The sequence below is a fragment of the Peribacillus deserti genome (assembly GCF_002863585.1).
GTDB lineage: Bacteria > Bacillota > Bacilli > Bacillales > DSM-1321 > Paraperibacillus > Paraperibacillus deserti_A.
On record NZ_PGUY01000001.1, the window covers coordinates 1 to 57671 of the forward strand.

55 protein-coding genes, 1 rRNA gene, 1 pseudogene and 1 riboswitch are annotated in these 57671 nt (G+C 42.0%); of the genes and pseudogenes, 16 read left to right on the forward strand and 41 right to left on the reverse strand.

Features of this window, described 5'->3' with window-relative positions:
* A 16S ribosomal RNA gene (locus CUU66_RS00005) occupies positions 1–61 on the reverse strand; the annotation flags it as partial.
* A 350-nt stretch (positions 62–411) separates the two neighbouring features.
* Positions 412–1289: pseudogene (locus tag CUU66_RS00010) on the reverse strand (nucleotidyltransferase-like protein).
* A 149-nt stretch (positions 1290–1438) separates the two neighbouring features.
* Between CUU66_RS00010 and CUU66_RS00015 the strand changes: the two are divergent.
* The gene (locus CUU66_RS00015) at positions 1439–1804 is read left to right on the forward strand and encodes a YgzB family protein (protein ID WP_101639633.1); all 366 of its coding nucleotides are present in this window, start codon (positions 1439–1441) and stop codon (positions 1802–1804) included.
* A 74-nt stretch (positions 1805–1878) separates the two neighbouring features.
* Here the strand turns inward: CUU66_RS00015 and perR are convergent, their stop codons facing one another.
* From perR to CUU66_RS00045, 6 genes are all read right to left on the reverse strand, one after another.
* Positions 1879–2322: a peroxide-responsive transcriptional repressor PerR gene (gene perR, locus CUU66_RS00020; RefSeq protein ID WP_101639634.1), complete on the reverse strand. Its 444-nt coding sequence runs from the start codon at positions 2320–2322 to the stop codon at positions 1879–1881.
* Between the two features lie 154 nt (positions 2323–2476).
* Complete coding sequence (locus CUU66_RS00025; RefSeq protein WP_101639635.1) at positions 2477–3028, reverse strand: cob(I)yrinic acid a,c-diamide adenosyltransferase; 552 nt, start codon at positions 3026–3028, stop codon at positions 2477–2479.
* A gap of 4 nt (positions 3029–3032) precedes the next feature.
* Positions 3033–3986, reverse strand: a complete 954-nt coding sequence (locus CUU66_RS00030) for a D-2-hydroxyacid dehydrogenase (protein ID WP_308302417.1) — start codon at positions 3984–3986, stop codon at positions 3033–3035.
* Positions 3987–4864: 878 nt separating this feature from the next.
* On the reverse strand, positions 4865–5974 hold the full coding sequence (locus tag CUU66_RS00035; protein WP_101639637.1) for an aminopeptidase: 1110 nt from the start codon (positions 5972–5974) through the stop codon (positions 4865–4867).
* A 19-nt stretch (positions 5975–5993) separates the two neighbouring features.
* Positions 5994–6461, reverse strand: a complete 468-nt coding sequence (gene bcp, locus CUU66_RS00040) for a thioredoxin-dependent thiol peroxidase (RefSeq protein ID WP_374702954.1) — start codon at positions 6459–6461, stop codon at positions 5994–5996.
* Between the two features lie 109 nt (positions 6462–6570).
* Positions 6571–6984, reverse strand: a complete 414-nt coding sequence (locus CUU66_RS00045; RefSeq protein WP_101639639.1) for an ion channel — start codon at positions 6982–6984, stop codon at positions 6571–6573.
* A 151-nt stretch (positions 6985–7135) separates the two neighbouring features.
* Here CUU66_RS00045 and CUU66_RS00050 point away from each other — a divergent pair, with 151 nt between their 5' ends.
* The 3 genes from CUU66_RS00050 (at position 7136) to CUU66_RS00060 (ending at position 14495) form a co-directional block, all read left to right on the forward strand.
* On the forward strand, positions 7136–8431 hold the full coding sequence (locus CUU66_RS00050; RefSeq protein WP_101639640.1) for a glutamate-1-semialdehyde 2,1-aminomutase: 1296 nt from the start codon (positions 7136–7138) through the stop codon (positions 8429–8431).
* Positions 8432–8714: 283 nt separating this feature from the next.
* Positions 8715–13184, forward strand: coding sequence for a glutamate synthase-related protein (locus CUU66_RS00055; RefSeq protein ID WP_101639641.1), 4470 nt, complete (start codon positions 8715–8717; stop codon positions 13182–13184).
* Positions 13185–13421: 237 nt separating this feature from the next.
* Positions 13422–14495 carry an aromatic acid exporter family protein gene (locus tag CUU66_RS00060; protein WP_101639701.1) on the forward strand — a complete coding sequence of 358 codons (1074 nt, stop codon included), beginning with the start codon at positions 13422–13424 and terminating at the stop codon, positions 14493–14495.
* Positions 14496–15652: 1157 nt separating this feature from the next.
* Here the strand turns inward: CUU66_RS00060 and CUU66_RS00070 are convergent.
* The 5 genes from CUU66_RS00070 to fabL all read right to left on the reverse strand — a co-directional run bounded on the left by CUU66_RS00070 (position 15653) and on the right by fabL (position 20338).
* Positions 15653–17401 (reverse strand): ABC transporter ATP-binding protein, encoded by a 1749-nt coding sequence (locus CUU66_RS00070; protein ID WP_101639643.1) that lies wholly within the window; start codon positions 17399–17401, stop codon positions 15653–15655.
* Positions 17402–17507: 106 nt separating this feature from the next.
* On the reverse strand, positions 17508–18038 hold the full coding sequence (gene ntdP / locus CUU66_RS00075; RefSeq protein ID WP_101639644.1) for a nucleoside tri-diphosphate phosphatase: 531 nt from the start codon (positions 18036–18038) through the stop codon (positions 17508–17510).
* A 503-nt stretch (positions 18039–18541) separates the two neighbouring features.
* Positions 18542–18793, reverse strand: coding sequence for a YgaB family protein (locus tag CUU66_RS00080; RefSeq protein ID WP_101639645.1), 252 nt, complete (start codon positions 18791–18793; stop codon positions 18542–18544).
* Between the two features lie 368 nt (positions 18794–19161).
* Complete coding sequence (locus CUU66_RS00085; RefSeq protein WP_101639646.1) at positions 19162–19509, reverse strand: gamma-type small acid-soluble spore protein; 348 nt, start codon at positions 19507–19509, stop codon at positions 19162–19164.
* 79 nt (positions 19510–19588) lie between these two features.
* Positions 19589–20338 (reverse strand): enoyl-[acyl-carrier-protein] reductase FabL, encoded by a 750-nt coding sequence (gene fabL / locus CUU66_RS00090; RefSeq protein WP_101639647.1) that lies wholly within the window; start codon positions 20336–20338, stop codon positions 19589–19591.
* A gap of 86 nt (positions 20339–20424) precedes the next feature.
* Here fabL and CUU66_RS00095 point away from each other — a divergent pair, with 86 nt between their 5' ends.
* Positions 20425–20649 carry a hypothetical protein gene (locus CUU66_RS00095; protein WP_101639648.1) on the forward strand — a complete coding sequence of 75 codons (225 nt, stop codon included), beginning with the start codon at positions 20425–20427 and terminating at the stop codon, positions 20647–20649.
* Here CUU66_RS00095 and mutY read toward each other — a convergent pair.
* The gene (mutY, locus tag CUU66_RS00100) at positions 20636–21730 is read right to left on the reverse strand and encodes an A/G-specific adenine glycosylase (RefSeq protein WP_101639702.1); all 1095 of its coding nucleotides are present in this window, start codon (positions 21728–21730) and stop codon (positions 20636–20638) included. The genes CUU66_RS00095 and mutY overlap by 14 nt on opposite strands.
* Before the next feature lie 248 nt (positions 21731–21978).
* Here mutY and CUU66_RS00105 point away from each other — a divergent pair, with 248 nt between their 5' ends.
* Positions 21979–22959, forward strand: a complete 981-nt coding sequence (locus CUU66_RS00105) for a metal-dependent hydrolase (protein ID WP_101639649.1) — start codon at positions 21979–21981, stop codon at positions 22957–22959.
* Positions 22960–23002: 43 nt separating this feature from the next.
* On the opposite strand, the gene CUU66_RS00110 is transcribed toward CUU66_RS00105, so the two are convergent.
* Complete coding sequence (locus CUU66_RS00110) at positions 23003–23269, reverse strand: YfhJ family protein (protein WP_101639650.1); 267 nt, start codon at positions 23267–23269, stop codon at positions 23003–23005.
* A 106-nt stretch (positions 23270–23375) separates the two neighbouring features.
* Here CUU66_RS00110 and sspK point away from each other — a divergent pair, with 106 nt between their 5' ends.
* Positions 23376–23528 carry a small, acid-soluble spore protein K gene (gene sspK, locus CUU66_RS00115; RefSeq protein ID WP_101639651.1) on the forward strand — a complete coding sequence of 51 codons (153 nt, stop codon included), beginning with the start codon at positions 23376–23378 and terminating at the stop codon, positions 23526–23528.
* A 212-nt stretch (positions 23529–23740) separates the two neighbouring features.
* Here the strand turns inward: sspK and CUU66_RS00120 are convergent, their stop codons facing one another.
* Both CUU66_RS00120 and recX read right to left on the reverse strand, forming a co-directional pair.
* Positions 23741–24061: a YfhH family protein gene (locus CUU66_RS00120; RefSeq protein WP_101639652.1), complete on the reverse strand. Its 321-nt coding sequence runs from the start codon at positions 24059–24061 to the stop codon at positions 23741–23743.
* A gap of 29 nt (positions 24062–24090) precedes the next feature.
* Positions 24091–24912: a recombination regulator RecX gene (recX, locus tag CUU66_RS00125; protein WP_101639653.1), complete on the reverse strand. Its 822-nt coding sequence runs from the start codon at positions 24910–24912 to the stop codon at positions 24091–24093.
* A gap of 86 nt (positions 24913–24998) precedes the next feature.
* Between recX and CUU66_RS00130 the strand changes: the two genes are divergently transcribed.
* The 3 genes from CUU66_RS00130 to CUU66_RS00140 all read left to right on the forward strand — a co-directional run bounded on the left by CUU66_RS00130 (position 24999) and on the right by CUU66_RS00140 (position 26362).
* A complete protein-coding gene (locus CUU66_RS00130) occupies positions 24999–25907 on the forward strand; it encodes a TIGR01777 family oxidoreductase (RefSeq protein ID WP_101639654.1) in 909 nt (302 codons plus the stop codon).
* A gap of 66 nt (positions 25908–25973) precedes the next feature.
* Positions 25974–26084 carry a YfhE family protein gene (locus CUU66_RS00135; protein WP_180955090.1) on the forward strand — a complete coding sequence of 37 codons (111 nt, stop codon included), beginning with the start codon at positions 25974–25976 and terminating at the stop codon, positions 26082–26084.
* A 101-nt stretch (positions 26085–26185) separates the two neighbouring features.
* Positions 26186–26362 carry a YfhD family protein gene (locus CUU66_RS00140; RefSeq protein WP_101639656.1) on the forward strand — a complete coding sequence of 59 codons (177 nt, stop codon included), beginning with the start codon at positions 26186–26188 and terminating at the stop codon, positions 26360–26362.
* 336 nt (positions 26363–26698) lie between these two features.
* Here the strand turns inward: CUU66_RS00140 and CUU66_RS00145 are convergent, their stop codons facing one another.
* The gene (locus CUU66_RS00145; RefSeq protein ID WP_101639657.1) at positions 26699–28063 is read right to left on the reverse strand and encodes an aspartate kinase; all 1365 of its coding nucleotides are present in this window, start codon (positions 28061–28063) and stop codon (positions 26699–26701) included.
* A gap of 208 nt (positions 28064–28271) precedes the next feature.
* Here CUU66_RS00145 and CUU66_RS00150 point away from each other — a divergent pair, with 208 nt between their 5' ends.
* Both CUU66_RS00150 and CUU66_RS00155 read left to right on the forward strand, forming a co-directional pair.
* Positions 28272–28634, forward strand: coding sequence for a DUF948 domain-containing protein (locus CUU66_RS00150; protein WP_180955091.1), 363 nt, complete (start codon positions 28272–28274; stop codon positions 28632–28634).
* Between the two features lie 186 nt (positions 28635–28820).
* Positions 28821–29399, forward strand: a complete 579-nt coding sequence (locus CUU66_RS00155; protein WP_101639659.1) for a 3D domain-containing protein — start codon at positions 28821–28823, stop codon at positions 29397–29399.
* A gap of 490 nt (positions 29400–29889) precedes the next feature.
* On the opposite strand, the gene CUU66_RS00160 is transcribed toward CUU66_RS00155, so the two are convergent.
* The 8 genes from CUU66_RS00160 to CUU66_RS00195 all read right to left on the reverse strand — a co-directional run bounded on the left by CUU66_RS00160 (position 29890) and on the right by CUU66_RS00195 (position 37683).
* Positions 29890–31083, reverse strand: coding sequence for a nucleoside transporter C-terminal domain-containing protein (locus tag CUU66_RS00160; RefSeq protein ID WP_101639660.1), 1194 nt, complete (start codon positions 31081–31083; stop codon positions 29890–29892).
* A 192-nt stretch (positions 31084–31275) separates the two neighbouring features.
* Entirely contained in the window at positions 31276–32139 is an 864-nt protein-coding gene (locus tag CUU66_RS00165) for an aldose epimerase family protein (RefSeq protein ID WP_101639661.1), read from the reverse strand.
* A 75-nt stretch (positions 32140–32214) separates the two neighbouring features.
* Entirely contained in the window at positions 32215–32814 is a 600-nt protein-coding gene (locus CUU66_RS00170) for a response regulator transcription factor (protein ID WP_101639662.1), read from the reverse strand.
* On the reverse strand, positions 32811–33947 hold the full coding sequence (locus tag CUU66_RS00175) for a sensor histidine kinase (protein ID WP_101639663.1): 1137 nt from the start codon (positions 33945–33947) through the stop codon (positions 32811–32813). Before CUU66_RS00175 ends, CUU66_RS00170 begins: the two co-directional genes overlap by 4 nt.
* Before the next feature lie 147 nt (positions 33948–34094).
* Positions 34095–34994: an amidase gene (locus CUU66_RS00180; protein ID WP_101639664.1), complete on the reverse strand. Its 900-nt coding sequence runs from the start codon at positions 34992–34994 to the stop codon at positions 34095–34097.
* Between the two features lie 46 nt (positions 34995–35040).
* Positions 35041–35127: riboswitch (cyclic di-GMP riboswitch) on the reverse strand.
* 79 nt (positions 35128–35206) lie between these two features.
* On the reverse strand, positions 35207–36256 hold the full coding sequence (locus CUU66_RS00185) for a toxic anion resistance protein (protein ID WP_101639665.1): 1050 nt from the start codon (positions 36254–36256) through the stop codon (positions 35207–35209).
* On the reverse strand, positions 36256–36885 hold the full coding sequence (locus CUU66_RS00190) for a 5-bromo-4-chloroindolyl phosphate hydrolysis family protein (protein WP_101639666.1): 630 nt from the start codon (positions 36883–36885) through the stop codon (positions 36256–36258). The genes CUU66_RS00185 and CUU66_RS00190 overlap by 1 nt, the downstream gene beginning before the upstream one ends.
* Before the next feature lie 327 nt (positions 36886–37212).
* Positions 37213–37683 carry a hypothetical protein gene (locus tag CUU66_RS00195; protein ID WP_101639667.1) on the reverse strand — a complete coding sequence of 157 codons (471 nt, stop codon included), beginning with the start codon at positions 37681–37683 and terminating at the stop codon, positions 37213–37215.
* Positions 37684–37995: 312 nt separating this feature from the next.
* Here CUU66_RS00195 and CUU66_RS00200 point away from each other — a divergent pair, with 312 nt between their 5' ends.
* Together CUU66_RS00200 and CUU66_RS00205 are read left to right on the forward strand one after the other, a co-directional pair.
* Positions 37996–38211 carry a methionine aminopeptidase gene (locus CUU66_RS00200; protein WP_101639668.1) on the forward strand — a complete coding sequence of 72 codons (216 nt, stop codon included), beginning with the start codon at positions 37996–37998 and terminating at the stop codon, positions 38209–38211.
* Between the two features lie 133 nt (positions 38212–38344).
* Positions 38345–39208 (forward strand): NAD(P)-dependent oxidoreductase, encoded by an 864-nt coding sequence (locus CUU66_RS00205; protein ID WP_101639669.1) that lies wholly within the window; start codon positions 38345–38347, stop codon positions 39206–39208.
* A 38-nt stretch (positions 39209–39246) separates the two neighbouring features.
* Here CUU66_RS00205 and CUU66_RS00210 read toward each other — a convergent pair whose 3' ends face one another.
* From CUU66_RS00210 to CUU66_RS00280, 13 genes are all read right to left on the reverse strand, one after another.
* Positions 39247–41280: a catalase gene (locus tag CUU66_RS00210; RefSeq protein WP_101639670.1), complete on the reverse strand. Its 2034-nt coding sequence runs from the start codon at positions 41278–41280 to the stop codon at positions 39247–39249.
* A gap of 846 nt (positions 41281–42126) precedes the next feature.
* Complete coding sequence (locus tag CUU66_RS00220) at positions 42127–42744, reverse strand: precorrin-2 dehydrogenase/sirohydrochlorin ferrochelatase family protein (RefSeq protein WP_101639672.1); 618 nt, start codon at positions 42742–42744, stop codon at positions 42127–42129.
* Positions 42732–43481, reverse strand: coding sequence for a sirohydrochlorin chelatase (locus tag CUU66_RS00225; RefSeq protein ID WP_101639673.1), 750 nt, complete (start codon positions 43479–43481; stop codon positions 42732–42734). Before CUU66_RS00225 ends, CUU66_RS00220 begins: the two co-directional genes overlap by 13 nt.
* A 19-nt stretch (positions 43482–43500) precedes the next feature.
* On the reverse strand, positions 43501–44277 hold the full coding sequence (gene cobA, locus CUU66_RS00230) for a uroporphyrinogen-III C-methyltransferase (RefSeq protein ID WP_101639674.1): 777 nt from the start codon (positions 44275–44277) through the stop codon (positions 43501–43503).
* A gap of 197 nt (positions 44278–44474) precedes the next feature.
* Positions 44475–45104 (reverse strand): adenylyl-sulfate kinase, encoded by a 630-nt coding sequence (gene cysC, locus CUU66_RS00235; protein ID WP_101639675.1) that lies wholly within the window; start codon positions 45102–45104, stop codon positions 44475–44477.
* Positions 45105–45114: 10 nt separating this feature from the next.
* A complete protein-coding gene (gene sat, locus CUU66_RS00240) occupies positions 45115–46260 on the reverse strand; it encodes a sulfate adenylyltransferase (protein ID WP_101639676.1) in 1146 nt (381 codons plus the stop codon).
* 32 nt (positions 46261–46292) lie between these two features.
* A complete protein-coding gene (locus CUU66_RS00245) occupies positions 46293–47360 on the reverse strand; it encodes an inorganic phosphate transporter (protein WP_101639677.1) in 1068 nt (355 codons plus the stop codon).
* A gap of 13 nt (positions 47361–47373) precedes the next feature.
* Positions 47374–48087 (reverse strand): phosphoadenylyl-sulfate reductase, encoded by a 714-nt coding sequence (locus tag CUU66_RS00250; RefSeq protein WP_101639678.1) that lies wholly within the window; start codon positions 48085–48087, stop codon positions 47374–47376.
* Positions 48088–48202: 115 nt separating this feature from the next.
* Entirely contained in the window at positions 48203–48358 is a 156-nt protein-coding gene (locus CUU66_RS00255) for a YezD family protein (RefSeq protein ID WP_142383683.1), read from the reverse strand.
* Positions 48359–49725: 1367 nt separating this feature from the next.
* Positions 49726–51108, reverse strand: coding sequence for a 23S rRNA (uracil(1939)-C(5))-methyltransferase RlmD (gene rlmD, locus CUU66_RS00260; protein WP_101639679.1), 1383 nt, complete (start codon positions 51106–51108; stop codon positions 49726–49728).
* Positions 51109–51990, reverse strand: coding sequence for a DNA-3-methyladenine glycosylase family protein (locus CUU66_RS00265; protein WP_101639680.1), 882 nt, complete (start codon positions 51988–51990; stop codon positions 51109–51111).
* 147 nt (positions 51991–52137) lie between these two features.
* Positions 52138–52941, reverse strand: a complete 804-nt coding sequence (gene pdaA, locus CUU66_RS00270; RefSeq protein ID WP_101639681.1) for a delta-lactam-biosynthetic de-N-acetylase — start codon at positions 52939–52941, stop codon at positions 52138–52140.
* A 421-nt stretch (positions 52942–53362) separates the two neighbouring features.
* The gene (locus CUU66_RS00280) at positions 53363–54913 is read right to left on the reverse strand and encodes a fumarate hydratase (RefSeq protein WP_101639683.1); all 1551 of its coding nucleotides are present in this window, start codon (positions 54911–54913) and stop codon (positions 53363–53365) included.
* A gap of 245 nt (positions 54914–55158) precedes the next feature.
* Here CUU66_RS00280 and CUU66_RS00285 point away from each other — a divergent pair, with 245 nt between their 5' ends.
* Positions 55159–55737, forward strand: a complete 579-nt coding sequence (locus CUU66_RS00285; RefSeq protein ID WP_101639684.1) for a GNAT family N-acetyltransferase — start codon at positions 55159–55161, stop codon at positions 55735–55737.
* A gap of 12 nt (positions 55738–55749) precedes the next feature.
* Here the strand turns inward: CUU66_RS00285 and CUU66_RS00290 are convergent, their stop codons facing one another.
* On the reverse strand, positions 55750–55929 hold the full coding sequence (locus CUU66_RS00290) for an SE1561 family protein (RefSeq protein WP_101639685.1): 180 nt from the start codon (positions 55927–55929) through the stop codon (positions 55750–55752).
* A gap of 153 nt (positions 55930–56082) precedes the next feature.
* Positions 56083–56235 (reverse strand): hypothetical protein, encoded by a 153-nt coding sequence (locus CUU66_RS23850; RefSeq protein ID WP_180955092.1) that lies wholly within the window; start codon positions 56233–56235, stop codon positions 56083–56085.
* Between the two features lie 174 nt (positions 56236–56409).
* On the opposite strand from CUU66_RS23850, the gene yfkAB reads away from it, so the two are divergent.
* Positions 56410–57534, forward strand: a complete 1125-nt coding sequence (yfkAB, locus tag CUU66_RS00295; protein ID WP_101639686.1) for a radical SAM/CxCxxxxC motif protein YfkAB — start codon at positions 56410–56412, stop codon at positions 57532–57534.
* Positions 57535–57671: the final 137 nt, after the last annotated feature.

The window sequence follows — 57671 nt, forward strand, 5'->3', positions numbered from 1 at the left end:
CTTGCATGTATTAGGCACGCCGCCAGCGTTCGTCCTGAGCCAGGATCAAACTCTCCGAAGAATGTTTGTGATGCACAGGATGTGCAAACATCGGCGTTGTCACAGGACGTGACAATCTTAGCCGATGATCCTTTAAGCTCGTAAGTTTAAAACTTGTTTTATTTTCTCATAGAGAAAATATCTGGCGTCTTGTTTCGTTCAGTTTTCAAAGAGCACTTACTTGCAAACACGCTCGTTTTAAGCGACTTTATAATCTTACCACATCTGCTTTTGAGATGTCAATAAGTTTTCTAAAAAAGTTTTTCGCCGCTTGCGAAAACTTAAGTGTCTCGCAGCGACGTATATAAATATAACACCATATAACTAATGGGTCAATACTAAAAAAGCTTTTTTAAGATAATTTTTTTATGTTCATAATTGTTCCTGCATAACACAGTAATATCGGTGGAAAATTCCCTGCCCTTTTGTTTCTACTTTCTCTACTTGTATGACATTTTTCTCAACAAGATATTCTAAAAGAACCTCCAGGTCAACGGAATAATACTTAAGGTCTGGATGCTGGCTTAATTCAGATATAGACCAATATCCATCCTTGCCATTTAATATATCTACAATATGCTGTGAACCTAATTGCGTTCTTGAATGGATTAAAAATTCACTGGCTAAGAATAAAAGTTCAAGTCTCTTCTCAAGCGATTCATGACTGGTTACTAATTCTTCATATAGTTTAAATATCTCTGGCCTTATCATCCTTACCTGATTCCACACAGTTACTTCTGGATAGAAGCCTTGGTCGATAATTTCAAGTCTGGCCAAATGATGTAATGAGTGAACAATATGATTATATGCATCGAGGAAATGTCCGTTTTCAAAAAAGGATTTCCCATCTAGATACCTTCTAATCAATTTGGCGAATTCCACACCCATTTTTACTTTTCTCCCATAGAAGGGGAATTCGTGCAGTTCTTTTTTAGACGTTCAAAGTATTCATTTCTGTCAAAGACTATTTTCCCACTAAAGATCCATTCAAAGATTTTCCGGTTTGAACCAAGAAGTATCCATTCCTCAAGCTGTGATTGGTGGACAATATGCAGGGCTGCTTTTTGGTCCCTATAAATGTAGTGCTTAATAGAGACTGCTTCTTCTGCTTCATTTACAACAGTAAGTAATATATAGTCAAAACTGTCCGTGGATGAAACGTCATTGGGTTTTTTCTCAATAAGCAAAACTCCCATGGTTGATGGCCAGCTTGCTCTTTCCTGATAAATAGGCCGAAGTATATCTTCCATTCTTAACTCCTCCAAAAAAGCTTTATTGCGCTTTTTATGATTGATGATGATCCCTCATAATTTCATTCGATAAAAACATCCGGATTCCTGTATTAAATTTATTTCAGTCAGCTTATTTATGATATAGTTAATTATCGGGAGGGACAACTATGGCTAAATATTCAAATAAAATAAATAAAATTCGTACTTTTGCTTTGAGTTTAATCTTTATTGGTTTCATTGTCATGTATGGAGGAATCTTTTTTAGAAAATCCCCGCTTTTAATGACTATTTTCATGGTGCTGGGTCTTCTATTCATTATAGCTAGTACAGTTGTTTATTTCTGGATTGGTATGCTCTCCACAAAAACCGTTCAAGTACGCTGCCCGAATTGCGGAAAAGTGACAAAGATTCTTGGAAGAGTGGATATGTGTATGTATTGTAACGAGCCTCTAACTTTGGACAAGAGTCTTGAAGGACAGGACTTTGATGAAAAGTATAATAAGAAACAAAAAACGCATAAGGTACAATCGTAAGCCGGCCCACAACCGGCATTTTTTTTACAAAAAAAAAAAGACCCGCCCGTTACGACAGATCTAGTGGATTTACATTAATGAGCCTCTTTAGCAGAGCATTCAGCACATGTACCGTATACTTCTAACCGGTGGCTGTGAACCTTGAAGCCTGCTACATGCGAAGCTAGATGTTCTACCTCATCCAGTCCCGGGTAATGAAAGTCCACAATTTTGTTGCAGTTCTGGCAGATTACGTGGTAGTGGTCTGTAGTTACAAAATCAAATCTGCTTGAGGAATCTCCGTACGTCAGCTCTTTAACTAAACCAACTTCACGAAATACACGCAAATTATTATAAACGGTGGCAACACTCATATTTGGAAACTTGCCTTCTAATGCTTTATAGATATCGTCGGCAGTTGGATGTGTCATCGCATTAATAAGATACTCAAGTATCGCATGACGTTGCGGAGTAATTCTGACCCCAGTTTCCTTTAAGGCATCTAATGCTTCCTTCAATTGACTATGGGACACCGCCATGCACCTCTCTTCTAAATAGGATTTATTTTCAAATTATAATGTTTATAAATAGTGTACATGGAATTTCGCACTTTTGTCAACATTCTTCACTGCTGTCAAGGGTTCAGCCTTCTCTGTCATTCTATTCAGATGCTTTCAAAAAATACGGCTTTTCTTATTCTTCATGTAAATTCAGCTCTGGTTGATTTAATTTATAATTCACATATCTAGCCGCTACAAACAGGAAATCAGATAGACGGTTTAAATAGGATAAAACCATAGGATTTACTCCTTCACCTATTTCTACTGCATTACGCTCGGCTCTTCTTGAAATCGTGCGTGCCAGATGCAGCGCTGCGCCTGCAGGATGCCCCCCGGGAAGAATAAAATTGGAAAGCGGAGTTAATTCATTCTCCATTTGATCGATCGCTCCTTCAAGCTGATCAACATGACCTTTTTCCAGTTTCCAATTCACTTTTTTACCCGCAGGCGTTGCCAATTCAGCGCCAACGTGGAAAAGGGCTGTTTGTATAAAGTGGAAGGTTTTTAGTATATCCTCTTTCCCGCTGAATTCTTCATCTTTTAAATGGCTTATTCCGAGTCCGATGGCAGAATTAGCTTCATCACACGTCCCATAAGCCTCAACCCTAATATCCGTCTTGCTCACTCTTTGGCCGTAAATGAGCGAAGTAGTCCCCTTATCGCCTGTTTTCGTATAAATCTTCATGGTTTTAGTAGCCCCTTTCCAGATCAATTAAGTTTTGAAATCCATCAGTACGCCTTAAATATGTATCTAAATTACTTTCAAAAATCTCCATCGCCTTGGGCAGATAATTTTTAGATATACTGGAGATATGAGGAGAAATCGTCACGTTGTCCATGTCCCAATAAGGATGATCTACAGGTAAGGGCTCCTCGTGAAATACATCCAGTATTGCATGTGAAATCTGACTGTGATTAAGTGCTTTTAAAAGAACACTTTCTTTTACCAGGTCTCCCCTGCCGATGTTAATAAAAATACTGGAGCTTTTCATTCTTCTAAAATGATCTTCTGTCAGCAGGTTTCTAGTTTCTACTGTGCTTGGAAGGATCGAAACAATATAATCTCCCTCCCCAAGAACAGATAATAAATGATCCATTTTGTAGACTTTATCAATATAATCAACAACTTTGCCGCTCTTATTTACTCCTATTGTGTGCATCCCAAACGCATTAGCTAATCTTGCAATTTCAGTTCCAATTGCGCCAGCCCCGATGATCAGCATAGTTTTGCCATAAAGCTCTCCGAATTCATAGTTTCTGTTCCATCTGTGTTCTTTTTCCTGCTCCCTCAGTTCTCTCATTTTCTTTTCAACTTCAAGAATTCTCCCGATGGTATATTCCGCCATAGGGATTTTATGTATACCCCTTGCATTGGTGACCAGAATATCCCTTTCTTTTATGGCAGCAAGAGGCATTTTTTCTAACCCGGCAGAAACGACCATAATCCATCTCAGATTGTCCGCATGTACGATATGCGAGTCATTCAAATCCTCACCATAAGTAACCAATATTTCACATTGAGGCATGATGAGTTCGTCAGCTTCAAGAGCTTTTTGAAAGTGGAAAGTTACTTCAGGATATTTTTTCTGCAATTGCTCCTGCAGATGATCAGGAGGTGTAAAAGTAAATTGAATGAGCATCATCTATCCCCGCTTACTTATTTTTTGGCTGTTTTCGCAAACTTTGCTGCTATTAAACAAGAGGTTGATTGGAGCGCAAGGCATGCTCGCGGACCTTAGGGGCGGGCGGTGAGCCTCCTCGTCTTCGCCTGCGGGGTCTCACCTGACAGAAAAGCGGAAGCGCCTTGTTCAGACCCGGTAAAGAAGACTTGCTGAGTGGCAAGCGTTAGCGAAGACAGAAGCATAGTCGCACTTATGCGTTAGCCAAGCATAAGACAAGCGGGCCGTGGAAAGCGGTTTTCCTTTCCATGGACCGATTGGCTTATGACTCGAGGGTCTAGGCGCTGGAGCCGGACAAAGCCCGCTGCTCCCGCACCGAAAAGCGGAAAGCGGTGCCTGCCCAACATATAAATATTAAACGCTCAGTGAAAATCCCAATAGATATAAAATTCTAAACAAATTGGGAGGCAGAGACCCGATAAAGAAGACTTGCTGACTGGCGAACGACAGTGAAGACAGAAGCTTAGTCGCACTTATGCGTCAGCCAAGCATAAGACGAGCCGGCTGTGGGGAGCGCTTTTCTCCGCATGGACGGATCGGCTTATGACTCGAGGGTCTCAGCTTGTAGCTGGATCAAGGAGTCTCGAACCTTACGCTCCAACCAACCTGTTTTAACAATAGGTTGATATAACAAAACTTACTAAAAACAACAATCTTTTTTAGAAAAAGATCCTATTTTTTAATTATAGTGTATCACGTGCAAATGGAAAAAACGGTAAAAAAAAGCGGGCCGTATTGGCCCGAAAAGTATTTCCTGAGGAGGTATTCCTGTTAAAAGGATATGCAGATATTGTCTTTTTGAGTGGACAAATACCCTCTTTCCTTAAAATAGGCTTCAATATTTACAATAACCGCTCAGGATTCAGCCCCTCAAGCTCACGAAGGACGAACAAACCATCTTTACGAATCAGTACGTCATCAAAATAAATTTCTCCGCCTCCGTATTCAGGCCGCTGAATGAGGACCATATCCCAGTGGATGGAAGAGCGGTTTCCATTATCCGCATCTTCATAAGCCTCACCTGGAGTAAAATGCAGACTGCCGCAGATTTTTTCGTCAAACAGGATGTCTCCCATCGGTTCTTTAATCATCGGATTTACTCCTATTGCAAATTCACCTATAAAACGGGAGCCTTCATCTGTGTCAAATATTTGATTGATTTTTTCAGTTTGGTCTGAAACAGCTTCGACAATTTTTCCATTTTTGAACGTTAACGTCACATTTCTGAATGTTGTCCCATGATACGGACAAGGGGTGTTAAAGGAGATTTTCCCATTCACGCTCTCCTTGACAGGAGCTGTAAATACCTCCCCATCTGGAATATTATTTTCTCCAGCACAGGTAACCGAAGGAATATCTTTTATGGAAAAAGAAAGATCCGTTCCCGGCGACACCAGTCGTACTTTATCCGTCCGATCCATTAATGCTTTCAATGGCTGCATTGCTTCGTGCATCTTTTTATAATCAACTGTACAAACATCAAGAAGATAATCTTCAAACCTTCTTGTACTCATACCCGCTTTTTGAGCAAGGCCCTTGGTTGGGTAGTTCAGTAGAACCCATCTTCTGTTATTCACATAGAAGAATGTAGCGGGCTTCATAATTTCACCGCGGATCCGATGTTTTTCCGCAGGAATGTCACTCAGTTCCGCGTCATTTTCTTCTCCAATCACCACGATTACCGCGTCAACATCTTCATACTTTTTCATCATCCAGGCCGCCTGTGTTTCCAGCTGTTCCCTCGAGCAGCCCATAGATAAATGCTTGCTTACCTCTTCATCAATCAATTCGACATACGGAAAGGCGCCCAGCCTGTATGCCCCATCGATCAGCTCGGTGATCAAAGGCTGAGCGGTCACACTCCCCCTAATTAACACGCGTTCCTTCTCTTTAATGGTTACCGAATGTGTCAGCAGCAGCTCTGCCAGTTTGGTTAAGCGTGAATCTCTCATAGTTTCTCCCTGCTCCCGTCTATAAATTTTCTTTTATGTATTGCAGGGCGTTGTCTACATGCCCTTGAACTTTAACCTTTCTCCACTCTTTTACAATCTTTCCTTCTTTATTAATAATGAAAGTGGAGCGCTCTATGCCCATATATTCTTTGCCAAAGTTCTTTTTAAGTTTCCATACATCATAAGCTTTGGCTGCTTCATTTTTCTCATCTGCCAAAAGTAGAAAAGGAAGGCCATACTTTTCTATGAATTTCTCATGCCGGCCGACCGGGTCGGGACTAATTCCAAGGATGACCGTATCAAGCTTTCCGAATTCATCATGCCTGTCCCGGAAATCACAAGCCTCGGTCGTACAGCCTGGAGTCATGTCCTTTGGATAGAAATATAAGACGACATTTTTTCCGGTGAAGTCTGAAAGACTCACCTTTCTTCCGTCATTCGCTTCTAATGTAAAGTCAGGTGCTTGAATGTCAGTTTTTATTTCCAAAATGATTACCCCCATTAAAAATTCGCATTAAACCTCTAAATAGAGCCTATGTAAGCGTACCCAAATCCTGAAGTTTTCACAACTGATTTTAAAAAACTGAATATAAAAGTTATCGTTTATCAGGCGGCTCCATATAAAAGACGCTTCTCACCACAAACGCCGCAGGCAATGTATATCCTATAAAAGCCTGGACAGCGGCAATCATGCGGCCTATCCCTACAGGCGATAGATCTCCGTACCCTACTGAAAAGAAGGTTATGGAACTAAAATAAATAGCTGTCTGCAGTTTATAAAAATAGGTCCCCTGAAGATGTTGTCCCATTTCAAGCAACACTGTATAGTTTTCCAGCTCTAAAAGCAAGTAAATCATTCCAAATCCAATAGTAACAGTGCTATACAATAAAGCCAGCCATAGAAAATTTCTTAGAGTTAAATGTCTGTCTATCATATGAAGAGGGGAAAACAGACTTTTAAGGCTCAAAATCATACAAAAAATAACGGGAATTAAAAAATAATAGATCATTCTATTCTCATCCTTGCGGGCATTTTATTAATATGTACGACCATCTATGGCGAGATATTCATATTTGGCAAATTAAGCCTGATACATTATCCTGTCTCCTCTATTGCCAAAGTGCTAAAATAAATGAGAAACAGTAAATCTGGAGGATATTATGAATTTCACTAAATCAGAACAATTACATATTGAAGCACAAGAACATATAGTAGGAGGCGTCAACAGCCCGTCCCGGTCCTATAAAGCCGTTGGGGGCGGCTCGCCGGTTGCCATGGAAAAGGCAAAGGGCGCCTACTTCTGGGATGTAGACGGAAATAAATATATTGATTATCTGGCTGCATACGGACCGATTATTACCGGCCATGCGCACCCTCATATAACGAAAGCAATTACGACGGCAGCAGAAACTGGAGTATTGTATGGTACTCCCACACCGCATGAAGTAACCTTTGCAAAAATGCTCAAAGAAGCAATGCCAGGACTCGAAAAGGTCCGTTTTGTAAACTCTGGGACTGAAGCAGTTATGACAACAATCCGCGTTGCACGTGCTTACACTGGAAGAGACAAGATTATTAAATTTGCCGGCTGCTACCACGGACATTCTGATCTTGTACTGGTTGCTGCAGGGTCCGGTCCATCAACATTAGGCACTCCGGATTCTGCTGGTGTACCTAAAAGCATTGCAAAAGAAGTAATAACGGTTCCATTTAATGAGATTGAACCGTTAAAGGAAGCCCTTGATAAATGGGGAGACGAAATTGCTGCAATTCTTGTCGAACCTATTGTCGGTAACTTTGGGATTGTAGAGCCAAAGCCAGGATTCCTCGAAAAAGTGAATGAACTTGTCCATGCCGCAGGCGGTCTCGTAATATATGATGAAGTTATTACTGCATTCAGATTTATGTATGGAGGCGCACAAGACCTGCTTGGCGTCCAGCCGGATATAACTGCACTAGGCAAAATTATCGGCGGAGGACTTCCTATAGGTGCCTATGGAGGCAGGAAAGAAATTATGGAAAAAGTAGCCCCGCTTGGCCCTGCATACCAGGCTGGGACAATGGCCGGCAACCCTGCTTCCATGCTGTCCGGAATCGCATGCCTGGAAGTGTTAAAAGAAGAGGGGGTTTACGAGGAATTAGATCGTCTCGGCGCTCTTTTAGAGGATGGAATTCAACAAGCGGCAGAAAAATACAATATTTCCGTTACTATTAACCGCTTGAAAGGCGCTCTTACCCTTTACTTTACAGATGAGAAGGTTGAAAACTATGAGCAGGCGGAAAATACAGATGGCGAAATGTTCGCGAAGTTTTTCAAACTGATGCTGGAGCAGGGAATTAATTTGGCCCCTTCCAAATACGAGGCATGGTTTCTCACAACCGCACATACCGATACAGATGTTTCTGAAACAATAAAAGCGGTTGAACATGCATTCTCTACCCTGTCACAACAATAAATAAATGTATATTCATACATGTAACATACATTTATTACGCTTCTCTGCGGGGAAGCTTTTTTTATTCTAATACAACTTGAAAGCGTTTACAAAGCACTTTTTCACATTATTAAGCTTCCTTATTCCATTTCATCTCTTTATTCAGAATGATGCATAATAATTGATTTTCAGAAAATTAAATGATATTATAGACATACAATTCTGAAAATTTTCTATAAGTATATCCTATTAGGAGGTGAATGGCACGTTATAAGGCTCGGATGAGTCTTATAAAGCCTGACCAATGACTGAAACGTGGAATCCCGCCTTTTTTAAAGAATATTACAAGCACGAACATGATGCTTGCGGCATAGTAGCTTGTATTGAAAAAGAACAAATTCCGACAAGAGAAAATATTTTTTCTTGTATTAATGCATTAGTGACCATGAACCACCGAGCAGGATTTATTAATAATGAAGGTGATGGAGTAGGTGTACATATAGACATCCCCAGAGCCTTGTGGAAGAAAAAATTGGCGGAAGCCGGTCACAATCCAGATCTGCCGGACAATGAAGCCTTTTATGTCGGTCATTTCTTCTTTAATAAAACCGAGGATAAGCAGCGATTGAAGGATTTTATAAAAGAAAAATTCGCCCTTAATGGGGTAAAGGTTTATTTTGAAACAGACAGTGTTCATAATCCTGAAGCACTCGGCCCTATCGCGCTTCAGGAAAATCCTGTATTCTGGCAGGTCGCTGGCTTAGTGAGTGGTGATACAAACGCCGTACGCTCAAGGACTTTGTTCGAATTAATTCCGGAAATTGAGAAAAATGAGCATATCCATGTTGCATCCCTGAGTCAATATCATGCAGTCTATAAGGTTATGGGAGCCGGTGACATTCTTCCAAAATACTATGATGACCTTGCTGATCCGCTTGCGGCATCAACGATGACACTAGGGCATAACCGTTATTCCACAAACACCCTATCCAGTTTTTTCAGGGTTCAGCCTTTCAGTGTTTTAGGACATAACGGAGAAATTAATACGATTGCCAAACTAAGAGATGAAGCTAAAATGATCGGAGTTCCGCTTGTTAAGAACGGCAGTGACTCCCAAGATCTAAGCCGGACCATTGAAACATTGATTTCCAGACACGGCTACACTCTTTTTGAAGCGATGGATGTATTGTTCCCTCCGATTGTTAATGAAATAAAAGAGTACCCAAACCACCTTCAGGATCTGTATACCTACCTAAGAGAAGCCTGGGGTCATTATGCCCAGGGGCCTGCGGGAATTATATCGCGCCATGGAGAAGAAGCCGTCTTTTCAGTGGATGCCCTGGGGTTAAGGCCCCTCTGGAAGTTAAGCACTGAAACCTCTTACCTATTCTCTTCTGAGCCAGGCATTATATCATCCTCTGAATACACGGATGAACCCAAACCATTGGCACCTGGAGAAAAGATTGGGCTTAAATGGGAAAATGGACGAATTAGAGTCTATGAATACAACGAATACCAGGAAGAAGTTTATAAGCTCTTTTCAAATAAACTTTCCCTTTCAAACGACCGGATCAGGCTGTTCCCTCCTGTTGTTGAAAAGATTGTGACACAAAATACTTCTGAGAAATTGCATAACGGGCAATATAAATCTTTCGGCTGGGAGAGAGACCATGTTCAGCTTGTCGAACAAATGGCTGAAAAAGGCGCCGAGCCCATCAGGTCGCTTGGCCATGATGCCCCGCTCGCTGCAATCAATCCTGAAAGGAAGAACATTGCCGATTTCATAAAGGAAAGCGTAGCGGTTGTAACCAATCCAGCTATAGACCGCGACCGAGAAACAGAACATTTTTCTACTCGCAGCATCATTGGTAAAAGACCTTCCTTATTTACAGCTGAAAAAGCCGATTCGGTTATAGAATTACTGTCTCCTATTGTCGTTGAAGGAACACAGGGAAGTAATTGTGTATCTATCACGAAACAGCCCAGCTATGAACAGCTTGTCCATCTTTTCCAAAAAGACAGCCTCGCTGCCGTCATATCAGCAGCTATCTTAGAAGATGAGTCTGTTAAAGACGGCCTTAATAGAATGGCTGCGGAAGCTATAGCGGCCGTAGAAACAGGAAGTGCTTTGATTGTATTGGATGACAGAGAAACACATCATGATGGAAAACTCTGGGTTGACCCCCTGCTTGCAGTTTCTGCAGTAGATCGTTCATTAACTGCAAAGGGTCTGCGAAGGGATTGCTCGATCCTATTACGTTCTGCATCTATACGCTCTCTGCATGATATGATTCTTGCTTACGGACTGGGTGCAAATGTAATCAATCCATACTATATGTTCTTAACAGTAAGTGATGTAGAAACAAAGCCTCTTGTGAACTTATACAATGCCCTTGTAAAGGGGCTGGAAAAAGTGATTTCTACAATTGGCATCCATGAATTAAGAGGCTATGGCAGGCTGTTTTCAGCTATTGGCCTAAACGAGGAACTAGCTGAAACTCTTGACATCGTCAATTTCTTTGGTTCGGATAAACTGTCACATAACTTCGATTTCCTAAAAGAAGATGCTATTAAACGTGCAGTGGACTATCACAACGAAAAAGAACGGGCAGGGAAAACATTTCATCTATTCCCCCGCATTTGGAAAGCGATTGGAGAAGTGGCTGCTTCAGGTGATTATGCAGCATATAAAGAAAAGATTTCTGAACAGGAAACTGAAAACCCGACGACCATCAGGCATCTTACAGGCCTCAGGACTGCCTCACAATCATTGGATCCTAAGGGAGTAGATATTAGTGTAGGAGAACACAGCCTGCCATTTATCATTTCATCCATGAGCTTCGGTTCACAGAATGAAATAGCATTCAGAGCATATGCAGAGGCTGCAGACCGTTTAAATATGGTAAGCCTGAATGGAGAAGGCGGAGAAATTAAGGATATGCTTGGCAAATATCCAAGAACGCGGGGCCAGCAGATTGCTTCTGGACGTTTCGGAGTAAATGCAGAGCTGCTGAATTCGTCGAATCTTCTTGAAATCAAGATCGGCCAGGGGGCAAAACCAGGTGAAGGCGGCCACCTTCCAGGTTCGAAGGTTACAGCAAAAATTGCCGAAGCCAGAAACGCTACGATTGGATCGGATTTGATTTCGCCTTCAAATAACCATGATATTTACTCAATTGAAGATCTTGCTCAGATGATCCATGAGCTTAAAACAGCTAATGATCAGGCAAAGGTTGCTGTTAAGGTACCAGTTGTACCAAATATCGGTACAATCGCAGTGGGTGTGGCTAAGGCTGGTGCAGATATCATTACCCTCTCAGGCTTTGACGGCGGCACCGGTGCAGCAAGAATACATGCACTTCAGCACGTAGGCCTGCCAGTAGAAATTGGTGTTAAAGCAGCCCATAATGCGCTATTGGAAGCTGGCATCAGAGAAACTGTTGAGCTTTGGGCAGACGGAGGAATTAAGAGTGCCTTTGATGTACTGAAGGTAATGCTCCTTGGTGCCAACCGTGTCGGTTTTGGCACACTGTCAATGATTGCGGTCGGCTGTACAACTTGCAGGGGCTGCCATTTAGACACATGCCATGTAGGGATCGCAACACAGATTGAAACAGAAGCCCAGGCAAAGGAACATGGCTTGCGCCGGTTCGTTCCACGTAAATTTGATCTGGCCGTTCAAGGTCTTTCAAACCTGTTCACAGCATTTGGCACGGAGCTGAAAGCTCTCGCTGCTACAGCTGGAATTAAGAATCTTCAAGATGCAGTAGGAAGATCGGACCTCCTCGTTCAAGTTAAGGGGAACGATAAGCTTGACCTGACTTACCTGCTAAAGCCTCTTGAAATCAGCCAGATATCCTTTAAGGAAGCAGCTGCGTCTATAGAATCAGAAGCCCTGCAGATTGCTGCCGGAGCTGAATATCTTGATGGAAGAACAGAAGAACTCCATCTTTCCAGAGATTTCGAATCGGTAACATCAGAACAGCGTGTTCTAGCCAGCAGGGTTTCCTGTCATCGTGTAAGAAACAGACTGGATGGATCCTATAAGAAACTTCCTGATATCAAGCTTGCCTACAAAGACTCCATCCCCGGAAACGGTCTTGGAGCCTATAACAGCTTCGGCATTGATATTGCCGTATCCGGCGGCGCACAGGATGGGATCGGAAAAACCTCTTTTGGCGGTAAAGTGATGATCTTTAAGTCTAAAGGAAAAGACGGCCAGTTCTATAATGGGTCTGTCGGCAAAGGGTTTGGATATGGTGCCCAGCAAGGCCTGCTGATTGCGCAGGGAAATGCCGATGCCCGGGCTGGAATCAGGCTCTCGGGAGCTGATATAATCATCGGCGGCCAAGTGAAAAAACCAATTCCTGCGAACGAGTATGGCAATATTGGAGTCAATTCTAATATAAAAGGGTTTGCGTTTGAATATATGACGAATGGCAGAGGCCTTGTGCTTGGTGATCCGGGACCATGGATTTGCGCAGGGATGACTGGGGGCAGTGTTTATCTAAGAATTCAACCGGACATGGGGCTGACTAAGGAAGCCATTGAACGCCGTATAGCGCTTGGTGCTAAGGTATCCGCCGGGCCGCTGACTGAAAACGGGGTCAACGATGTTCAAGATCTGCTTGGACAGTACATTTCGCTCCTGGAAGAGCAGGAACAGCACACAGAAGCAGATGAATTAAAAGCTCTGCTTGCTGAGCCTTCTTCCCACTTTATACAAATCAAGCCGGTAAAAGAACAGGCTGACCCTTCTGTCTCTACAGAATAATATATAAAAAGTCCACCAGGTTGTTTTACGTATAAGCAGCTCTGGTGGATTTTTTTATGTTTACTGTACATTTCGTTAATAATAAATATTAGTCTTTTTTCCTCAAAAAAGACTTTTTCTATTGAACAAATCCACCAAACCTTGTATATTACATTATTGTCTAATAAAAAATTCATTAACATTACAAATATTAACATTAGGGGTTTAATGAATGATAAAAAGAAAGGACATCTATACATGAAGCTTGGCGCCCGCATTTTAAAAACGGGAATCGCAATTATCTTGGCTATATATGTTACCCAGTTTTTTAACATGCCTTCTCCAGTGTTCGCTGCAATTGCTGCTATATTCGCGATTCAGCCTACAATTTACCGGTCATATATTACTATTTTGGAGCAGGTTCAGGCAAATTTGGTTGGAGCTTTTGCAGCTGTAGCCTTCGTACTTTTATTCGGAAATGATCCCTTTATAATTGGTCTCGCTGCAGTCATTGTTATTTCAATCAACTTAAAATTAAATATGAAGAATTCGATTTCAATCGCGCTCGTTACCCTTATCGCCATTATGGAAAGCCAGGGCGGCAGCTTTCTAGAATTTGCTCTATTAAGATTTTTAACCATATTGATTGGAATTTTATCAGCGTTTATAGTCAACTTAATTTTTCTGCCGCCAAAATATGAAACGAAAGTATTTACTCGAATTTCTTCTCTTACGGAGGATATGTTTCAATGGATTCGGATTAATACACGTCATGCCAGTGATCATGGTCAATTAAAAAATGAAATTATCCATTTCAAAGAAGATATAATAAAATTAGAACAGCTCTATATCATGTACAAAGAGGAGAGAAATTATCTGAAGCGAGAGAGACTCGCAAAATCAAGAAAACTTGTAGTGTACCGTCAGATGATTTCAACAGTAAAACGTGCACTTGATACCCTGAAAAGACTGCATAGATATGAAAACGAACTCCAGCAAATGTCCGAGGACTTCCAGCAGAAAATCCAGGAGCAGATGGACCTGCTTACATATCAGCATCAGCAGGTTCTACTAAAATACACAGGCAAAATCAAATCACACAATATAACCATTGAAGAAAGCGAAAATAAACAAGAACTAGTTAACCTTCTACTCAAGGTACCTAACGAACCAAAGGGAGAAGAACCAGGCATTCTCTACCACATGATTCCCCTGGTAGCGTCCATCATAGAATATGAAGAAGACATCAAGCACCTTGACATGCTCATAACAAGCTTCTACTCCTATCACAGCGAAACCAACGAAGTCGTCATCGCTGACAAAGATGAATAAAACCTTGCCGGGGCGGCAAGGTTTTTTCTGTCTTTTCTGTCTTCCAGGGGACAGTCCCCTATTTCCCGAAGCTGGACTCGCCTGCGGTTACTGAGTTTTGATGGGGACTGTCCCTATTTCCCTTGGCTGCGGCCCCCTTAATTCTTGCATCGTCTTCGGAAAGACTAAATGTTTTTTTGCAAGTACTAGGTTATTTTTCAAACGAGAACAGTAAATACAACTGGATTTAAACTAGTCCCGAGGTGAGAATTTACGAAAAAACATTAGTTCTGCCTGCTTAAACACATCAACATTTCGTCGAAACAGTACTTAAATCAGTTAAATTGTTATTTAAGTGCTGTAAACAGGCGTACTAACAGGAGTTTTTTACCAAACTAAATGGAAAATATCAAAACGTGAATGTTCTATGCTTAGCTTTCTAAGGTTTATGCTTATCTTTTGCAGATTTATGCTTAGGTTTTTGTGTTTTATGCTTAACTATACAAGGCATATGCTTATCTCTCCACATCCAATGCTTAAGTTGGCTGCTTTATGATTACCTTAAAGTGTTTATGCTTATATATAGAGGTATATGCTTATCTACAATCAGACAAGTACTTACAGCAGAAACCCCGTATAGATGCTTATAACACAAAATTATGTACCTGACTTTCTTCATAAGCAAAAACCAGCCCAAGGAGAGCTATCCACTTCCCTTGGGCTGGTATAATCTGCTGTTTTTATTTCTTCATAATACACATTGCTTAGAAAAGCACCGATCCTGCGCTTTTCTTGCTGTCCAGCTCCGAACTGACACCTTCGGTCATAAGCCAATCGCCATCAAAAGGCAAAAGCGGCCTTTCGCTGCCGCTTTTCTTATGCCTTCAGGTGTCTGCTTTTCAAATAATATTCAGGGGGAAACTTGAAAGTTTATCATTGTTTTTTTACACAAACTTCGTGAAAAGCACCGTTCTCCGCTTTTCTAGTTGTCCAGCTCCAAGCTGACATCCTCGAGATATAAGCCAATCAGCCTATGAGAAGCACCCCACTTCTCACAGGCTGATTGGCTTATACTTGTCGGATGTCTGCCTTTCTAATAACAATATAAATATAACTCAATCTGCTAAACATTCACCTTTATGTTTAATTTGTCATGAAAGGCACCGCTTTGCGCTTTTCTAGCTATCCAGCTGCTGTACCTGAAACAGCCTGTGGTACCCGCCCTGTTTTTTCATGAGCTCTTCATGGGTGCCGATTTCGGCGATTTCTCCATGCTCGATCAGAACTATTCTATCGGCATGCGTGATGGTTGAGAGTCTGTGTGCGACTATAAAGGTTGTTCGGTCTTTCGCTAGTTCTTCTAAGGCTTCTTGGATGAGATGTTCACTTTCTAGATCGAGCGCCGATGTTGCTTCATCCAGGACCAATATCGGCGGGTTTTTTAGGAATACTCTTGCTATGGCTACCCTCTGCTTCTGGCCGCCAGAAAGCTTGACCCCTCTCTCACCTACTTTGGTTTCATAGCCTTCATTTAAATTAATGACAAATTCATGGGCATTGGCAGCATGTGCAGCTTTATAGACTTCCTCTTCAGATGCTTCAGGCTTACCCATTAGGATATTGGCTCTTACTGACTCACTGAATAAGATATTATCCTGCAGCACCATCCCAATTTTGTCGCGCAGGCTTCTGACCTGGTAGTCTCTAATATCGACCCCGTCCAATAGGATTCTCCCATCGGTTACATCATAAAATCTCGGCAGCAAGCTGACCAGTGATGATTTCCCTCCGCCGCTCATCCCAACAAGTGCAATGGTTTCCCCTTGTTTAACATCCAAAGAGACATTCTTAAGGATGGGGGCCTCACCCTCATTATAGGCAAAGGAGACATTTTCAAATTGAATATGACCTTTTATATTCACTGCTTCTATTGCTTTTGGGGAATCTTCTATATCATATTTTACATCCATGAATTCAAAGACCCTGTCCATTGAAGCAAAGGCCTGTGTGAGTGTTGTAGATGAGTTCACAATCCTGCGTAGAGGGTTGTAGAGCCTGTCAATATAGGCAATAAAAGCTACCATAGTTCCGACTGTAAGGTCTCCCTGAATGACGAGGTAGCCTGAATATCCAATGACTAGGAGCGGAGATATATCTGTTATCGTATTGACCACACCGAAGGATTTAGCATTCCATTTTGTATGGTTCAATGCTTTAGTCAAATAGTTATGGTTCTGCTTGCTGAATCGTTCCTGCTCATAATTTTCTATTGCAAAACTTTTGATAACAGGCATTCCCTGTACCCTCTCGTGAAGATAACTTTGAACCTCAGCCAAAGCTTGGGAACGTTCCCTGGTAAGGCTTCTGAGTCTGCCAAAAAAATATTTAACCGAGAAAGCGTAGAACGGGAACATAAGCAGGGATACCAGGGTTAGTTTTACATTAAGAGTGAACATAATGGCCGCAACGAAAATAATGGTTGCCAGATCCAGCCAAAGATTCATCATCCCGGTCATTACAAACTCTTTAGTCTGCTCTACATCATTAATAATCCTTGAAATGATCTCGCCGACCCGGTTATTGGAATAATACTTGAAGCTTAATTTTTGAACATGTGTAAATAGACGGTTCCTGATGTCAAACAGAATCTTACTTCCCGTCCATTGGGCAAAATATTGTCTGTAATATTCAATTGGAGGCCGCACAACGATAAAAATGAAGGCCACAATTCCCATGGCCCATAATAACCGGTCTGTCTTTGCCCCTGTTGTTAAATGTTCATTGCCAATTACATCATCAACTACATACTTGATTAAATAAGGTAGCAAGAGCGGTATTCCGAATTTCACCAGCCCTATTCCGATAGTTCCGAGAATCTGCCATTTATATGGCTTAACAAACTGCATATAACGCCTTACGCTGCCCAAGATGATCACCCGCTTTTTATTTTCATTAGAAAAGCCTGTTGTACAACCAACAGGCGTAAGGAACTTCTAAGTCTTATTCAAATTTAAAAAATTGAAATAGGCTGTCCTATTTGCGGTATGTTAAAAAACGTTCATACCAATTATCAATAAAATCCGGAGAAAATGGACCTTTTCTCTGTCTGATCCAATAAATCAGCTGATCCATATTACGCCTTAATATCTTATCAATAACATCCGGATATCGCATTTCTCTGCCGTGAAGCTCGTATTCGTCTTCATCCAGGATATTAAAGGTCATATCCGGATATACCTTAATATCAAGGTCATAATCAATATACTTCAAGGCTTCTCCATCATACACAAATGGAGAACTGAGATTACAGTAGTAATAGACGCCGTCTTCCCTCAGCATTCCAAGGATATTAAACCAAAGGCTTGAATGGAAGTAACAAATGGCGGGTTCACGGGTAATCCATGTCCTTCCATCAGATTCCGTCACCATGGTTCTGTCATTTGCAGCAATAACCAGACTTTGTGTGCCCTTTAAGACCGTGGTTTCTTCCCAGATTCGATGGATCCGCCCATTATGTTTATAGCTTTGTATTTGGATTTTTTCTCCTTCTCCGGGAATCCCCATATTTCTTCTCCTCTACTTTCTAAAAATACAGTAAAACTCAGGACCTGTGCTTTTTATATGTTTACTGCCTATCCATATTCTTTAACCCCATTGCTATAAATAACGACTTTATACAATTGTTTATATTCTACTATTATAACGATAAAAAAAATTTTTTAAAACAAAAGAGTCATTGAAATTCAATGACTCCCCTAAAAACTCGGTAATTTCTTTATTTTTCGGCTGTTTTCGCAAACTTTGTTGTTAATGAACAAAGGGGTTGATTTCCACTACAGGATGCTCGCTTTCCGCGGGGCGGGCGGTGAGCCTCCTCGGCTTCGCCTGTGGGGTCTCACCTGTCCCGCTGCTCCCGCAGGAGTCTCGCACCTTACGTTCCAATCAACCTGTTTAAAAATAGGTTAGGTTCACCGAACTATTAAAAAATAACAATTTTTAATTGAAAAGAGCCTATTTTTTCAGCTTCAGCCATTATTTAAAAGTGAATGGGTACCGCGAGCCTCGTTTTACGCGTTAATATGAGTACGCTGGTAGGTTCGTATAACCTCCTCGGTCTGTTCTTCAAAGATCTTTTGTATGCCACTCAGGTTACTCTTCATTATAAGGATTTCATGCTGCAGGGACTCTAGTTCTGCTTCTTCTTCAAGTGAACGGAGCTGCTTTTCAATTTCCTGGCAGCGCTCAATTTCTGATTGTAAAAATAACAGCCTTTCCATGGTTTTTAATTGTTCATTCACCAGCCGGTCAAAATCACTCAAATTAATGTCCTCCCGCCATAAAATCTTCATACACTAAGTATTCTTTCCCTGCGTTTTAAACCCTTTGACTATTTCTGTTAGGTTTATGGAAGTTTTGTCGATTTGAAATTGGGATGCCTGAAAGGGCTGGCTTGTGACCTAAGGATTAAAAAAAGGGATTACAGCCTAATAAAAGGATGTGATGTAATCTTTACGGAGCTCTTCCCATTCAATAACAGAGGGGAGAAACAATTTAAATAAACCTTTAGGGGCGCAGATAGAATTTTAGGGGGAGTTTCATGTTTTCAGGGGGTTTTTATAAATTTAAGGGACCAGCATCCAGCTTACAAGCACAAGAAAGGAGGCAGCAAAGCCGCCTCCTTATATTATTAAGACTGTTGTTGGTTGTTTACTCTAGAAGCAGCTCTAGATTGTGCTTGAGCATTTTGTTGTCTTACTTCTTGAGCGCTAGTTTGACGCTCAGTTGCAAATTCAGTGCCGAATTGGCCTTGACCAGCTTGAGCACCCATACCTTGAGAAGCTTGAGATGTACCTTGAGAAGCTTGTTGGTTTTGTCTCTTTACTTCAGCAACGTTTGTTTGACGCTCAGTTGCAAATTCAGTGCCAAATTGGCCTTGACCAGCTTGAGCACCCATACCTTGAGAAGCTTGAGCGTTTTGTTGTCTAACTTGTTGAGCGTTAGTTCCAGCTTGAGATTGTCCGAAGTTGTTTGCCATGTTTATCACCTCCACGCTCATTAATGTAACCAAGATGCGCGAGGGATATCCTGTTTTTCAGAGTAAATTTTATCCAATTTTACACGAGCAGCGAACGTCCTCCATCCACGATAATGGTCTGGCCGCGGATCATGCTTGATTCTTCGGATATTAAGAACATTATTGTGTGAACTATATCTTCAATTTCCACCATTTTCCCTGCAGGCGTCTGGCTTGCTGCGTCACGAAGAAGTTCTTCGCGGTTTGGAAAATGCTTGAGGGCTTCTGTATCGATGGCACCGCCTGATACTGCATTTACACAGATGTTTTTTGCTGCCAATTCTACAGCCAGGTATCTGGTCAAAGCTTCCAAGGCAGCCTTGGAAACACCGACTGATGTATAGTTTTCCAGTACACGGATGGATCCAAGAGAACTGATGCTCACCATTTTTCCTCCGCCGTTTTTTTCCATAAGTTTTGCCGCTTCCTGGGCACAGAACAAGAACGCCTTGCTGTTGATGTCCATCGTCCAGTTCCAATGGGATTCCTCCAGCTCCATGGCGGGCCTTAATACACCGGACGCTGCATTGCTGACAAATACATCTAATCGCCCGAACACATTTTCAATTTCCTCAAACATCCCTCTTATTTTGGCTACGTCCCCGACATTCGCTTTTACAAGGAGGGTTTTTCTGCCTAAAGCCTCTATTTCTGATGCTACTTCTGCTGCAGCCGACCGGCTTCTCGCAAAATTGATTACAATGTCATACCCTTCTTTTGCCAGCCTTAATGCTGTCGCTCTGCCAATTCCTCTGCTGCTTCCTGTAACCAAAGCTACTTTTTGTGTCATCATTTATCATCCTTTCAAAAGATCCATGAATAATGGGCGGTTATTTTTTAAAAAATAATCCTTATTAACGAATAGGAGGTAATAGTATGTATGTCGGCCGAGATATGACCGAGCTTACCATGGTCCCAAAGTCAGAGTGGAAAAAAAGTGAACTAGCTTATTTTCATCAGTCCCTGCAACAAATGGTACCTTATTTAAATTCCGAAGGACAAGCGATTCATAGGGAAATCGTTAAAGAAATTGAAAATCGAGAAGGCCTAAACAGAAATCAGGCAGATTATACACACGGTACCCGCATTACCTTTGATTAGTAGACTGGCTTTTTAGCAGCTGGTAGGCTTTCCAGATTTTCTGGTGGGAAACAGGAAAAGCATAGCCTTCCACTTCAGATTCAGCAACCCATTTCATTTGGTGGGAGTTCATGATATTCTCGGAGACTTCTTCTGCTTTTCCGAGAAAGACTTCCATTTTCCATACCAGGTGGGAAAATGTGTGATCTATGCTGATTAGATGTTCGCCTAATTGCGGGATCACCTGTAGCTGTTCCTGGAATTGCTGACGGAATGACTCCCTCTTTGTTGCAACCGACGCATGAACCTCGTAGTTAGGGAACTCCCAAAGATTAGCAAGCAGACCTTTCGATGGTCTTTTTCTAATTAAGATTTCATTTCGGCTGTTTGAAATGACCGCGGCTGCAATCGGTACATCTCTGGTCTTTTTTTGTTGATTTTTAACCGGCAGCCGGGATTGCACTCCCTCGGCAAAAGCTTCACAGTGTTCCCGAACCGGACATAAAAGACATGCCGGGGTGCCAGGCGTGCAGATCATGGCTCCAAGTTCCATTAAGGCCTGATTGAATGAAGAAGTATGGGTTTCGTCAATTAATCTTCTTACGGCTTCTTCAAAGGTTTTTCTAGTTCTGGGCTTTGCAATATCCTCTTCAATCAGTAATATCCTGGACAATACCCGCATTACATTACCGTCTACTGCCGGCTCCGGCTTTCCATAAGCGATACTCAGGATAGCTCCTGCCGTATATGGGCCGACCCCTTTTAGCTTTGAAATTGCTTCAAGCGTATCGGGTACAACCCCATTATACTCGGCTGCCACTTCCCGAACTGCACTTTGAAGGTTTCGGACTCTTGAATAGTACCCGAGCCCTTCCCATGCCTTCAATACTTTTTCTTCATCTGCCTCCGCTAATTCCTCAAGGGTCGGGAACCATTCCATAAACCGATTGAAGAAAGGGATTACGGTGTCTACCCTCGTTTGTTGCAGCATGATTTCAGAAACCCACACTTTATAAGGATTCTTGTCTTTCCTCCAGGGCAGATCTCGTTGTTCCTTTTCAAACCAGGAAATAAGATCCTGGCGAAACAAAGGGATATTCATTTTCTCTAAAATATGCAAATTATTCAATTCATTTTTCCTCCGGATGTTAACTTTTAGCTAGAAAGGGAATATATCAATAAGATTTTCGTTTATAATTGATAACAATTAAAATTCAATGCGAATATGTTACTATACCTTGTTTATTGCGCTCGGGTGGATAGTGGATAAATCAATTTCGAATCATCCAAGATATAATAAAGAACGTTCAGATGTAATACTTTACACATTTGCGGTTAGGAGGTGGCCTATTGGATACTGGAACACATTTTGTTATGGGCATCGCAATTGGTGGTCTGGCTACGCTGGACCCAGCCATCGGGGAGCATTCTGTAACAGCTCAGGCTGTTCTGTTTGGCGCAATCTTAGGCCAGCAAGCTCCGGATATCGATACCGTATTAAAGCTAAGAAATAACGCTGTTTATATTAGGAACCATAGAGGCATTACCCATTCTATACCAGCGGTTTTGTTTTGGCCGCTGTTAATATCTGGTTTCCTCGCAATCATTTTTCCTGAAGTCAATTTCCTGCATTTATGGATGTGGACGTTCTTTGCCGTTGCGCTTCATGTTTTTGTCGATCTGTTTAATGCGTATGGGACGCAGGCAATAAGGCCTTTCTCATCAAAGTGGGTCGCTTTTGGAATAATAAACACCTTTGATCCTATCATATTCGGCATTCATATCGCCGGAATTATTCTCTGGGGTTTTGGTCTTCCTCCAGGTCCAACTTTTGTAGCGATGTATATCATTATTGTGATTTACTATGTGCTGAGGTTTATTGAACGGAATAAAGTAAAGCATTCTGTATTAAAGATCCTGCCAGATGCTAAGAAGATTATTATATCACCTACGTTAAGATTCCATAGATGGCGGATCGCAATTCTTACAGAAAAAGAATTCATAGTGGCGAGGTCACATGACCGGGCATTAACGATTCTGGATACGTTCGAGCGTGTTCCTTTGCCTGAGAGCAAAGTGCTGGATGCCGCAAAGCACGATAAAAACCTATCAGCCTTTTTGTCTTTTTCACCCGTCTACCGATTTGAGATAAAAGAAGGGAAGGATATATCGGAGGTCCGATTTATCGATTTAAGATACAGAAGTAACGGATATTATCCATTTGTCGCCGTTGTCCATCTAGATAAGAACTTGAATATCATTAATTCTTACACCGGTTGGATTTTTAGTGAGGAAAAACTCAGAAAGAAATTGGATATACTCCCAGGCTGATCGGCCTGTAAAAAAGCTGGCTCAATAATGAGAGCCAGCTTTTTTAATGTACTTCATCTTCCCCATCCAATAAGTGCTTATATTTAGGATTATTGGCCATGAATTCGTGCAGCCTTCCTCCATAACTTTCAATAAATTGCCTGACATATTTCTCGGTCATCTCACTGCCCCGATATTCATGACCGGCTTTAGCATATGTAGCCTCAAAGTCCTCCCAAAGCAGCTCGACCCAGGTCTTCGCTTTGGTTGATGACAATTTTGAATTCTTCTCAAGGAGGAGATTTGTAAGCACCTCGATATAATTATTCATACATCCTTACACCACCTGTTCCTTATTTTATAAAACATACTTCATTTTGATTAACTCATACTAAGATTAGGCGAACAGCATTGCATTCAAAAAGGAGGACAAACATATGAGCAACAAAGATCGAATCTTCCCAGGTGACGTCCATGGCAATGACGCAGGACCAAGAGCTAAGGCTGAATACGCCTCTAAACGTCCTGACGGAACCATCAATACACATCCGCAGGAACGTATGAAAGCTTCCTCTTTAAGAGCTCGTTAGAATTTTAAAATTGGTGTGACGGAGAGTGACTTTTTATGAAAAGCCATCATCATCGGCCGGCTCCATTTAAACATCGCCATGGTCCTAGACATGCCAAGGCTAAAACATTTGGTTTGGATAGGCTTCCGCAAAATGTAACTGATTTTGGAACGAATGTTGAGGGTTCACTGAAAAGCTGACCCTTGTTTATAAAAACCGGCTTCCAGGGCCGGTTATTTTACTTCCTTCAAGAGTGATATGGGAAGGGCTTCTTCGTGATTGCTTCCGGTTAAACGATAGCCCCAAGCAAACACTCCGTTCAAATATTGGATTTTAAAGTATTCTCCCGGAGCACCTTCAATCTCATACAATTCTCCTGGTTTAAAATCATCCGGATTCAGCAGGTAAGCTTTTGCCATTGCTGCCTTTCTTTCTAAAACGGCATATTCATTTACCATACCCATTTGTTCGGCTTTTCTTGCCTTTTCATTAAGGGTATTTATCTCCTGCTGCAATTCATAAGCTGTCAACGTACTATATCTCTTCTCACTCATTGGTTCCCCTTCTTTCAGCTGCCAATAGATTAATGATTTTGAAAGTCTTCAATTCCTTCATCAAGGAACCGGTCGATAAGCTCCGAGGCAAAGCCCTTTCGGTATAACGCCTGTTTCATTTTTTGCCGATATTCAAATCCTGTGAACTTCTGATATCTCCTATGTGCTTTCATTCCTTGAACAAGTATTGCGTCCCACTCGTCATCTACATCTTTTTCAAAAGAAATCCCTCTGATTGCTTCCTGAATGATATCAGAGGAAAAACCTTTTCTCATTAGTGCCAGCTCCGTTTTCTGCCTGCTTTCACGTGCTGAGGAGCTTTTCGCCTGTTTAACTGTTTTTTCAGCCAGTTTCAGGGCGTTTTCCAGTTCCATTTCATAAGAATATTCCTTTAAGCCGGTTTGGATATTCTGCTCGGATATCCCCTTCTCCTTCAGCTCTTTATAAATGATCCCTTTGCCCTTTACACTGCTGTTCATTTGGGTACGGACATAAGCTATTGCAAATTGAGAATCATCCAAATAATTATATCCATACAGTTTATGGATCACTTCCTGGATAACATGGTCTCCATATTCCTTTTTCTTCAAAAGGGTCCTTATTTCCGTTTCAGTCCTCATCCGATGGGATAAATAATGAAGAGCCTGATTTAGTCCTTTTTGAATATCTTCTTGAAAACCAATCTCTATGAAATCGAACTCATTTATCTCTTTGCCTTTTTTTAAATCAAATTTAATGAGGACATCTTCATCAACGCTAAAAGCATATTCCTCGCCTTTTCCTTTATCGATAAAAATATTAAATCGGTCCGCCCGTTTTTTTTGAGCGGTTATCTTTGAAATACGGGCCACATACAACACCCCCATGTTCATAATGTACCATATTCTTAAAGGGTTTTCTTCTAGTAAGCACGAATAATCATTTCAGGAGGGATCATATGAACATTGTACTCGCTGGAGGAACTGGTTTCGTAGGCAGTCAGCTTATGCGTTTGCTGGTTAACGAAGGACATCAGCTTTATATTCTTACAAGAAATCCTCATCGATATAAGGAAGAAAAGTCCGTTGTATATATTCAATGGCTGAGCGGCCCCAACCGTCCTGAATTTAGCCTCCCACAGATCCATGCAATCATTAACTTGTCCGGTGAATCGTTAAATGCAGGTAGATGGACTCCGCAGCAAAAAAATAAAATTTTGGCCAGCAGGATTTCAACTACAAGGGAGATCAACCGTCTCATCAGTTTCATGAAAAAAAAGCCTGATGTTCTGATTAACGCAAGTGCGATCGGCTTCTATGGCACATCCTTGGACAACACCTTTGACGAAAGTACTACAGAAGCTGGATCCGACTTCCTTGCTCAAACAGTCTATCAATGGGAATCCGAGGCGCTAAAGGCTGAACAGTTTAAGGTCCGGACGGTCCTGGCCAGGTTTGGAATTGTATTAGGAAAAGATGCGGGTGCTTTGCCAAAAATGCTTCTTCCCTACAAACTATTATTTGGTGGAAAAATCGGCAGCGGTAAACAATGGATGTCATGGATCCATGCTGAAGATGCTGCCCGTGCTCTTTTATTTTTGTTATTACATAACGACATAAGCGGACCCGTCAATTTGACCGCACCAAACCCAGTCCGAATGGATGAATTCGGTCGAACAATAGGAAAGGCATTAAAAAGACCTCATTGGCTGCCAGTTCCCTCCGTTGCACTCAAACTGGGGTTAGGCGAAATGAGCATGCTTGTTCTTGAGGGTCAAAAAGCGGTACCTGAAAAATTATTATCTAAACACTTCACCTACCGCTTCCCAGAGCTTATGCAGGCACTTTGTGAAATTTTGAAGAAGTAATGAACATGTATGATTTTTTTAGCAGAGGGAAAAATGGGTATTATCACTTAAAAGGAGATGGTAATGATGGAAAAGAAACGCAATGATAAACAAAAAAGCTATTTAACCAGCATGCAGGAAGTTACCTACAAAAGAGAATTCAAAAAAGCTGACCGCGCTGCAGGTTTTACAAAATAACCTGTCTTATTTACCATACATAGAGAGTGGCCTTGAGGAAAATTCTATTAGAAGGAAGGTAAAAGCCTTCCAAGTCATCATCATTTGGAGGAGGCATTCTAATGGCACGTTCCCGAGGCCGTAACCATAGCAGAAACAAACAGAACTTACCGCTGACACCAAAAGAGCTCAAACACGACGGTATTGATGTGGAATTTTCTGAAAGCTTAGCCGACACAGATGATATGGAAGCTCAGGCCCGTTCTAAAGCAGCGGACCAGCGGGCAAAGCAAAAATGAGGCAAAACAAGTAACGAAGAGCAGGGTAGATCCCTGCTCTTTCTATCTTTAATCCGGATGAAAATTCTAAATCATCTGTTAATTTATCCACAAGGTAATTTGATATTTGTGGATAGACCCCTATTCATCTCGAGACTAAAGTTCCAGATAACAACTGTTATCCACAATACCCTCCCCTACCTTTTTGTGGATAATGTGAATAACCTGTTGATTACTTGATATTCAGGCACTGAGTCTGTGGATATCCCAGTGAATAACTTCCAACACCAGGGAGTCCCATTTTCCGTGATGAATCTTCCTTATAGACCATATATTTTTAAGATTCTCTAACCATTGCTAAACCGAAACAGAAACAAAGAACTCCTCGTATAGTGAGTGTACCGCTCTGTCTTCATCGACTTCTTTTACACCGAACATCATGCTGACCTCTGATGACCCTTGATTGATCATTTCAATATTTACTCCACAATGGGCTAGTGCCCTTGATGCTCTGGCAGTCGTACCCACATTATGGCGCATTCCCTCGCCAACGATCATGATAAGAGCTAAATTTCTTTCTATTTTCACTTCATCCGCTTCCAGCTCAGTGAAAACTCGATTCCTAATAGCCTCTTCCATTTCATTTCCAATTTCATTCTGGCGTAAAATAATCGAAATATCATCAATCCCTGAAGGAGAATGTTCATACGATAAATTAAAATCTTCAAGAATTTGAAGAAGTTTTCTCCCAAACCCCAGCTCACGATTCATTAAATACTTGCTCACGTATATGCTGCAAAATCCTTTAGCGCTGGCAATACCGATCACTGGTCCATTCGTAATAGTACGCTGGTTTACAATTTTTGTACCCGGAGCTGAAGGATTATTCGTATTTTTGATGTGAACAGGAATTCCCGCACGATAGGCAGGTATTAATGCTTCATCATGGAGAACACTAAATCCTGCATATGATAATTCTCTCATTTCCCTATATGTCAGCTCACGGATTTCTTTCGGGTTTCTTACAGTGATAGGATTTACTGAATAAACTGCGTCGACGTCCGTGAAATTTTCATATAGTTCAGCATGGATCGCATTTGCAAGAATTGAACCCGTTATATCTGAACCGCTTCTTGAAAAAGTCAGGATCTCCCCGCTTTTACTGTACCCAAAGAAGCCTGGGAAAACGAGAATTCCAGATTTTTCTTTCAAGGATGCAAGGTTTTCGTACGATTCAGCAAGCACCTGCGCATTACCCGGCTGGTCTGTTACAAACAGCCCTGCCTCCAAAGGATTTATGTAATGAGCCTCCTTACCCTTTGAATTAAAATAAGCAGCTAATAACCTTGCTGTATTGTCTTCTCCACCAGCCTTAACTCTATCCATATATTTCTTATTATTACTGATACTCATTGTAAGCCTGGCTATAATATCAGCACGTATGTCCGAGATGATATCTGTGTAAATTCCCAATTCAACGGCGATAGAATAAAACCTTCCCACTACCTGTTCGAGAAGTCCTTCGTTGATTTCACGGTATGTTAAATAATAATCCGCATTTTCAATAAGCAGGTCTGTAACTTTTTTATCCGATTTATGCCTTTTACCGGGAGCCGATACAACTATAATCTTTCGTGCCGCGTCAGATAAAACAATATGATATACCTTTTCAAATTGTTCCCCCGATGCCAATGAAGACCCGCCGAACTTAACAACTTTCATTTCTACAACTCCCTCCTGAATTATTCTGAAAATTATATTTAATTATAATCTTTTCAGGGGAAGAATCAAGGTAAAATTCCACTTCATGAATACAAATGTATCTTTCCTAACGACACAAGAGGAAATATCCCAATATTTAGGTGTTATTTCTTTATTAAACCGGGTAAAGATAAGCAGAGATAGAATTATACGTACAGGAGGAGAAAAAATGGTAATTGTTTATATAAGTCTGGCTGCCATTGTGCTATCGCTTGTGTTCCTTGGGGTTTATGCATTCAAAACGTTCAAAAGAGTTAAGCCGGCCATCAACTCTCTCTCAGAAACAGCTGCACGTCTTCAGCAGAAAACAGACACAATAAAAGTAGAGTCCACACAATTAACAGAAAATCAGCAGCAGCTTATGACCGATATCCAGGTAAAGAAGGAAGCTGTAACGTCTACGATCGAAAATGCAAAGCAGACACCTAAGCCGATCATTCAGCTATGGAAAAGATTCAAACCTGAATCTAAAGCAGATAAAAAGCCTAGCAGCAAAACGAAAAAGCTGCTAGCCAGCTACGGGCGGGGATAATCCCCCGCTTTTTTTGTTTGTAATATCATAAAAAATTTGTCAAATCTTATCGCTTCCCGTTAGTATTACGTTAAACTGCACAACTTGTCTCTTTTTTGTAACAAAAATAGCAATCCTCTGAAACATTCCTGTCACACAACATTGTTATTCTATTCCTACGAAACAAAGAAAAGGAGATTAGAAGTCTTGAAAAAAATATCTATCTTTGTAAGTATGATAATGATGTTGACATTTGGAGTCTCTGGAGTTGCTTCGGCTAGTTCTAATACATATTCAGTTAAATCAGGAGATACCCTTTGGGGAATCTCGAAAAAATACCATATATCTGTAGCGAAGCTAAAAAGCTTGAACAAACTATCTTCTGATCGAATCAAACCAAAACAAATCTTAAAACTATCTGCTGCCAAACCTGCTGTAAAAACAGCAAAAGCAGTATCAAAGGCAAAGCCAGCGCCAAAAGCAAAGGCACCTGCTTATAAAGAAATAACGGTTACCGCAACAGCTTACACAGCAAGCTGCGGAGGCTGCAGCGGAATCACAGCTACAGGCCTAAACCTAAAAAAGAACCCTAATGCTAAAGCTATTTCAGTGGATCCACGAATCATCCCGCTTGGCTCTAAAGTATATGTACCAGGCTATGGATATGCAGTAGCTGCCGACAAAGGAAGTGCGGTTAAAGGGAAAAAGATCGATGTCTTTATCTCAAGCAAATCAAAAGCCATTCAATGGGGAAGAAAAACAGTTAAGATTAAAGTAATGAAATAATAGAAATTGACGAACCAGCCTCCTTTACTGTAGGCTGGTTTTTTTATATGACTTGATTAATATTACGCGCGCAGATGGTAACATTGAGTGTTGTCTGCGGGAATCCTTCTTAATTTCCCCTCTAAAATATTCAAACGACTCATAATGTTGTTATCCCCATAAAAAAACGGCCCTTGTAAACTGCCAAATTTTATTTGCTAGAGTCTTTCTTATATTTAAGTACTTACTCTTTATTTAAAGGGTCACTCTTATAATTTATTTAGATTTTTAAAAACAGCTCTTAAAATGGCTGTCCGTTACCCATTTTATATGTGCTTTTGAATTCGTGTCTTCAACTAAAAAACCCCTACAATGAATGCACGTATAGAGATACTCTGAATTGACTCCAGGTATTTTGCTGTTGAACTAAGCGGATAAGATTACAAAGTTTACCTAATTTTACTTAATTTAGTTATACCAAGGGGAAATTGGGGACAGTCCCCTATTTCCCTTACCACACAAATAATCCCACCAGCATGGCGCTCAATAGTGATACGCCTATTCCGCTCACTAATAGTTTCCATACGTTTTTTCCGATGATTCCTGATTTTTCTTCGCTTAGTATGGAGTTGTAGGTTCCGTAAATCATGCCCACTGTGCTGAAGTTGGCGAATGAGGTCAGGAATGTTACCGCTACTGCGATAGTATGCTCGTCCAGGTCTTTAAGGCGGTCCTTGATATCCAGCATGGCTACAAATTCGTTTGTTGTAATCTTGATTCCCATTAATTGGGCGACATACAGGGCGTCGCTTCCTGATAATCCCAGCAGATATGCAAACGGACTGAAGATAATTGAGAAAATCTTTTGGATGGTCAGACCGTGTACAATGAAGCCTAAGATCCCATTTAGCGCTGCCGTTAATGCTACATAGCCGATCACCATCGCGGCAATAACGATTACCATGTTGATTCCAACCAGCATACTGTTGGAAATGGTGGAGAAGAAGTCTTTTCTTTCTTCTTTTGGCGGTACATATACAATATCTTCTTCCTTGCTGACATCCCCGGGATTAAGGATACTCGCTATTAGGAGTGCATTTAGGCAATTCAAAGGAATGGCCGCAAACACGTACTGGGCGGGAACCATGGACAGATAGGCTCCTATGATGGATCCGCTGATACTGCTCATACTCATGATTCCGAAAGTCAGCAGCCGGTGTTCTTTTAACACAGATAACTGCTGGCGGATAACAGCCAATGCTTCCGTGTTTCCAAGGAACATCATTTGAATGGAGAAGAAACTCTCAAGTTTGGGAAGTCCGGAAATCTTAGAAATGACCCAGCCTACTTTATCAATAAGCCAGGTTAATATGCCAAAATACGATAATATATCAAAGAATGTAATGATAAATATGATGGGCATTAAGGCACTGAAAAAGAAGTCTACATTTTCATTGGCCATAGCAGACGGGAAAACGAATGAAATCCCTTGAGAGGCACATGAAATCAGCCAGGTGAAAAATGCAGCGATTTGGTTAATAACCCAGCTTCCTACCCGGGTCCCCAGCATAAACCAGGTAATGAGAGCTTCTACTACAAGTAAAATAATGATGGATTTCCACTTTACTTTTTTCTTATTTGGCGAACAGAGAAATACTAAACCAAGAACGACAAATACACCTAACAAATTTAAAAGAAAGAACATGTGTGTGATCAACTCCTGAAGATTATTCTTTCCTACAAAAAAAGCTCTTATTCCCATACCTGCTGATTGGCAGAGCAATGAGAAGAAGAGCTTGATAAAGAGATTCGAATAATATACAAAGAACAAAGAAAAGGAATCTGCTTTTATTCTATAAATCCAGATAAATGAGAAATCCGCTACACAGGAACCGGATCAGCCCGCTGAAATTTTCAGAAACGTACTTAATGATTCACGCGGACCTATTTCTACTAATTCCTGTTTACGGTGCAATTCTCCGGTTCTAGCCATCCAGGGCTCTACACAAATGAAATCCTGGTCCGCTTCCGACCATAAATATATGTATTTAAATTCTGGACCGTATTGCATGGTTATATGTTTGTGTGTATCTGGCAGCTCAAAACCAATTTCTCGGTTGCTCGAATCAATCAAAGCCAATGATTCCTTTTTATCTGAAAGGTCTATTGATTCTGCAATAGAATGCGTATTCAAATCATTGTAGTCAAAATAGTGCTGTGCGTCGGTAGTATAATGTAAGTCTTTCTGCTTTGTCCAGAAATAAGGGTGAAATCCGGCGTAAATCGGCATGCTGTCGTCTGAATGATTAAGGTACTCCTGGGTGATCGTCAGTGTCCGGCCCTTGAGGGAGTAAGTGAACTCAAGCTCAAAATCAAACGGAAACGACTGCTTAGTATCTTCATTACTGCTTAGCTTCAAGGTCATCGAAACCCCATTGTCCGTGCTTGTCCGCACCACTTCCCAAGGATAGTTTCTGGCAACACCGTGATTTTTCATAGAATAGACCTGTCCGCCCCATTCATATTGACCATTGTTTAACTGTCCTGAAATCGGGAAAAGAATCGGAATCCCCCCTCTTACATTTGCATCTCTGTTATAGAAAGTTTCCTTATTGAGGAACAACAATTCTTCCCCATCCACGCCAAACCCGATAATAAGCCCTCCTCTTTCAGGCGCGACCTTCAGCCATGAATCTGACTCCATGTCTGTTAATTCATAGATTTTATATTCTCCATCTTCATATTGTTTAATTTGATACATATGTACACCATCCTTCCTTAGTTTGTTTGTTAGAAAAGAACCCCCGGGTTCCCTCTATGTGACTGAACCAACTATCTATTTAAACCAGCCTTTTTCTTTGGATTGGGTAATCGCTTCAATCCTATTCTTTACTTCCAGCTTATCCAGAATGGTTGAAATATAGTTGCGGACTGTTCCTGTTTTAATGCTCAGCTCATCTGCTATCTCTTTTGTATTCTTGCCGTCTGCTACTAATTCAAGAACTTCCTTCTCCCTGTCAGTCAAAGGGTTCTCTTCCCCATATACATCATCCATGAGTTCAGGGGCATAAATGCGTTTCCCCCCGACAATGGACCTTATCGAGCTTGCCAGCTCCTCACTTGGGCTGTCCTTCAATAAATACCCGCTCACACCTGCTTTAAGCGCACGCTGAAAATACCCTGATCTTGCAAATGTAGTAAGAATGATAACTCTGCATCCTGCGTCCTTAATTTCTTCAGCCGCTTCTAAACCAGTCTTTCCTGGCATTTCTATATCCATTATACATACGTCAGGCTTTAGTTTGTTCACGAGAGAAACGGCTTCTGCCCCGTTACTGGCTTTACCCACTACACTCATATCCTCTTCTAAATTCAGTAATGAACCTAACGCTCCCAGAAGCATTTGCTGATCTTCTGCAATCACTATGGTTATCATTCAAGTTCCTCCCTATCTATATGCTTTGAGTCATTCGGTACTTTTATGATTAGTGTTGTTCCCCCAGTCATCTGCATCTCAAGGCTGCCGTTAATAAATTCCAATCTTTCTTTCATGCCGATTAATCCGTATCCTTTTGCCAGCCCTTCATCTGGATTCTTGAATATTCCGTTATCTCTTACCGTAACCCGGATTTCATTCCATGCTTGTTCGATGGATACGAAGCAGGAAGTAGCACCGCTATGCTTGACTACATTATTGATAGCTTCTTTCAAACACATGCTGAGGATATTTTCCGTAAGTAATGTTGTCTTTGTCAGAGGGCGTTTCTGTTCGAGGACCAATTCAATCTCTGCCGCCTTTAGAATCTGCTGGATCCGTACGATTTCTTCTTTTAATCTGATTCCCCGCATTGCAGAAACCATTTTCCGAACCTCGTTCAAGGCCGTTCTAGCGGTCTGCTGTACATCCTTTAATTCTGTCCGTGCCTGCTCAGGATCTTTATATATTATTTTTCTTGCTAAATCACTTTTTAATCCTATGAGAGACAGTTTCTGGCCCAGAGTATCATGAAGATCCCGGGCAATCCTCTCGCGTTCCTCCAATTTTGAAAGCTCCGAAATACGCTTGTTCGCATCTTCAAGCTTTTCTTCCAGCTGCCCGCGCTCTTTACGGTTATGCAGAGTGAAAGGTAAAAGGATAACACTGATCCAAGCAACAATAACAAACGGAAGCTGTTTTAAAAAAAGATCATCCCGCAGTAGGATACTCGAGTTTATCGACACCGAGGTACTGATTAAATGAATAAAATAAAGAGTGAAAAAGGCGATGCGATCTTTTATGTTGCCGATAAAGTAAGCAAGGAAAAAAGCAAAATAGACATAGCTGAAAAGACTGGTAGAGGTTATGGAAATAGCGATCAAAATTAAAGTCCAAAGATAAACGGGCCACCCTTTAGATATGAAGGCAATCCGATAGAAAACAAAAAATAAAACTGTCAGTAAGATCCCCACAATAATTTTAATAGTTGAGGAAGATTGAAAGATAAAATAGAAAGGCAGTATGCATAATACAGTCCATAAATAAGGTGTAATCCCTGAAATTTTCTGAAACGCAAAATATTTTTTTAGCATGTTAGTACCTCATTTTCAAAATAAACTGTCCGGTAACTACAAAGTAATCTCTTACCCATAATAACATGTAATGGAGAAGGAATGTGCTGCTGTCCATTCTCTAAAGTAATCGGGAGTTATCAAAAAAACACGCTGGCAGCGTGTTTTCTAAGGGGTTGGTTTCATAATCATCCAGCTATGCAGTGAATGAATGGAAAAACCGTTATAGCTCTGTAACGGTTGATATTGATTCCGTACCATTTCTAATTGATTATCCATATAAGACTGATTGTAATCATAAAATGAGAGAAAGTTTCCTTCAGATGATTCAGCAGTTTCGATCCCTATTGAGACCTTTTTATTCCTTAGTGAGGCGTAATTCATTTCATTCTGCACAAGGCCGATAATTCCGTTTGGGCCCTCAGCCGCATTACGATAGGCCATGATCGTAACGGAATCGGTTTGATTAATGATCCATTCAGAAAGAATTCCTTTTCCATATTTGTTGCTGTATTTCCTTTCATCAAACCAGAAGGGGATGTCTAGAGCGAGGTTCAGCCCTAACTTCTTTGAGGATTGATAGGAGCTCATCACAACATTCTGATAAGCCAGGACTGTCTTGCCATACTGGCTGTCCCAGCCCTCATATAGGTAAGGTTCCACATCTAAGTGGACTCCAGAAAATTTTTCTTCTGGCAGTACATGGCTTTGATAGTCCTGAAGCCAATCAAAAAAGAGCTGCTGATAGACTCCGCCCCCGGGAGATACCCAGCCAGGAGCACCATCAAGGGCGTGCACTTTAATGTTTCTATTACTTGCTTGATGAATGAACTGTTTGTATGAATCTGGCCCTATGTCTCTATTAATTTGAAGAAATACATCTGTAACAAAATGGCTTTCGAGAAAATTCAGAAGTTCCTCTTCCCTTGTCTCAATTTGGTCTGTATCCCATAACCAGGTAGACCGGGGTTCTATAGTTTCTTCAGCTGATGCTTTTTGTTTGCTCATCGGATACATCCCACCTGCCAGCAGCATTATCATACCAGTCATTAGAAAAAGCTTCTTCAATTTTTTTCCTCCTTCACTGAATAGCCACTTCCTTCAGTAAAAGGAGAATGGCGGCTTGGCAGCCATACAGCAATTGCTGCTTAGGCCCATAGCTTTGCGTCCTGGTCTTTCGACAAGTATGCCTTTTTCATTTGTTCTTTGTATTTATTATCGGCCGTTCCAGAAAGATTTGAAGAAAAAAACAAGGTCACCTGCCCCTTGTCCAGTCGCAATTATATAATGGAAGTATCTTTGTCCACGCCTTTCCCCAGTTCAGCAAGGTCCATTTCTGCCCTATCCAGTTTTGCCCTCTCATCTTCCTGGACGTTCAGCGTTTCTTTAAGCTGGAACAGAAGGGTTTCGTGAATGTTCTTTAATGATGTAACACTGAGAGGTACCTCATCAGAAACTCCACCCCTTTTTTGCGCATCTGACGACTGAAGCTGTCTTAGCATGTTTACCGCTGTAGAAATCTGGTTTTTCCACAGTGGGATTACTGTCATGATGGAGGATTGCACCTTCTCCGCCAGTACTTGATTGGAGTGCTGAATCATACGGATTTGTGCCGCACTCTGCAGGGAGAGCTCCCGGCTGATTTTTAAATCGTAAAGACGTTTATCCAGCAGCTCCGCAAATTGGTGAAAATCGCTGATTTCCTGCTTCTTAATTGGATGGTCCGCATTGCCTGCTGAAGACTGAAGATCAGGGATCGTTTTCTGCAGCAAATCTTTCAGTTTGGTTTCACCGGCGGTAATATAGGCGTCCAAATGGTGAAAGTAAACCAGATTGCTCTCATACAGCTTTTCTAGATCCGTAAAATCCATTAACAGAATCTCTTTGCTGCGATCAAGCTTAATGCTTAGCCGGTCAATGGCTGCGCCTGCTTTTTGAAAGCGGGACAACACCTCCTGAATGGGACGGGGCTTCCTGCCCAGCAGGCGGCCGAACACAGAAGGACGTGAAAGCTTCAGTTCCTCCGGATCCACCTCACTCAGTTTTTTCATCAGCTCAAGTATTATATCGCCTATTTCCCCGACATCTTTCTTTTGAACATTTTTTAGCATCGCATTGGAAATCTGCACTAATTTTGACTGTACGGTAAGGCCGAATGAAAGGATGCTCTGGTGATTCCGTATCTCAATCTGACTTTCGAGATCATCGGGATCAGCCTTTTGAATATAACCGAATTCGGATGGCATAGCTTTGCTATCCCGGGTCAGCCCTTCCGCAGGAAAAAGGAGCTTGTATCTGCCGTCCAAGTAATCACCCGCTTTCTCCTTCATCAAGGTGTTTCATGAGCTGTTTTCATTGTCTGCTTGGCCACATCTAACTCGAATTGAAGCTGATTAACATCATTAGCAAGAATTTGATATAAATCTTTTTCAATCGATTCGCTAAGGACATCAATTGTCCGTCTTGTTTCAATAAGAGATTGCTCTATTTCAGCACTCTTTACAGGCTGTGCAGCTAAAAAGTTATATTTCTCTGTCAGTTCAACCGCAGAATCCAGATGTGAGAAATAGAATTCATTGGCAAGATAAAAACGTTTTGGTTCTTTTTTTGTAAGGCTGTAAATTTTTCTGGTTACCCGAATCAAGTCCATTCTTTGTTTAATAGAGGAGATATGACGGTTCAGCACCAGAGCTTTATTCAAACGAAAAATTTTCCGTTTTGCTTCCTCAAGGTTTTTTTCAATATACTTATATTCTTTCCTGGTGAGTCCGTGTTTTCTTAGAAAGCGTATTTTCATTACAGCCGCGCTTAAGAAATAAACCGCAATTCCGAGGATAAGTGATATGGCAAAGGACAAAAGAAAGGTCTGTTCAAAAGCAAAAAAACTGAGTAGCAGCCCTGCGGCCCCAGTCGGAAGAGCAAGAAACAGTGCAGCGAATAAAGTGAAAATCCTGTTCATATAATCGACTCCTATCGTAAGACTCTTTTCATATCATACGTTGCAATACGATAATGGTTTCATATCAGTACATATAAAACATAAGGAAAATCCTGTATATTCTTAAGATACACTAAATTAGCCTGCTTTTCTATAGACCCTGATATGTAAATATGCTAAGACTTGAGGCTTATTTTCTCGACAACATCATTTCTCAAACTTAATGGGTAGATTTGATTCAGCCAGACGTCTGTCACTATATTTTTAAATCAATCGATGATTCTTATTGGTACTAAAGGGGGCTTTTCTTGCAAAAAAAAAGCATAACCTATGGATATGCTTTCTCATTTAAGGAATGTATTGTTCAGAAATCTTAATAATCGTGCCATTCTTCACTTCAATATGAAAAGGGATATCACGGTAACGTGATTTTTTCATCTCTTTCTTAAAGGTAGAAAGAGAGATTCTTTGTTTCTTAATATCATACGTTTTTTCTATCTGGTAAGTTACCATGGTAATCACTGCATTTTTCGCAACCGGAAGAGTCCTGATCTTTGGATTCACGTTTCGGATATAATAGTCATCCACCGCATAGCATTTGCCTCTGTCCCAGTAGCAGGCCTTATCCTTGTAAGCTTCCTTATTCGCACGCTCTCCCCTGAACCATTGAATATAGTCCGCTTTCACATACACTCCCTTGCTGTTGGTTCCAACTGAATTAAAGTAAGTGGTTTGTTTATCGATAGAAGCTGCAGCTGAAGTAACGGCTGGAACGAGAAGACCTGCTAATAATAGGAATGCACTAAGCCATTTTTTCAAATTTCCTCCTCCTAGTATCTGACTAATATCAGTATATGATTCTAGTAAAAACAGTCATTCCTCTATTTTCTAATTACCCCAATTTTCCCAAAATACTCTTACCTATATGGACGTTTCGGAATGAATTAAGTTTCAAGAATCCCGAAATTTTGTTGGAAATTTTTTAATCCTTAGGCAGCATCCCTGCATAAACTTTTATATACATCTGTATTCAGCCGTGATGTTTCTTCTAAATTCGACATAAAATGTAGAAACAAATTATAAAATACGACCTTTTTTCACATAATAAGGAAAAAAGCAGAGGTGAATACTGTGGGCTTGTTTAGTAAATTCTCTGAATGGAACCATGCAAGACAGGAGAAGTTTTTATCTGAAATGGAAGCCTTAGGCTCTTGTCCTGACTGCCGGGGACGCGGCTTTAATTCTTATACTCCGAACGAATTTTATTATTCGAATGTATATGACTGCCCTGGGTGCAATGGCAGCGGCTTATATTCGGACTGGGCTGAATCCCAGGCAGAAATGTAGCAAAGGCGTTATTCCAAGGCCCCTCCTTCTTTGCAGGAGGGGCTTTAAATGTTTTTCTTTTGCTTGATCATGAAATATATAAGAGAATAGTTACAGGCAGGAAAAGGTCTTTATAAAATGGAGGTTAGATTACATGATTGGATTTATCGGTCTCGGCATTATGGGAAGCCGAATGGCAAATAATCTACTGAAGAGTGGCTATGAGGTCATCCTGCATAATCGTTCTAAGGCTAAAGCAGATCATCTATTAAAGGAAGGCGCGATTTGGGCCGAATCCCCCCGGCAGGTCGCACAGCAGGCAGATATCATTTTTACCATGCTGGCTAATCCTCAGGTAGTGGAATCTGTTGCCCTTGGGAAAGATGGGTTTTTGGAGGAATTTCCTGCAGGCAGGCTGTGGGTGGATTGCAGCACAGTAGATCCATCCTTCACACGAAAAATGGGGGAGGAAGCATTGAGACGCGACATCCGTTTTCTAGATGCCCCCGTCGCTGGATCTAAAATCCCAGCTGAAAAGGGAGAACTAGTCTTCCTTGTCGGTGGTGATGAAAAAGACTTGGAAGAAGCAAGGCCAATGATGGAAGTAATGGGAAAAGCCATTCAGCATCAAGGGGAAAACGGGAAAGGCTCTTCTATGAAATTAGTGGTTAATCTTATGCTTGCCCAATCAATGGCAGCTTTTTCAGAAGCCATTACACTGGGACAATCTATGGGTCTGGAAAAAGAGACGGTCATGAATACCCTGCTTGGCGGTGTAACCGCAGCACCATTCCTAAACAGCAAGAGAGACAAGCTCCTGCATGGTAACTATGAAGCGGAATTCCCGCTTGAACATCTGCAAAAAGACTTGCAGCTCGTGTCTCAGGCAGCCTACGAACATAACGTTTCCCTTCCCATCGCAAATGTCACAAAGGAAATTTACGGCTTAGCTAAACAATTTGGATACAGCAAAGAAGACTTTTCAGTGATCTATAAATTTTTATCTGCTAGAATGTAACGAAAAAAACCAGAGAGCGTCAGCTCTCTGGTTCTTCGTTATACAAGCTTTCGGTCCCAATGGCGGTGGACCGCAATGGCTTCAGTGAAGTCTTCCGCAAACTGAGACATATTTTCTCCTGTAACTACTCCGGGATAATTGTCCAATTGATTCTCCTCTATCCAGGATATACCTTCATGAGTAGCCCCTAAAGGTTTATAATGAGAAAAGGCTTCATTAATAAAGTAAGCTGTCTGCTGTTTGGATTCGGCGCTTCCCGCACTGCCTCCGGCAGCATAAAGAGCGTCGAATAACACAGAATCGGCTGTTAAAAATGTATGGACAGCTTCAAGCTCCGTATCATCCGCACCCTTTATACTTCCCAGATGACCGCTGATTACTTCCGTCTGAATGCCAGCCGAGTTCAGTGCGTTAAGCACTGCTAAAACCTCGGATCCATTAAAGCCCTCGCCGATAATGACTCCGGCCTTTCGTGTGATTGGAGATTTCACAGTATTTAGCTGACTGAGCGCTGGTGATGACTTTGTTACCCGGGAACCTTCACCTGCTGGAGGCGCTGCGCCAATAGCCTCTGCAAAGCTAGATGCTAATTCAAGACTAACGTTTGCAAACATATCGACTACTTGCTGCTGAACAGATTTACTCTTTACCTTTCCTAGTTCAAAGCTGAATGCTTTAATAATATGTTGCTTCTCAGGCTCACTCATACTGTTCCAGAACATTGTGGCTTGAGAAAAGAAGTCCCTAAAGCTTTCACTTCGGCTTCGGATTTTACGGCCCTCTATCTTTTCTTGATAATGGACATAACCCCCCTCTGCTTCACTGGCTGGAGCGGGGGTATTATTTGCGAGAGAATTTTTGTGATAGCTGACCTGTCCCCGGTTTATCGTTTGGCGGCCGTATCCGTCACGCTGATTATTGTGAAATGGACATACCGGCCTGTTGATCGGAAGCTCATGGAAGTTTGGTCCTCCCAGACGGATGAGCTGAGTGTCCGTGTAGGAGAATAAACGGCCCTGCAATAGCGGGTCATTCGTAAAGTCAATTCCCGGTACAACCTGCCCTGCATGGAATGCTGCCTGCTCTGTTTCAGCAAATACGTTATCCACATTACGGTTTAACGTCATTTTTCCTATGATTTTTACTGGTATATCTTCCTCAGGCCATAGCTTTGTCGGATCTAGAATGTCGAAGTCAAACTTAAATTCATCCTCTTCGGCGAGAAGCTGGACCCCTAGTTCGTATTCAGGGAAATTTCCCATTTCAATTGATTCCCACAAATCCCTGCGGTGAAAATCGGGATCTTTCCCGGCAATTTTTTGAGCTTCATCCCATACAAGGGAATGCGTCCCTAGAAGCGGCTTCCAATGGAACTTCACAAATGTAGCTTTCCCCTGCTCATTTACGAAACGGAATGTGTGAACACCAAAACCTTCCATCATCCGGAAGCTCCTTGGGATCGCCCGATCGGACATCGCCCACATCACCATATGGGCGGACTCCTGATTATTGGCTATAAAATCCCAAAAAGTGTCATGTGCCGATTGAGCCTGTGGAATTTCATTATGAGGCTCAGGCTTCAGCGCGTGTACAAGATCAGGAAACTTGATTGCATCCTGGATAAAAAATACTGGTATATTATTTCCAACTAAATCATAGTTCCCTTCCTGTGTATAAAACTTCGTGGCAAATCCTCGCGCATCCCTAACAGTCTCAGCCGATCCCCTTGAACCGGCTACCGTTGAGAACCGGACAAAAACAGGAGTCTTAACAGATGGATCCTGAAGGAAATGTGCCTTAGTATATTCCTTCATGGATTCATAAACCTGAAACTCCCCATGTGCAGCAAAACCGCGTGCATGTACAATCCGTTCAGGGATTCTCTCATGATCAAAGTGGGTCATCTTTTCGCGGAAGTGAAAATCCTCCATGATAGTAGGGCCCCGTTCTCCAGCTTTTAAAGAAAACTCGTCCTCCGACACTTTTACCCCCTGGTTCGTTGTCAACGTTTTACCGTTATCATTCACCCTGAATGTATCCAACTGTTCATTTTTCCTATTTTCGTTAGCCACTCTGTCATCCCCTCATACAATTCTATGTAAAATCTATATATTGTTCGTACCCTTGAGGGAATGAAATCAAACTGCTCTTTTTTTAACATTCAGACAAAAGAATCTATCAGCGGGTTATGCCATACAAAACAGAAGAATGGCACTAAGTATCAACATACAATGAAACGTTAAACCGGGTTGATAGTTTAAGAGAGTTAGGGTTCAGGCTCACCCAGGAACTAAAGTATCAACAACACATGACAAACAGAAAAGGCCGATTTGTTGAATGATTTTATAAAATTGTGCTTTTTTTACTTTTTTATGATTTTCCTTAAAAGAGAAAGTCGAAAGCGAGCTCGGCCGCCTCCAAGGAAAGGGGCTAAGCCACGTTTGAACGGATTTTAATCACCCGCTGGAAATTCACGCTTATGTTTTGGAGTTTTACGCTTACGTTTTGGAGTTTTATGCTTATGTTTTGGAGTTTTATGCTTATGTTTTAGTGGTTTATGATTATGTGCGGCGGCCGTTTGCTTATTTGAAGGGGGATATGATTATTTCAAGGCAGTTATGCTTCTCTTCAGGCAGATATGCTTATCCTGGAGTTATGCTTATCCTGGGGTTATGCTTTTCATCTGGCAGTTACGCTCCTCCTGAAGATGTTATGTTTTTCTTCAGACCTTGATCCTCTTCGTGATGTTATGCTTTACTTCCCACAAGTCATGCCTCTCTTTAAGCAGCCATATTTTTCTTCAGGCAGCGTTTGTTTATGTCAGGGCGATATTTTTATTATATCTAGTCAGCCCCTCCTTGAGCCTCCGGACATGATTGCTAGAAAAGGACCTCATACATGAGGCCCGGCAGTAATGATTATGGATCTGCTCTATAAAGCTCTAGCTGTTTTAACTTAGTAATTTGAGCCTGAGTATCTGTTCTATATCGATCCTCCAGCAGTTCCCATAATTGCTCTTGCTTTTCATCAAAGGATATAGGAAGGTCCTTTATTAAGGTACGGCAGGATGCCAAAAAAGCGGTGTACGGTTCCCATGATGCATCAAACTGCTCATCCAGTTCTCTTTTCAGTTTCCGGGTGAGCTTTGGACTGGAACCGTTTGAAGTAACGGCCACCTGCAGATGTCCCCGTCTGACAGTAGCCGGGAAGGTAACGTTCCCTAGTCCTGATTCATCCACTACACAAACCAGCTGATTAGGGGGGAGAGAGCTCGCTAGGGCCGCATTTGCACTGCGGTCATTTGTTGCCAGTATAACAAGCATAGCCTGCTCAAAGTCAGCAGGATCCGCTTTACGCTGGATCAGTGTATAGCCATTTTCGAGTGATAGTTCCAGCACTTCTTCTGAAAACTCGGGTGCAATAAATGTGATGTCAGGCTTTTCGTGCTGAATGACACTTGCTTTTCTTGCAGCAATGCGTCCGCCTCCCGCAATGACAACTTTTTTTCCAGACAAATCAATGATCAGCGGCTGCATATAATGCTCCCCCCTTGTGGAACAGTACGATCAACCACAATATCCAGAATGGCTTGATGCCGGCTAAGCTGGCCTGTGTGATGAATATCCTGGCCCTTCCTCTGCCTCTTTCTTACTTCTGTATTTATTTCACTTAAAAGCAGACCCGAGAACAGCAGGTATGGGACCACGATAACCCTTCCATGGTGTTCTATGCTTATTCTCTCTATTCCATCCCGAAATGAAGGCTCTGCCGCTGCCAAGTAGCACACCCGGGTTTCTTTTACTCCGAGCCTGTCCTGCACTCCGCTAGCAATCCTTTCAAAGCTTTGATGAATAGCCGGGTCGCTGCTTCCTCTGCCGACAATCAGGATAGAATCCGTCGGGGAAACACTGACAGCTGAAGCTAGGACCAGTTCGCAAATACCGTCCAGTATACGATCCTGAACTCCAAAAGGGTCTGTCATCTTAACGGGGACATCAGGATACTTTTCGATAAGGGGAGCCAAGGCTTCCGGTATATCACTCTTAATATGGCCGGCAGCCAAAAGGAAAAGCGGTACAACAGTTATATGTTCTGCACCTCTTTTAATACAGCGTTCAAAGCCTTCCGCTATAAAAGGAGGTGTCAATTCCAAGAAACACATCTCTTGAATAGGAGCAGCTGCCTGTTCCATGACTTTCAGTATAAACTGCTTTGCCTCTGCAGCCCCTTGGGGTGACCGCGTACCATGGCCTACATAAAGAATTGCTCTCAAGGACTGGCTCCTCCTTTCATTACCCGTGAATAACCGGCAGATGTGGTACGATTTCTTCATCAAACCAGTGCAATTTATCATGGAGGCGGACAACCTCACCAATGACCATCATACTTGGATTTGTTATGTTCGCCTCTTTAATTTTCGATTCAATAGTTTCAAGAGTACCTGCAACCACCCGCTGGCTGCCAAGTGTTCCCCAGTGGACCATGGCGATTGGTGTTTGTGCCGGTTTCCCATTTAGAAGCAGATTTTGAATAATGTTAGGCAGATGGGAAACTCCCATGTATACACATATGGTATCAACAGCATGAGCTAAGTGAGCCCATTGGTGTTCCGCTTCCTCATCACCTGCTTGATGCCCGGTTACAAACGCAAAGCTTTTGCTTAGCGTCCTGTGAGTAACTGGAATGCCGGCATAAGCCGGTGCAGCAATACCTGCTGTAATTCCAGGAATAATTTCAAAATCTACATCATTATTCCTGCATTCCTCCGCTTCCTCGCCTCCGCGCCCAAACACGAAAGGATCTCCACCTTTTAGGCGCACAACATTAAAACCTTTTTTGGCATATTTAACAAGAAAAGAATTGATCGTCTCCTGCTTCATCGTATGATAATGTGGGAGCTTTCCGCAATAAATCAGCTGGGCTTCTTTTTTCGCATGCTTAAGCAGATCAGGATTAACCAGGCGGTCATACAGGATCACATCAGCCTCCTGTAGACAGCGAAGCCCTTTTACGGTAATTAATTCCGGGTCCCCTGGTCCTGCACCCACTAAATAGACTTTACCAGCCATCGAGATTAGCCACCCTTTCTAGTATGCATCAAGGGATATCACAGCCTCTTAACAAAGAAGCGGTGATATCCCTTTAGTCGTTTTATTTATGATTCTTAGTATACAGTAATACAGCCTATGAATCACCCTAAAACAGCCGTCTTATGACTGGCAGGTTCAGGCATATTCTAGCAGCCTCCTGTTTACCACCGAGTTTATCAAGTAAGTATATTAGCAGTCTTGCTGTCTTCGAAAATCTTCTGTTTGCGAAGGTAGTCAGCAATCGCAATTACAGCCTGCTCAATAGTCAGCTGATCTGAACGCAATGTAATTTCAGGATTTTCCGGAGCTTCGTAAGGTGAATCAATTCCAGTAAAATCCTTAATTTCACCCCTGCGCGCCTTAGCATAGAGCTGCTTCGGATCGCGTCTTTCGCATTCGTCTAATGGGCAGTCGACGAACACTTCAATAAATTCCCCTTTTCCAAAGAGGGCTCTCACTTGGTCCCGGTCTGAACGGAATGGAGAGATAAAAGCGGTTGTCACTACTTTGCCGCTGTCGACAAACAGCTTGGCCACTTCACCGATGCGCCGGATATTTTCTGTCCGGTCAGCGTCTGAAAATCCAAGATCCTTATTCAGCCCGTGCCTTATATTATCACCATCAAGTACATACTCATTAATTCCCTGCTGGTACATATAGCTTGAAAATGCATTCGCAATTGTTGACTTCCCTGAACCCGATAGTCCAGTAAACCATAATACGCAGCTGCCGTGCCCATTCTGAGTACGGCGGTCTTCTTTAGTAATTGAGGCTTCGTGCCATGTTATATTGGTTGCCTTTGTCATCACGATCCTCCTAAACGGTTGCTTTATCCTTTAATCCCTTTATCAATACTTCGACTACTTCCTTACGGCTGAATGTGGATGGCGGCAGTTCCCCGGCACGAAGCAATTCGCGCACCTTTGTTCCAGATAAAATTACACGGTCCTCTTTGCCATGCGGACACGTTTTATCAGAAGCCATACCCTCGCAGGCATTGCAGTAGAAGCTGTGTTCAAAGAATAGTGGTTTTATTCCCAGTTCTTCTTCTGTAAAATTACTGAATATATACTGAGCATCATATGTTCCGTAGTAATCCCCTACACCAGCGTGGTCACGGCCGACGATGAAGTGAGTACAGCCGAAGTTTTTACGGGCAATAGCATGGAAAATGGCTTCCCTTGGCCCTGCATATCTCATAGCAGCCGGATAGACTCCGAGCTGGACTCTTTCCTTTGGATAATAATTGTCAAGAAGAACACGGTAGCTTTCCAGTCTGATATCTGCTGGTATATCATCTGATTTAGTTTCACCAACCAGCGGATTCAGGAAAAGCCCGTCAACGGTTTCAAGCGCTGCTTTTTGGATGTATTCATGAGCACGGTGAACAGGGTTTCTCGTTTGGAATCCAACTACGGTTTTCCAGCCCTTTTCTTCGAATAACGCACGAGTCTTCTCAGGCTCGAACCAGACATCACTTGCTACACCCTTGTCAGACTTTTTAATAAGAGTAACTTTCCCTGCAACATAGACATTTCCTCTTTCAAACAGGCGTTTTACTCCCGGATGAGCCAGCTCTTCCGTTTTATATACTTCACGTGCCTCTTTGCTGAGGTCTGGCTCGTATAGTTCCGAAATGGTAATTACACCCACTGCTTCTCCCTCATATGAAAGTTTGACTGTTTCTCCGACTTCAAGCCCCGAAGCTGTTTCAGCTGAAACTGGAAGTGTAACTGGGATCGACCACACAGTGCCGTTTGCTAGTCTCATAGTCTCTACCACAGATTCATAATCCTGACTGCCGAGAAATCCTTCAAGCGGACTGAACAAACCTACACCTATCAGCTCCAGATCACTATAAGCGATATTATCAATTGCAACTTCCTTTTGAACTACTGCTAAATTATATGAAGGATTATAGGCAGAAACCAGCTTTCCTCCATGAGGGTTTGGCAATGACATGAATAATCAACCTTTCTTTTGTAAAAAAATTTTTAGTGTTCCTCAGAAAGAAGGATCTTCCCGGATTTAGCAGGCTTTCTCATTAAAAACTTTATGCCGAATACCGAGATAAGGACACCAATCATGATGATGATAGGATATATATTTTTTTCAATGACTACCTGAATGATGGTGAACGAAAGTACCATCGATAAAACTGGTGATACAATCCATACCGCTAACAGCTTGATTACGATATCTTTTTTTAGAACTTCTTTACCATGCTTAGCAAAACCGATGCCGACTATTGAAGAGGTTGTTATTTGGGTTAAAGGGACAGGAATTCCAAAGATTGAAGCAGCTGTGACAATACCTGCTCCTGTACCTGAAATAATACATCCTTCTTCAAGCCGGAGAGTTGTAATCTTCTTACCGTTGGTTTCAAGAACTTTTCTGCCGAGAAAAATGGCACCCAAGGAAACAAATAATCCTCCCCATAAAATTCCGCTGTTTGTGGAAATTAAATTTGCACCTACGAGCGGACCTACAGCATTTGCAACATTATTCATCCCTGCAGAAAATGCCTCAAACAAACCCATCAGGACTACAAGCACGGAAAGAAAGCGCGCCGCCTTTGGTGCTTCAATCCAGGTTTTAACGAAACGGCTTTTTAAGAGGGCCGCGGCCAGAATAGCAATAAAAAATGCTAAAATTGGCGTGAGCAGCCAAAACATGAAAATCCAAACGAGTTTACTTGCGTAAACAGACTGATAAACCATTCCGGCTCCTATTACGGAACCAACCGTTACTTCACTGGTTGACAGCGGAATGCCGAAGATATTGGCTAAAAATAAGGAGAGAGCTGCAGCCGTTAGTACGATGAGGGCAATGGCCGTTGTAAACGTCTGTTTCGGGACAATACCATTCCCAATCGTTTTTACGACTTCGCCGCCTCCGAGCCATGCCCCAAAGAAAACGGCTATGCCGCATAGGAGCAATGCAGTCAGAGGCTTTTTAATAACCCCCGCTCCATAGGAAATTCCCATGGAAGCCGCTGCACCGCTGGCCCCAATATTCATCGCAAAAAATAACCCAACGGCAACAGCAAAGATTATCAGCATAACTTCAACTCCCTTATCTAGTATGCAGGCCGCATTCGGTTTTGCCGGTTCCAGTCCAGCGTCCTGCCCTGCTGTCTCCATCTTCAAGGACAGCCTGGGTGCAAGGGAAACAGCCTATGCTCGGATACCCATGGTCATGCAGAGTGTTATATGGCAGATCTCTTTCTCTGATATACTCCCAGACTTCATCCCATGTCCAGTGAATGAGCGGGCAGATTTTGACATTATTGAACTTGGTGTCCTCATTAAGGAATTCAGTTGCAGCCCTAGTTGGGGACTGCTCTCTCCGAAGACCGGATATCCAGGCTTCTTTTGCAGATAGGGTTTCCCTTAACGGAATCACTTTGCGGATATTGCAGCAGCTGTTAGGCTCGCGTTTCCAAAGAGCGGTTCCATGCTGATCCGCCTGCTCATCCAGAGTTAATGCGGGTTGTTTCCGCTCAATCTGTAAGGTTGGGAATCGAGCTTCTATTTTATCAATCACTTCATATGTTTCCGGGAAGTGAAGACCAGTATCGAGAAATACAATATGGGCGTAAGGATTTACCTGGTAAATTAGATCAATCAAAACAATAGCTTCCGCTCCAAAACTAGAAGCATACACAATCTTATCTGAATCATAATGGCTGTAAGCCCATTCCAAGACATTTCTTGCACCTTTAGTTTCATTATTAATCTCAAAGCTTTGGGCTTTTGTCTGCAGTTCATTTAATGCCGGAACTGTCATATTCGCTGTGCTCCTTCCGTTTAGGATGCCTTTTTTGCTGCATCCTTTTCACTGGTAATTATAAAAAAGGCAGTCCTCTCCCCTATCAGGTAAAGACCGCCTCTAGTTTGTCTAGTCAGCTGGTTTTATTCGGTTGAAGACGGACTTTCTCGTTTTTCTCAATTTGAATGACTTTGCCATCTTGTACCACTAGCGTGATGGAACCGTATTTCACTTCTGCAAGCATTCGCTCGATATGAGCTGCTAATTCCTGCCATTCAGATGGTTTCAGATTGGTACGCCTCCTTTTTAACAAAAAGCTTAGAAAGCACTGCCTTGTGGCGGGAAATCGGGGAACTCCGGGCAGCACCTTATCCCTTCAGATACATCTAGTATCCTACTAAAATCAGCTTCCCTGCTAAATAGCCATCGTGCTTCACCAGGCTATTTCCCCAGCCTGTCACGATAAGAATATGAAAAATTTAAGTTGATTTTTATGCTTTAATTTTATAGTCTAGTTTTACGGTTGGAATTAACCTTGAGATTAATCCTACCATACGCATAAGATTTGTCAACTACTTTCAAACAAAGATTATGAACATTATAATAATTAGTATATTATGCCTAACCGATTCATAATGTTTCTTTAAACTTCTCTATAAAAATAAGAGCCCGGCAGTTTCCTGCCGGGCTCTCGCGGATCCATTTTCCGAAAGAGTAAAACTAATTTCTTATGGTTTCTGCTTGGTTAAATTCCTATAGGCTAAACAAGTGGACAAGCTAACCTAAGCGAACGATTTGATTTTTTTTAATGCCTACAGTATTTCTCGGTTATTCATCATTTGATAGTAACGACCGTTTTCAGCTGCTGATTTACATACTCATATTATGCTGCACAATAAGATGCCGGGGAATAAAATACCTGGCTTATTCTTTATGCATTTGAATCTTCCCAGCTTTGCATAGCATACAATTTAGATGCGGAAGCCAATTCCAGCTTCCATGTTTTACAATTCCTAGAGGAAGCGATCTTTTTGCTGCCTCATATCCATATATGGCTGATTCTAAATCACTGTTTTTAAAAGGCTCTTTTCGCAAAGTTTGTTGCCTTTTAATGGCAGGTTGATTTCCGTTCCAGGTGCTCGCTTTCCGCGGGGCGTGCGGTGAGCCTCCTCGGCGTATCGCCTGTGGGGTCTCACCTGTCCCGCTGCTCCCGCAGGAGTCTCGCACCTTCCACTGCAATCAACTGGTTCGATAAGGAAAAACATCTCGAGAAACAACAATCCTTTAGAAAACACCCTTTTTAAAAAAACATATATCAGCTATCAGCAAAACTCTTTACCCGGCTGGTCATACTTACCATCCTGAGCCTCAGTTTAATGGACCCAGCCCCTTTCTCCCCCGAGAGGGGAATAACTATTACATATTCCGTCGTTGATACGAATTTTTCCGCCGTTATTTTTATTATTCCGCCTTCAGAATCCTTTTCCGCTGTCAGTGTGCTTATTTCCGCCTTTACTGCCCCGCGGACAACATATTATCGTTAGGTTAAAAGAGAGCCAAAAAAGGCTATGCACTGGAATATGGATAATCCGAGAACAAGAATTCTCATTTTTATCCACACTCCGTACATAACCTTATATTCAAGGCACTTATAGATTAGCGTTTTAAAATCAGCTGTGTAACACTTTCCACTTGTGCTGTCTGCGGAAACATATCAACTGGCTGAATATATTCGACTTTATATAGCTTGCTTAAGAACTCTAGATTTTTGGCAAGAGTCGATGGGTTGCAGGATACATAGACAATTTTCTTTGGCTTTACTTTTACAATAGTTTGAAGAAGTTTATCATCCAGACCTGATCTCGGCGGGTCCACGACCATCACATCCGAATGCCAGCCTTCTTTCGCCCATTTAGGCATGATATCCTCAGCTTTGCCCACTTCATACCGGGTATGTTTAACTCCATGGCGGGATGCATTTTTCTTAGCATCCGCGATGGATTCTTTTATGATATCCATTCCCCGGATTTCTTTAGCGCCGTCTGCAAGCCACAACCCTATGGTCCCTACTCCGCAATAGGCGTCTACCACCCGCTCTTTCCCGGTCAGAGAAGCTGCTTTTTTTACTTCATCGTACATTTTGACTGTTTGTACAGGATTCAGCTGGAAGAAAGTCCGTGCAGATAATTCATAGGACATATCACCCAATGTCTCTCTAATTATATTTTCACCGGCAAGGTGGATCGATTTTTCGCCAAAGATCAACGATGTGTTTTTCGGGTTGATATTTTGGATGACGGATTTGACCTCTGGCAGCTGTTTCTTAATCTGATCGATAAGCTCTTCTTTATGAGGAAGATGGTCTGTTGCGGTGATAATGACAACCTGAAGCTCGCCTGTTTCAAAACCCACTCTTGTGACAATGGTTCTGACTACGCCTTTTTTCTTCCGTTCATTATAAACAGGAATTTGCAGCCTTGATATAATCTTTTTTACCGTTCTTGTCGCTCTATTGCTTTTTGGATGCTGTACGATACATTCTGGGATATCGATCAGACGGTGTGTGTTTATAGCATACAGACCAGCGATAATCTGTCCATTGGGATCAGTCCCCACCTGGAATTGGCTTTTATTTCGGTAATGCCATGGATGGTCCATCCCAATGGTCGGCCTGATATCCATGCCAGGGATCGCTAATTTTGTATGTCTTTCCAGGGCCTGAATCACAATATCCCGTTTTTCATGGAGCTGCCTTTCATAGGAAATGTGCTGCAGCTGGCAGCCTCCACATTCATAGTAGACCGGACAAGGCGGTGTAGTCCTATGTTCAGAAGGTTTGCGGATCTTTTTAATTTTTGCTTCGGCAAATTTTGGCTGTATGTTCGTTGCTTCTGCGATAACTTCTTCTCCAGGAATTGCTCCATGGACAAAAACAACCTGTCTTTTAAAATAGCCTACCCCTTCTCCATTGATCCCGAGGCGTTTTATCGTTAAAGGAAAGGTTTGTCCAAGATCCAGCTTGGCTTCTTGCTGTTTCACTTATTTCTCACTCCGTTTTTCAATACTTCTCCATAAATAAAGAGAGGCATAGCTTAAATATGGGTCCCAGCTTTCACTGAATACTTCCATTTCTTCACGTGTCGGTTTTTGTTCTAATTTATATAATTTCTTAAGAGCATTTTGAATTCCGATATCTGCCATCGGGAAAAGATTTGGTCTTCCTAGTCCAAATAAAAGAAAATTCTCCGCTGTCCACCGCCCGATTCCCCGGATCTTTATTAAAGTATCAATGATGACTTCGTCTGACTGCCGGCTCAAATCTTCAATATCGAGCTCTTTATTCACTATTAATTGAGAAAGCCCAATTAAATATTCTGCTTTTCTTGTGCTGAATTGAAGCTCGCGGAGCTGTTCGACAGTTATACTGGCAGCTTTCTCCGGCGGAGGATAGAACCAGGCACCCTCCATTTCAAATCCAAATGTCCGCACATAACGTGCGGTCAAGGTGTAAGCAAATGATAAGTTAAGCTGCTGATGAACAATACATTTAACCAGGCACCCGTAAGGATTGAAGTCCAGAATTAATGGGGTTCCCCTGTGCTCTAAAAATATATCCTTCAGCGTAGTGGTTTCAAAATGTGTATGAATATGTTCCAAAGGGAGATGCCACTGAAAAATGGTCATAATCCGGTCGACAGCTGCTTCCTTATGTTCTTCAAACGACCCGGAGAGTCTAAAGGACGGGGCATCTGTGCTTCCCAGTGCCTCAACCAAGATGACCATAGGTACTGTTCGGGAATAAATAGGAACTTTAATACTTCTTTTATCAAAATCCACCGAATTCAGCGGGTCATTTGACAGCCTGTCCAGAACTAGATCAAAATTATAAGGGCCTGCAACATCTATCGATTCAGTCCACACAGTCACTCATCCTTTTGGCATTTTCCCCGTATTATAGCATGTTTTAACAACATAATCTTTTTTTTGCGAGGCTTCATCTGTAAAACATGTGCCGGATCCGATTTTGCGGTAGTTAATTGGATGTATGCTATTTTAATACCACGTTTGTTACAGACTAAATAACATCGGTTCCTTTAGTTCGTGGCTCATCATTAAATCATCCAGCGACTTAAAGGTATACCCCTGTTTCTTTAATTCTACTATGATGCTTTCTAATGCATCCGCATTATCTTTTGAAATCGTGTGCAGAAGCAGGACTGCACCGGGATGGATCTGTTTCATCACGTTGTTATAAGAATATTGTGCTCCCTTTTGGTCATTAACGTTCCAGTCAACAAAGGCAAGGGACCAGAAAATATGCTTATATCCCAATTTATTTGCAACATCCAGGGTTCTCTCGCTAAAGACCCCTCTAGGCGGCCTTAGATAAGCCATTCCTCTCTGCCCAGTAAGCTTCTCTGTTTGTGTTTTTACTGTATTAAGCTCTTTAGCGATTTCCTCATCGGAGTTAGTGGTTAAATCCGGATGATACCAAGAATGGTTTCCAACTATATGGCCTTCATTGACCATCCGTTTAGTCAATCCTGCAGCAGTTTCCAGGTAATGGCCGGTTACAAAAAATGCAGCCGGTACTTGATGTTTTTTCAATACATCTAAAATCTGCCCGGTATATCCATTTTCATAGCCATTATCAAATGTTAAATAGATATCTTTCTTTGCGGGATCTCCTTTATATACAGCGCCATGCTTTTTAAGCATTTCATCCATTTTTCTGCCTGCTTCTGCAGGCTTTCCATCCCTGCCTTTAGAAAAACCCCAATTGTAGCGGCTATTCGAGTAGGAAGCAGAAGCTGAACTTATGCATGGAAGCCACATCATCAATACAGCTAGTAATAAAATAAATTTTTTCACCCTTTTTTACCTCCTGAACGTTTTTCTTTTTATTGTTATACCTAAAAGAAAAAACATGACAGGTGAATATTTACCAGCGGAGACTGGAAAATTAGGGGAGCGGAAGTGCAATAGTCTGATCCAAAATGAATTAGATAAGACATAAAGAGCTAACGTAAACAATAAAAGACTGCCAAAGTCCGGCAGTCTTTTCCTATGGCTCTTTTCTAAAAGATTGTTGTTTTTTATTAGTTCGGTGAACCTACCCTATTGTTAAACAGGTTGATTGGAACGTAAGGTGCGAGACTCCTGCGGGACAGGTGAGACCCCACAGGCGAAGCCGAGGAGGCTCAACGCCCGCCCCGCGGAAAGCGAGCATCCTCACGTTCCAATCAACCCCCTTGTTCAAAAACAACAAAGTTTGCGAAAACAGCCTTTCCTATTAATTAAATACACGCTCTTTAAATTGTGACAGTTTCTCCAGGGAGCTCAGGGAAACATCCTGATGCAGGCTGTTTCCGTGTGAGTCCATGGTCACGACTGCTGTAAAGCCTTCTACCTTCAGATGCCACATGGCTTCTGGAATGCCAAATTGCATAAGGTCCACACCTTCAACCGATTTAATGCAGTCTGCATAGTACTGTGCCGCTCCACCGATTGCGTTAAGATAAACGCCGCCGTGCTCTCCAAGGGCCTGGAGGGTTTTTGGACCCATACCGCCTTTTCCGATAACAGCACGGATGCCAAATTTCTTCATGATATCTCCCTGATATGGTTCCTCGCGGATGCTTGTCGTCGGTCCGGCAGCTTTTACATGCCAGTTGCCCGCATCGTCCTTAAGCATTACAGGGCCGCAGTGATAAATGATTTGTCCATTGAGGTCGATTGGCGCCTCATGGTCAGATAAGTATTTATGGATGGCATCACGTCCTGTATACATCATTCCATTAATACGGACAACGTCCCCTACTTTTAATTCTCTAATCTGCTCCTCTGTGATCGGAGCTTGAAGGACAACTTCACGGATGGCTGTCTCTTCTGACGAAGCTGCAACCTCTTTTTCTGCTTCAGAGGCAAAACTGATTTTTTCCCCCTCCTGATACAGCCATTCGATCACTGCGCCAGTCTCTGGACTGATTTTGACACCAAGGCGGCGGTATGCCCAGCAGTTATAGGCAACAGATACGAAGAAACTGGCAGGAATGCGGTGCATAACACCAATTTTACAGCCAAGAAGGGTTGTTTCTCCCCCAAAGCCCATTGTACCGATTCCAAGCTTATTTGCATTTTCCAATACATATTCTTCCAGCTTTCGCAGGTCTTCGATCGGATTCACATCTTCCACTTCTCTAAATAGCTGTGCCTTTGCAAGATCGTACCCGGAACTGCGGTCTCCGCCGATTCCGACACCAATGAAACCAGCGCTGCAGCCCTGGCCCTGTGCCTGGTAGACAGAGTGCATGATGCATTTACGGATTCCATCCAAATCCCGCCCTGCACGTCCAAGACCTTCAAGCTCACAAGGAAGGCTGTACTGGATATTTTTATTTTCACAACCGCCTCCCTTTAGGATAAGGCGTGCATCGATATAGTCCTGTTCCCATTGTTCGAATTTAACAACTGGGACACCAAATCCTAAATTATCACCGCTATTTTCACCAGTTAGAGAATCCACTGAGTTAGGGCGAAGCTTGCCATCCTTAGTTGCCTGTTTAATGGCATGCAGGATTGCTGCGTTTATTTCCAGCTGATTGACTCCTACCGGTGTTTTTATTTTAAAAGTAGGCAGGCCGGTATCCTGGCATATCGGCGATACATTTTCATCGGCCATTTGGATATTATCTGTTATAGTTGCTAAACTCATTGCTGCTCGAGTTCCTGCATTTTCTTGTGCCTTAGCTTTTTTGATCGCCCGGCGTACATCCTTAGGCAGATTTGTAGAGGTTTCTACAATCAGTTGATACATGCTTTCCTGAAGTTTTTCTAGATTCACTTTACTTCCCCCTGTGCTCCCAAGCTAATTGATCTATACAACTGTTAAAGCGGGCCAAATTCTATGTTCTGATTATATATAAAATTCTAAAATACTAACGTCTACATTATACTCCTATCTTTTTTTTTCGAAAAGGGTTTGCGTGCAAACGGTAACAACTTTTGAACACTTTAAGTAAAAAGCAGGAAAATATGCACACTAAAAAGAACTCTAATATATCTTTTTATATTACCGGAGGGATATTGATGAATTTTCCAGAACTGAATACACAACGCCTTATTTTAAAAGAAATAACAGAGGAAGATGCACAAAGATTGTATGAGATTTTTTCCTCTCAAGAAGTGACCAGGTACTATGGCATGGATCCCTTCACAACCATCGAACAAGCGGCAAACTTAATTCATTCTTTTCAAAAAACATTTACTGAAAAGAGAGCCGTACGCTGGGGAATCATCCTAAAAGAAAATGGCACTTTGATTGGCACGATTGGGCTAAATAATCTTCAAGTTGGGAATAAGCGCACCGAGATCGGCTATGAGCTTCACCCTGACTACTGGAGAAAAGGCTACGTTTCTGAGGCTCTGCAGGAAGTGTTAAGACATATATTTGAAGACATCGGTATCCACCGCGCTGGGGCAGTAACCTTTCCAGAGAACAAAGCTTCCTCTGATTTATTGAAGAAATTATCTTTTAAGGAAGAAGGGCTGTTAAGGGGGTACATTTTCCAAGGCGGCAGTTCTCATGACGCTTGTGTTTTCTCCCTATTAAAACCAGAATGGGAGGCACAAAAAAGAAAAAAAGGCGAGTACAGCCGCTTAGGCTAAACTCACCCTCTCTTATCTTTTTTTAAATTGCTCTACTTTCACTTCGAGATCATCCAGCATTTCAATCAGCCGATCAATATCCTCAAGCTGGGCATCTTCTGGATCGATATTATCCAGAACTTCAATAAACATGGATAAGCGCTGTTTCAGATAGCTTACTTGACCATTTTGGTCTTCTATAGCTTTTCCCATTTACGTCATCCTTTCATTTGCTAAGATTCCTATAAGTAAGAACAGGGAAACCGTTCCCTGTCTTATTTCTCCCCAATTATAGAGCTTAAAGGGAATTATTGATAGTTTTTCGGCATCTAAATTGAAAAAACAGCCATTAATTTAGGCTGCGAACTATGAGTTTTGCTTATTCTTCCCATTTACAGCTTTACGCGATAAACGATCGTTCTCTAGTCCGGTCCTGCTGAATGCATTATCGCTTTCAAGAGGGTTTTTTACAGGACCTCCACCCATATTCCTATCCAGTCCATTGTTTCCTTTTGGCAAATTAAGTCCCCCCTATCTTCATTAGTCCTTTATATTATTTCTTATTTACATGTTTCAATGCGTTTTTTAGAAAGAGGTGACAGCAAAAAAAGAGCTGTCGGCATAAGTATTTGACATATATTTTTTACTTCACCATAATTGTTTAGTATTTCTAATAGTTAGGGGAAGCCATCTATGATTGAACAAAAACGTAAACCGATCTCTATTTCCCACGATCCGTGGGAAGCCTATATGGATATCGAGCAGTACGGAAAGTTAACACTGTCCAATATTGAATTTACAACAACCACGCTTTGCAATATGAGGTGTGAGCACTGTGCAGTAGGATATACTTTACAGACAAAAGACCCGGAGGCCCTGCCTCTCAATCTCCTACTACAAAGGCTTGATGAAGTCCCGACTCTCCGCTCACTTAGTATAACCGGAGGAGAACCGATGCTCTCTAAGCAGTCCATGAACAACTATGTACTGCCCCTGCTGAAGTATGCGCACCAGAGAGGAATCCGCACTCAGATTAATTCGAATTTAACCCTGGATATCAAAAGATATGAACAAATCATCCCTTATCTGGATGTCCTCCATATATCTCATAACTGGGGTACAATGGACGAATTTATCGACACCGGCTTCGCGATGATGGAAAGAAAGCCAGACCGGAGCGCACGGGCTAAACTGTTTACCCGGATGATTGAGAACAGCAGATACTTGTCCGATGCTGGTGTGCTGGTTTCTGCTGAAACGATGCTGAACAAGCGTACTCTCCCATACTTGGAGCATATCCATCATCAAATCGTTGAAGAAATGGGCTGTAAAAGACACGAAATTCACCCAATGTACCCCAGTGATTTTGCTTCCGCAATTGAATCGCTGCCATTGGATGAAATACGCGGAGCCATCCATAGACTGCTGGATACCCGCAGCGAAGACATTTGGATGCTGTTTGGCACCCTTCCGTTTTATCCTTGCAGCAGTAATGACCATGATGCAGAACTTCTTCAGAGGCTTTATAATTCTAAAAATGTCACTGTCCGTAATGATCCAGATGGGCGTTCCAGGCTCAATGTGAATATTTTTACCGGCGAGGTGATTGTAACAGACTTCGGAGATGCCCCCGCCTTAGGCAATATTACCGAAAATACCCTCCAGGAATCTTATGATAAATGGCTTGATTCTGGATTGGCCCGGCAGCTAAACTGCCATTGCCCGGCTGTTAAATGTCTGGGTCCTAATGTCCTGGTGAAGGATGCCTATTATAAAGAAATTGATTTTACGAATAGGAAATCGAGGCTTTACCGTTAATTAAGAGCGCGGGCTTTGGCTAAAATAAAGGTGACTGCTATTTCCATACAGGCTGCTAAAACAGATGAATGAATTCAATTTTAAGCTCTTGAGAAATGGGAGAGACCAGGGATGGATATGAATGCAGTTTAAGATAA

Bases quoted from the DNA above. Each gene is read 5' to 3' on its own strand.
- CUU66_RS00175 (WP_101639663.1), bottom strand. From the start codon at position 33,947: ATGCTAAAAAAATATTTTGCGTTTCAGAAAATTTCAGGGATTACACCT.
- CUU66_RS00190 (WP_101639666.1), bottom strand. From the start codon at position 36,885: ATGAACAGGATTTTCACTTTATTCGCTGCACTGTTTCTTGCTCTTCCG.
- CUU66_RS00250 (WP_101639678.1), bottom strand. From the start codon at position 48,087: ATGACAGTTCCGGCATTAAATGAACTGCAGACAAAAGCCCAAAGCTTT.
- CUU66_RS00130 (WP_101639654.1), top strand. From the start codon at position 24,999: ATGAACATTGTACTCGCTGGAGGAACTGGTTTCGTAGGCAGTCAGCTT.
- sat (WP_101639676.1), bottom strand. From the start codon at position 46,260: ATGTCATTGCCAAACCCTCATGGAGGAAAGCTGGTTTCTGCCTATAAT.
- CUU66_RS00015 (WP_101639633.1), top strand. From the start codon at position 1,439: ATGGCTAAATATTCAAATAAAATAAATAAAATTCGTACTTTTGCTTTG.
- CUU66_RS00205 (WP_101639669.1), top strand. From the start codon at position 38,345: ATGATTGGATTTATCGGTCTCGGCATTATGGGAAGCCGAATGGCAAAT.
- CUU66_RS00095 (WP_101639648.1), top strand. From the start codon at position 20,425: ATGTATGTCGGCCGAGATATGACCGAGCTTACCATGGTCCCAAAGTCA.
- CUU66_RS00050 (WP_101639640.1), top strand. From the start codon at position 7,136: ATGAATTTCACTAAATCAGAACAATTACATATTGAAGCACAAGAACAT.
- CUU66_RS00135 (WP_180955090.1), top strand. From the start codon at position 25,974: ATGGAAAAGAAACGCAATGATAAACAAAAAAGCTATTTAACCAGCATG.
- CUU66_RS00290 (WP_101639685.1), bottom strand. From the start codon at position 55,929: ATGGGAAAAGCTATAGAAGACCAAAATGGTCAAGTAAGCTATCTGAAA.
- CUU66_RS00145 (WP_101639657.1), bottom strand. From the start codon at position 28,063: ATGAAAGTTGTTAAGTTCGGCGGGTCTTCATTGGCATCGGGGGAACAA.
- CUU66_RS00165 (WP_101639661.1), bottom strand. From the start codon at position 32,139: ATGTATCAAATTAAACAATATGAAGATGGAGAATATAAAATCTATGAA.
- CUU66_RS00245 (WP_101639677.1), bottom strand. From the start codon at position 47,360: ATGCTGATAATCTTTGCTGTTGCCGTTGGGTTATTTTTTGCGATGAAT.
- CUU66_RS00055 (WP_101639641.1), top strand. From the start codon at position 8,715: ATGACTGAAACGTGGAATCCCGCCTTTTTTAAAGAATATTACAAGCAC.
- CUU66_RS00120 (WP_101639652.1), bottom strand. From the start codon at position 24,061: ATGAGTGAGAAGAGATATAGTACGTTGACAGCTTATGAATTGCAGCAG.
- CUU66_RS00030 (WP_308302417.1), bottom strand. From the start codon at position 3,986: ATGATGCTCATTCAATTTACTTTTACACCTCCTGATCATCTGCAGGAG.
- mutY (WP_101639702.1), bottom strand. From the start codon at position 21,730: ATGAATATCCCTTTGTTTCGCCAGGATCTTATTTCCTGGTTTGAAAAG.
- CUU66_RS00160 (WP_101639660.1), bottom strand. From the start codon at position 31,083: ATGTTCTTTCTTTTAAATTTGTTAGGTGTATTTGTCGTTCTTGGTTTA.
- fabL (WP_101639647.1), bottom strand. From the start codon at position 20,338: ATGACACAAAAAGTAGCTTTGGTTACAGGAAGCAGCAGAGGAATTGGC.
- CUU66_RS00035 (WP_101639637.1), bottom strand. From the start codon at position 5,974: ATGAGAGATTCACGCTTAACCAAACTGGCAGAGCTGCTGCTGACACAT.
- CUU66_RS00045 (WP_101639639.1), bottom strand. From the start codon at position 6,984: ATGATCTATTATTTTTTAATTCCCGTTATTTTTTGTATGATTTTGAGC.
- CUU66_RS00140 (WP_101639656.1), top strand. From the start codon at position 26,186: ATGGCACGTTCCCGAGGCCGTAACCATAGCAGAAACAAACAGAACTTA.
- cobA (WP_101639674.1), bottom strand. From the start codon at position 44,277: ATGGCTGGTAAAGTCTATTTAGTGGGTGCAGGACCAGGGGACCCGGAA.
- CUU66_RS00110 (WP_101639650.1), bottom strand. From the start codon at position 23,269: ATGAATAATTATATCGAGGTGCTTACAAATCTCCTCCTTGAGAAGAAT.
- CUU66_RS00170 (WP_101639662.1), bottom strand. From the start codon at position 32,814: ATGATAACCATAGTGATTGCAGAAGATCAGCAAATGCTTCTGGGAGCG.
- cysC (WP_101639675.1), bottom strand. From the start codon at position 45,104: ATGACAAAGGCAACCAATATAACATGGCACGAAGCCTCAATTACTAAA.
- ntdP (WP_101639644.1), bottom strand. From the start codon at position 18,038: ATGGGGATTCCCGGAGAAGGAGAAAAAATCCAAATACAAAGCTATAAA.
- CUU66_RS00220 (WP_101639672.1), bottom strand. From the start codon at position 42,744: ATGCAGCCGCTGATCATTGATTTGTCTGGAAAAAAAGTTGTCATTGCG.
- perR (WP_101639634.1), bottom strand. From the start codon at position 2,322: ATGGCGGTGTCCCATAGTCAATTGAAGGAAGCATTAGATGCCTTAAAG.
- yfkAB (WP_101639686.1), top strand. From the start codon at position 56,410: ATGATTGAACAAAAACGTAAACCGATCTCTATTTCCCACGATCCGTGG.
- sspK (WP_101639651.1), top strand. From the start codon at position 23,376: ATGAGCAACAAAGATCGAATCTTCCCAGGTGACGTCCATGGCAATGAC.
- CUU66_RS00060 (WP_101639701.1), top strand. From the start codon at position 13,422: ATGAAGCTTGGCGCCCGCATTTTAAAAACGGGAATCGCAATTATCTTG.
- CUU66_RS00025 (WP_101639635.1), bottom strand. From the start codon at position 3,028: ATGAAGATTTATACGAAAACAGGCGATAAGGGGACTACTTCGCTCATT.
- CUU66_RS00285 (WP_101639684.1), top strand. From the start codon at position 55,159: ATGAATTTTCCAGAACTGAATACACAACGCCTTATTTTAAAAGAAATA.
- CUU66_RS00185 (WP_101639665.1), bottom strand. From the start codon at position 36,256: ATGAAGGAGAAAGCGGGTGATTACTTGGACGGCAGATACAAGCTCCTT.
- CUU66_RS00085 (WP_101639646.1), bottom strand. From the start codon at position 19,509: ATGGCAAACAACTTCGGACAATCTCAAGCTGGAACTAACGCTCAACAA.
- CUU66_RS00150 (WP_180955091.1), top strand. From the start codon at position 28,272: ATGGTAATTGTTTATATAAGTCTGGCTGCCATTGTGCTATCGCTTGTG.